At 67.3% G+C, this 51,398-nt stretch carries 72 protein-coding genes, 1 tRNA gene and 1 other RNA gene (1 of these 74 cut by a window edge); 39 read left to right on the forward strand and 35 right to left on the reverse strand.

Going from position 1 to position 51,398, the window contains the following annotated elements; genetic code table 11:
* Positions 1–226 carry the final stretch of a cob(I)yrinic acid a,c-diamide adenosyltransferase gene (locus tag ACLBV5_RS13000; protein WP_447605916.1) on the forward strand. It extends 347 nt beyond the left edge of the window, so only the last 226 of its 573 coding nucleotides appear in the window; its start codon lies beyond the left edge, outside the window; it ends in the stop codon at positions 224–226.
* Positions 227–257: 31 nt separating this feature from the next.
* Here the strand turns inward: ACLBV5_RS13000 and ACLBV5_RS13005 are convergent, their stop codons facing one another.
* The gene (locus ACLBV5_RS13005) at positions 258–599 is read right to left on the reverse strand and encodes a hypothetical protein (protein WP_025976100.1); all 342 of its coding nucleotides are present in this window, start codon (positions 597–599) and stop codon (positions 258–260) included.
* A 125-nt stretch (positions 600–724) separates the two neighbouring features.
* Between ACLBV5_RS13005 and ACLBV5_RS13010 the strand changes: the two genes are divergently transcribed.
* The 5 genes from ACLBV5_RS13010 (at position 725) to ACLBV5_RS13030 (ending at position 5,906) form a co-directional block, all read left to right on the forward strand.
* Entirely contained in the window at positions 725–1,489 is a 765-nt protein-coding gene (locus ACLBV5_RS13010; protein WP_447605917.1) for an electron transfer flavoprotein subunit beta/FixA family protein, read from the forward strand.
* Complete coding sequence (locus ACLBV5_RS13015; protein ID WP_447605918.1) at positions 1,489–2,418, forward strand: electron transfer flavoprotein subunit alpha/FixB family protein; 930 nt, start codon at positions 1,489–1,491, stop codon at positions 2,416–2,418. The genes ACLBV5_RS13010 and ACLBV5_RS13015 overlap by 1 nt, the downstream gene beginning before the upstream one ends.
* 246 nt (positions 2,419–2,664) lie before the next feature.
* The gene (locus tag ACLBV5_RS13020; RefSeq protein WP_134582201.1) at positions 2,665–2,946 is read left to right on the forward strand and encodes a DUF167 family protein; all 282 of its coding nucleotides are present in this window, start codon (positions 2,665–2,667) and stop codon (positions 2,944–2,946) included.
* Between the two features lie 116 nt (positions 2,947–3,062).
* Positions 3,063–4,559 carry an amidohydrolase gene (locus ACLBV5_RS13025; RefSeq protein WP_447605919.1) on the forward strand — a complete coding sequence of 499 codons (1,497 nt, stop codon included), beginning with the start codon at positions 3,063–3,065 and terminating at the stop codon, positions 4,557–4,559.
* Between the two features lie 3 nt (positions 4,560–4,562).
* On the forward strand, positions 4,563–5,906 hold the full coding sequence (locus tag ACLBV5_RS13030) for an amidohydrolase family protein (protein ID WP_447605920.1): 1,344 nt from the start codon (positions 4,563–4,565) through the stop codon (positions 5,904–5,906).
* Positions 5,907–6,101: 195 nt separating this feature from the next.
* Here the strand turns inward: ACLBV5_RS13030 and ACLBV5_RS13035 are convergent, their stop codons facing one another.
* Positions 6,102–6,893: an SDR family oxidoreductase gene (locus ACLBV5_RS13035; protein ID WP_447605921.1), complete on the reverse strand. Its 792-nt coding sequence runs from the start codon at positions 6,891–6,893 to the stop codon at positions 6,102–6,104.
* The gene (locus tag ACLBV5_RS13040; RefSeq protein ID WP_447605922.1) at positions 6,893–7,189 is read right to left on the reverse strand and encodes a 4a-hydroxytetrahydrobiopterin dehydratase; all 297 of its coding nucleotides are present in this window, start codon (positions 7,187–7,189) and stop codon (positions 6,893–6,895) included. Before ACLBV5_RS13040 ends, ACLBV5_RS13035 begins: the two co-directional genes overlap by 1 nt.
* 124 nt (positions 7,190–7,313) lie before the next feature.
* Here ACLBV5_RS13040 and ACLBV5_RS13045 point away from each other — a divergent pair, with 124 nt between their 5' ends.
* The 3 genes from ACLBV5_RS13045 to ACLBV5_RS13055 are packed head-to-tail and all read left to right on the forward strand — an operon-like array spanning position 7,314 to position 10,194.
* Positions 7,314–8,099: a class I SAM-dependent methyltransferase gene (locus ACLBV5_RS13045; protein ID WP_278070279.1), complete on the forward strand. Its 786-nt coding sequence runs from the start codon at positions 7,314–7,316 to the stop codon at positions 8,097–8,099.
* Positions 8,087–9,670, forward strand: a complete 1,584-nt coding sequence (ubiB, locus tag ACLBV5_RS13050; protein ID WP_312445197.1) for a 2-polyprenylphenol 6-hydroxylase — start codon at positions 8,087–8,089, stop codon at positions 9,668–9,670. Before ACLBV5_RS13045 ends, ubiB begins: the two co-directional genes overlap by 13 nt.
* 20 nt (positions 9,671–9,690) lie before the next feature.
* Positions 9,691–10,194, forward strand: a complete 504-nt coding sequence (locus ACLBV5_RS13055; protein ID WP_447605923.1) for a hypothetical protein — start codon at positions 9,691–9,693, stop codon at positions 10,192–10,194.
* Here ACLBV5_RS13055 and arfB read toward each other — a convergent pair whose 3' ends face one another.
* The 6 genes from arfB to ACLBV5_RS13085 form a co-directional block, all read right to left on the reverse strand.
* On the reverse strand, positions 10,195–10,596 hold the full coding sequence (gene arfB, locus ACLBV5_RS13060) for an alternative ribosome rescue aminoacyl-tRNA hydrolase ArfB (RefSeq protein WP_447605924.1): 402 nt from the start codon (positions 10,594–10,596) through the stop codon (positions 10,195–10,197).
* Positions 10,593–11,063, reverse strand: coding sequence for a YaiI/YqxD family protein (locus ACLBV5_RS13065; RefSeq protein ID WP_447605925.1), 471 nt, complete (start codon positions 11,061–11,063; stop codon positions 10,593–10,595). The genes arfB and ACLBV5_RS13065 overlap by 4 nt, the downstream gene beginning before the upstream one ends.
* A 229-nt stretch (positions 11,064–11,292) precedes the next feature.
* Entirely contained in the window at positions 11,293–13,233 is a 1,941-nt protein-coding gene (gene thrS, locus ACLBV5_RS13070; protein WP_447605926.1) for a threonine--tRNA ligase, read from the reverse strand.
* The gene (gene yidD / locus ACLBV5_RS13075; RefSeq protein ID WP_024355105.1) at positions 13,230–13,478 is read right to left on the reverse strand and encodes a membrane protein insertion efficiency factor YidD; all 249 of its coding nucleotides are present in this window, start codon (positions 13,476–13,478) and stop codon (positions 13,230–13,232) included. The genes thrS and yidD overlap by 4 nt, the downstream gene beginning before the upstream one ends.
* Before the next feature lie 80 nt (positions 13,479–13,558).
* Positions 13,559–14,029: an iron-sulfur cluster assembly scaffold protein gene (locus tag ACLBV5_RS13080; protein ID WP_447605927.1), complete on the reverse strand. Its 471-nt coding sequence runs from the start codon at positions 14,027–14,029 to the stop codon at positions 13,559–13,561.
* A 243-nt stretch (positions 14,030–14,272) separates the two neighbouring features.
* Positions 14,273–15,076, reverse strand: coding sequence for a tetratricopeptide repeat protein (locus ACLBV5_RS13085; RefSeq protein WP_278070285.1), 804 nt, complete (start codon positions 15,074–15,076; stop codon positions 14,273–14,275).
* 88 nt (positions 15,077–15,164) lie between these two features.
* Between ACLBV5_RS13085 and ACLBV5_RS13090 the strand changes: the two genes are divergently transcribed.
* The gene (locus ACLBV5_RS13090) at positions 15,165–16,547 is read left to right on the forward strand and encodes a leucyl aminopeptidase family protein (protein WP_447605928.1); all 1,383 of its coding nucleotides are present in this window, start codon (positions 15,165–15,167) and stop codon (positions 16,545–16,547) included.
* Between the two features lie 80 nt (positions 16,548–16,627).
* On the forward strand, positions 16,628–17,428 hold the full coding sequence (locus ACLBV5_RS13095; protein ID WP_447605929.1) for a C40 family peptidase: 801 nt from the start codon (positions 16,628–16,630) through the stop codon (positions 17,426–17,428).
* A 74-nt stretch (positions 17,429–17,502) separates the two neighbouring features.
* Here the strand turns inward: ACLBV5_RS13095 and ACLBV5_RS13100 are convergent, their stop codons facing one another.
* Positions 17,503–18,201, reverse strand: coding sequence for a c-type cytochrome (locus tag ACLBV5_RS13100; RefSeq protein WP_025976118.1), 699 nt, complete (start codon positions 18,199–18,201; stop codon positions 17,503–17,505).
* Positions 18,202–18,349: 148 nt separating this feature from the next.
* On the opposite strand from ACLBV5_RS13100, the gene ACLBV5_RS13105 reads away from it, so the two are divergent.
* Positions 18,350–19,072 carry a 3-deoxy-manno-octulosonate cytidylyltransferase gene (locus ACLBV5_RS13105; protein ID WP_025976119.1) on the forward strand — a complete coding sequence of 241 codons (723 nt, stop codon included), beginning with the start codon at positions 18,350–18,352 and terminating at the stop codon, positions 19,070–19,072.
* Positions 19,073–19,250: 178 nt separating this feature from the next.
* On the opposite strand, the gene nudC is transcribed toward ACLBV5_RS13105, so the two are convergent.
* Positions 19,251–20,168, reverse strand: coding sequence for an NAD(+) diphosphatase (gene nudC / locus ACLBV5_RS13110; RefSeq protein ID WP_303683865.1), 918 nt, complete (start codon positions 20,166–20,168; stop codon positions 19,251–19,253).
* Positions 20,169–20,239: 71 nt separating this feature from the next.
* Here nudC and ffs point away from each other — a divergent pair.
* From ffs to ACLBV5_RS13125, 3 genes are all read left to right on the forward strand, one after another.
* Positions 20,240–20,333, forward strand: an RNA gene (gene ffs / locus ACLBV5_RS13115) — signal recognition particle sRNA small type.
* 319 nt (positions 20,334–20,652) lie between these two features.
* The gene (locus tag ACLBV5_RS13120) at positions 20,653–21,042 is read left to right on the forward strand and encodes a DUF3597 domain-containing protein (protein ID WP_025976121.1); all 390 of its coding nucleotides are present in this window, start codon (positions 20,653–20,655) and stop codon (positions 21,040–21,042) included.
* A gap of 57 nt (positions 21,043–21,099) precedes the next feature.
* Positions 21,100–22,962: a DNA polymerase III subunit gamma/tau gene (locus ACLBV5_RS13125; RefSeq protein ID WP_447605930.1), complete on the forward strand. Its 1,863-nt coding sequence runs from the start codon at positions 21,100–21,102 to the stop codon at positions 22,960–22,962.
* Between the two features lie 141 nt (positions 22,963–23,103).
* On the opposite strand, the gene ACLBV5_RS13130 is transcribed toward ACLBV5_RS13125, so the two are convergent.
* The gene (locus ACLBV5_RS13130) at positions 23,104–23,718 is read right to left on the reverse strand and encodes a malonic semialdehyde reductase (protein WP_392354814.1); all 615 of its coding nucleotides are present in this window, start codon (positions 23,716–23,718) and stop codon (positions 23,104–23,106) included.
* A gap of 172 nt (positions 23,719–23,890) precedes the next feature.
* On the opposite strand from ACLBV5_RS13130, the gene ACLBV5_RS13135 reads away from it, so the two are divergent.
* The 7 genes from ACLBV5_RS13135 (at position 23,891) to ACLBV5_RS13165 (ending at position 28,000) form a co-directional block, all read left to right on the forward strand.
* On the forward strand, positions 23,891–24,220 hold the full coding sequence (locus ACLBV5_RS13135) for a YbaB/EbfC family nucleoid-associated protein (protein ID WP_025976124.1): 330 nt from the start codon (positions 23,891–23,893) through the stop codon (positions 24,218–24,220).
* Positions 24,220–24,837: a recombination mediator RecR gene (gene recR, locus ACLBV5_RS13140; protein WP_447605931.1), complete on the forward strand. Its 618-nt coding sequence runs from the start codon at positions 24,220–24,222 to the stop codon at positions 24,835–24,837. Before ACLBV5_RS13135 ends, recR begins: the two co-directional genes overlap by 1 nt.
* 55 nt (positions 24,838–24,892) lie before the next feature.
* A complete protein-coding gene (locus tag ACLBV5_RS13145) occupies positions 24,893–26,107 on the forward strand; it encodes a DNA recombination protein RmuC (protein WP_312449257.1) in 1,215 nt (404 codons plus the stop codon).
* An 80-nt stretch (positions 26,108–26,187) separates the two neighbouring features.
* On the forward strand, positions 26,188–26,631 hold the full coding sequence (locus tag ACLBV5_RS13150; protein WP_447605932.1) for a hypothetical protein: 444 nt from the start codon (positions 26,188–26,190) through the stop codon (positions 26,629–26,631).
* A 10-nt stretch (positions 26,632–26,641) separates the two neighbouring features.
* A complete protein-coding gene (locus ACLBV5_RS13155) occupies positions 26,642–26,839 on the forward strand; it encodes a helix-turn-helix transcriptional regulator (RefSeq protein ID WP_025976128.1) in 198 nt (65 codons plus the stop codon).
* Positions 26,840–26,877: 38 nt separating this feature from the next.
* Positions 26,878–27,831, forward strand: a complete 954-nt coding sequence (locus tag ACLBV5_RS13160; RefSeq protein WP_447605933.1) for a TraB/GumN family protein — start codon at positions 26,878–26,880, stop codon at positions 27,829–27,831.
* Positions 27,832–27,925: 94 nt separating this feature from the next.
* A tRNA-Gly gene (locus ACLBV5_RS13165) sits at positions 27,926–28,000 on the forward strand.
* Between the two features lie 55 nt (positions 28,001–28,055).
* Here ACLBV5_RS13165 and ACLBV5_RS13170 read toward each other — a convergent pair.
* From ACLBV5_RS13170 to ACLBV5_RS13210, 9 genes are all read right to left on the reverse strand, one after another.
* Complete coding sequence (locus tag ACLBV5_RS13170; RefSeq protein WP_447605934.1) at positions 28,056–29,177, reverse strand: tyrosine-type recombinase/integrase; 1,122 nt, start codon at positions 29,175–29,177, stop codon at positions 28,056–28,058.
* 186 nt (positions 29,178–29,363) lie between these two features.
* A complete protein-coding gene (locus tag ACLBV5_RS13175) occupies positions 29,364–29,783 on the reverse strand; it encodes a thermonuclease family protein (protein WP_447605935.1) in 420 nt (139 codons plus the stop codon).
* A complete protein-coding gene (locus ACLBV5_RS13180; RefSeq protein ID WP_447605936.1) occupies positions 29,780–30,277 on the reverse strand; it encodes a DNA N-6-adenine-methyltransferase in 498 nt (165 codons plus the stop codon). Before ACLBV5_RS13180 ends, ACLBV5_RS13175 begins: the two co-directional genes overlap by 4 nt.
* A gap of 239 nt (positions 30,278–30,516) precedes the next feature.
* Positions 30,517–30,960: a DUF4326 domain-containing protein gene (locus ACLBV5_RS13185; RefSeq protein WP_447605937.1), complete on the reverse strand. Its 444-nt coding sequence runs from the start codon at positions 30,958–30,960 to the stop codon at positions 30,517–30,519.
* 141 nt (positions 30,961–31,101) lie between these two features.
* A complete protein-coding gene (locus tag ACLBV5_RS13190; RefSeq protein WP_447605938.1) occupies positions 31,102–31,635 on the reverse strand; it encodes a hypothetical protein in 534 nt (177 codons plus the stop codon).
* Between the two features lie 38 nt (positions 31,636–31,673).
* Complete coding sequence (locus tag ACLBV5_RS13195) at positions 31,674–32,498, reverse strand: hypothetical protein (protein ID WP_447605939.1); 825 nt, start codon at positions 32,496–32,498, stop codon at positions 31,674–31,676.
* A complete protein-coding gene (locus ACLBV5_RS13200; RefSeq protein WP_447605940.1) occupies positions 32,495–32,668 on the reverse strand; it encodes a hypothetical protein in 174 nt (57 codons plus the stop codon). Before ACLBV5_RS13200 ends, ACLBV5_RS13195 begins: the two co-directional genes overlap by 4 nt.
* Entirely contained in the window at positions 32,665–32,844 is a 180-nt protein-coding gene (locus ACLBV5_RS13205) for a hypothetical protein (protein ID WP_447605941.1), read from the reverse strand. The genes ACLBV5_RS13200 and ACLBV5_RS13205 overlap by 4 nt, the downstream gene beginning before the upstream one ends.
* Positions 32,841–33,182: a hypothetical protein gene (locus tag ACLBV5_RS13210; protein ID WP_447605942.1), complete on the reverse strand. Its 342-nt coding sequence runs from the start codon at positions 33,180–33,182 to the stop codon at positions 32,841–32,843. Before ACLBV5_RS13210 ends, ACLBV5_RS13205 begins: the two co-directional genes overlap by 4 nt.
* Positions 33,183–33,275: 93 nt before the next feature.
* Between ACLBV5_RS13210 and ACLBV5_RS13215 the strand changes: the two genes are divergently transcribed.
* Positions 33,276–33,440, forward strand: coding sequence for a hypothetical protein (locus ACLBV5_RS13215; RefSeq protein WP_447605943.1), 165 nt, complete (start codon positions 33,276–33,278; stop codon positions 33,438–33,440).
* A gap of 12 nt (positions 33,441–33,452) precedes the next feature.
* Here the strand turns inward: ACLBV5_RS13215 and ACLBV5_RS13220 are convergent, their stop codons facing one another.
* Both ACLBV5_RS13220 and ACLBV5_RS13225 read right to left on the reverse strand, forming a co-directional pair.
* Positions 33,453–33,878, reverse strand: coding sequence for a hypothetical protein (locus ACLBV5_RS13220; RefSeq protein WP_447605944.1), 426 nt, complete (start codon positions 33,876–33,878; stop codon positions 33,453–33,455).
* Complete coding sequence (locus ACLBV5_RS13225; RefSeq protein ID WP_447605945.1) at positions 33,871–34,287, reverse strand: hypothetical protein; 417 nt, start codon at positions 34,285–34,287, stop codon at positions 33,871–33,873. Before ACLBV5_RS13225 ends, ACLBV5_RS13220 begins: the two co-directional genes overlap by 8 nt.
* A 77-nt stretch (positions 34,288–34,364) precedes the next feature.
* Between ACLBV5_RS13225 and ACLBV5_RS13230 the strand changes: the two genes are divergently transcribed.
* Positions 34,365–34,826: a hypothetical protein gene (locus ACLBV5_RS13230; protein WP_447605946.1), complete on the forward strand. Its 462-nt coding sequence runs from the start codon at positions 34,365–34,367 to the stop codon at positions 34,824–34,826.
* Positions 34,827–34,849: 23 nt separating this feature from the next.
* Here ACLBV5_RS13230 and ACLBV5_RS13235 read toward each other — a convergent pair whose 3' ends face one another.
* Genes ACLBV5_RS13235 through ACLBV5_RS13270 form a run of 8 tightly spaced genes read right to left on the reverse strand, consistent with a single transcriptional unit; the run spans position 34,850 to position 39,893 of the window.
* Positions 34,850–35,545, reverse strand: coding sequence for a hypothetical protein (locus ACLBV5_RS13235; RefSeq protein WP_447605947.1), 696 nt, complete (start codon positions 35,543–35,545; stop codon positions 34,850–34,852).
* 2 nt (positions 35,546–35,547) lie between these two features.
* On the reverse strand, positions 35,548–36,585 hold the full coding sequence (locus ACLBV5_RS13240; protein ID WP_447605948.1) for a hypothetical protein: 1,038 nt from the start codon (positions 36,583–36,585) through the stop codon (positions 35,548–35,550).
* Entirely contained in the window at positions 36,582–37,541 is a 960-nt protein-coding gene (locus ACLBV5_RS13245) for a PD-(D/E)XK nuclease-like domain-containing protein (protein ID WP_447605949.1), read from the reverse strand. The genes ACLBV5_RS13240 and ACLBV5_RS13245 overlap by 4 nt, the downstream gene beginning before the upstream one ends.
* Before the next feature lie 7 nt (positions 37,542–37,548).
* Positions 37,549–38,679, reverse strand: coding sequence for a hypothetical protein (locus ACLBV5_RS13250; RefSeq protein ID WP_447605950.1), 1,131 nt, complete (start codon positions 38,677–38,679; stop codon positions 37,549–37,551).
* Between the two features lie 23 nt (positions 38,680–38,702).
* Entirely contained in the window at positions 38,703–38,915 is a 213-nt protein-coding gene (locus tag ACLBV5_RS13255; RefSeq protein WP_447605951.1) for a hypothetical protein, read from the reverse strand.
* Positions 38,912–39,235 (reverse strand): hypothetical protein, encoded by a 324-nt coding sequence (locus ACLBV5_RS13260; RefSeq protein ID WP_447605952.1) that lies wholly within the window; start codon positions 39,233–39,235, stop codon positions 38,912–38,914. Before ACLBV5_RS13260 ends, ACLBV5_RS13255 begins: the two co-directional genes overlap by 4 nt.
* A complete protein-coding gene (locus tag ACLBV5_RS13265) occupies positions 39,232–39,540 on the reverse strand; it encodes a hypothetical protein (RefSeq protein ID WP_447605953.1) in 309 nt (102 codons plus the stop codon). Before ACLBV5_RS13265 ends, ACLBV5_RS13260 begins: the two co-directional genes overlap by 4 nt.
* The gene (locus ACLBV5_RS13270) at positions 39,537–39,893 is read right to left on the reverse strand and encodes a TetR/AcrR family transcriptional regulator (protein ID WP_447605954.1); all 357 of its coding nucleotides are present in this window, start codon (positions 39,891–39,893) and stop codon (positions 39,537–39,539) included. The genes ACLBV5_RS13265 and ACLBV5_RS13270 overlap by 4 nt, the downstream gene beginning before the upstream one ends.
* Before the next feature lie 177 nt (positions 39,894–40,070).
* Here ACLBV5_RS13270 and ACLBV5_RS13275 point away from each other — a divergent pair, with 177 nt between their 5' ends.
* Positions 40,071–40,433, forward strand: a complete 363-nt coding sequence (locus ACLBV5_RS13275) for a hypothetical protein (protein WP_447605955.1) — start codon at positions 40,071–40,073, stop codon at positions 40,431–40,433.
* Positions 40,434–40,658: 225 nt separating this feature from the next.
* Here ACLBV5_RS13275 and ACLBV5_RS13280 read toward each other — a convergent pair whose 3' ends face one another.
* The 4 genes from ACLBV5_RS13280 to ACLBV5_RS13295 form a co-directional block, all read right to left on the reverse strand.
* Entirely contained in the window at positions 40,659–41,702 is a 1,044-nt protein-coding gene (locus ACLBV5_RS13280) for a serine/threonine-protein kinase (protein ID WP_447605956.1), read from the reverse strand.
* The gene (locus tag ACLBV5_RS13285; RefSeq protein WP_447605957.1) at positions 41,695–42,078 is read right to left on the reverse strand and encodes a hypothetical protein; all 384 of its coding nucleotides are present in this window, start codon (positions 42,076–42,078) and stop codon (positions 41,695–41,697) included. The genes ACLBV5_RS13280 and ACLBV5_RS13285 overlap by 8 nt, the downstream gene beginning before the upstream one ends.
* Positions 42,079–42,167: 89 nt before the next feature.
* A complete protein-coding gene (locus ACLBV5_RS13290; protein ID WP_447605958.1) occupies positions 42,168–42,635 on the reverse strand; it encodes a hypothetical protein in 468 nt (155 codons plus the stop codon).
* Between the two features lie 89 nt (positions 42,636–42,724).
* Entirely contained in the window at positions 42,725–43,345 is a 621-nt protein-coding gene (locus tag ACLBV5_RS13295; RefSeq protein ID WP_447605959.1) for a helix-turn-helix domain-containing protein, read from the reverse strand.
* Between the two features lie 51 nt (positions 43,346–43,396).
* Here ACLBV5_RS13295 and ACLBV5_RS13300 point away from each other — a divergent pair, with 51 nt between their 5' ends.
* The 14 genes from ACLBV5_RS13300 (at position 43,397) to ACLBV5_RS13365 (ending at position 51,274) form a co-directional block, all read left to right on the forward strand.
* Positions 43,397–43,672 carry a hypothetical protein gene (locus ACLBV5_RS13300; RefSeq protein WP_447605960.1) on the forward strand — a complete coding sequence of 92 codons (276 nt, stop codon included), beginning with the start codon at positions 43,397–43,399 and terminating at the stop codon, positions 43,670–43,672.
* Position 43,673: 1 nt separating this feature from the next.
* Positions 43,674–44,009, forward strand: coding sequence for a hypothetical protein (locus ACLBV5_RS13305; RefSeq protein ID WP_447605961.1), 336 nt, complete (start codon positions 43,674–43,676; stop codon positions 44,007–44,009).
* Between the two features lie 41 nt (positions 44,010–44,050).
* Positions 44,051–44,503 carry a hypothetical protein gene (locus tag ACLBV5_RS13310; protein ID WP_024354199.1) on the forward strand — a complete coding sequence of 151 codons (453 nt, stop codon included), beginning with the start codon at positions 44,051–44,053 and terminating at the stop codon, positions 44,501–44,503.
* A 142-nt stretch (positions 44,504–44,645) separates the two neighbouring features.
* Positions 44,646–45,272, forward strand: a complete 627-nt coding sequence (locus tag ACLBV5_RS13315) for a hypothetical protein (protein WP_447605962.1) — start codon at positions 44,646–44,648, stop codon at positions 45,270–45,272.
* Positions 45,272–45,712 carry a RusA family crossover junction endodeoxyribonuclease gene (locus ACLBV5_RS13320; RefSeq protein WP_312446773.1) on the forward strand — a complete coding sequence of 147 codons (441 nt, stop codon included), beginning with the start codon at positions 45,272–45,274 and terminating at the stop codon, positions 45,710–45,712. The genes ACLBV5_RS13315 and ACLBV5_RS13320 overlap by 1 nt, the downstream gene beginning before the upstream one ends.
* The gene (locus tag ACLBV5_RS13325) at positions 45,709–46,341 is read left to right on the forward strand and encodes a GcrA family cell cycle regulator (protein ID WP_447605963.1); all 633 of its coding nucleotides are present in this window, start codon (positions 45,709–45,711) and stop codon (positions 46,339–46,341) included. The genes ACLBV5_RS13320 and ACLBV5_RS13325 overlap by 4 nt, the downstream gene beginning before the upstream one ends.
* Entirely contained in the window at positions 46,338–46,697 is a 360-nt protein-coding gene (locus tag ACLBV5_RS13330) for a hypothetical protein (RefSeq protein WP_447605964.1), read from the forward strand. Before ACLBV5_RS13325 ends, ACLBV5_RS13330 begins: the two co-directional genes overlap by 4 nt.
* Positions 46,694–47,023 (forward strand): helix-turn-helix domain-containing protein, encoded by a 330-nt coding sequence (locus ACLBV5_RS13335; protein ID WP_003164108.1) that lies wholly within the window; start codon positions 46,694–46,696, stop codon positions 47,021–47,023. The genes ACLBV5_RS13330 and ACLBV5_RS13335 overlap by 4 nt, the downstream gene beginning before the upstream one ends.
* On the forward strand, positions 47,020–47,205 hold the full coding sequence (locus ACLBV5_RS13340; protein WP_303702875.1) for a hypothetical protein: 186 nt from the start codon (positions 47,020–47,022) through the stop codon (positions 47,203–47,205). Before ACLBV5_RS13335 ends, ACLBV5_RS13340 begins: the two co-directional genes overlap by 4 nt.
* The gene (locus ACLBV5_RS13345; protein ID WP_447605965.1) at positions 47,202–48,623 is read left to right on the forward strand and encodes a DnaB-like helicase C-terminal domain-containing protein; all 1,422 of its coding nucleotides are present in this window, start codon (positions 47,202–47,204) and stop codon (positions 48,621–48,623) included. The genes ACLBV5_RS13340 and ACLBV5_RS13345 overlap by 4 nt, the downstream gene beginning before the upstream one ends.
* Entirely contained in the window at positions 48,620–49,618 is a 999-nt protein-coding gene (locus ACLBV5_RS13350) for an HNH endonuclease (RefSeq protein WP_447605966.1), read from the forward strand. Before ACLBV5_RS13345 ends, ACLBV5_RS13350 begins: the two co-directional genes overlap by 4 nt.
* Positions 49,618–50,238, forward strand: a complete 621-nt coding sequence (locus ACLBV5_RS13355; protein ID WP_447605967.1) for a hypothetical protein — start codon at positions 49,618–49,620, stop codon at positions 50,236–50,238. Before ACLBV5_RS13350 ends, ACLBV5_RS13355 begins: the two co-directional genes overlap by 1 nt.
* Positions 50,235–50,471: a hypothetical protein gene (locus tag ACLBV5_RS13360; RefSeq protein ID WP_447605968.1), complete on the forward strand. Its 237-nt coding sequence runs from the start codon at positions 50,235–50,237 to the stop codon at positions 50,469–50,471. The genes ACLBV5_RS13355 and ACLBV5_RS13360 overlap by 4 nt, the downstream gene beginning before the upstream one ends.
* Complete coding sequence (locus ACLBV5_RS13365; RefSeq protein ID WP_447605969.1) at positions 50,468–51,274, forward strand: hypothetical protein; 807 nt, start codon at positions 50,468–50,470, stop codon at positions 51,272–51,274. Before ACLBV5_RS13360 ends, ACLBV5_RS13365 begins: the two co-directional genes overlap by 4 nt.
* The last annotated feature ends 124 nt before the right edge of the window (positions 51,275–51,398 follow it).

The following is a 51,398-nucleotide window of genomic DNA, read 5'->3' on the forward strand; positions in this document are numbered from 1 at the left end:
CATCCTGTCAGGCGGTTCGCCGCTGTCGGCGCATCTGCATCTGGCGCGCACCGTGTGCCGTCGGGCCGAGCGCGACGCCGTGCGCCTGGTGGAAAGCGGCGAGACGGTGAACCCCGAGGCGGTCCGCTATCTGAACCGCCTGTCGGACCACCTCTTCGTCGCCGCCCGCCGCGCCAACGCCAACGGCGCGGGCGACGTGCTGTGGCGCCCCGGCGCGACGCGCTGAGGCTGAGCACAGACTGAAGAGCAGGGGGGCCTTAGCGCCCCTGAAGCGCCTTGACCCGTTCGCGCTCGGCTTCGGTGGCGGCGGCGCGGGCGCGTTTGTCGGCGGCGATCTGGTCTTCCAGCTTGACCAGGTCGCGGTTGGCCTCGGCCGAGGCTTCAGCGCGCGACATGCCCTCCGGCCGTTTGGTGATGTCGGGGATGTAGACGGGCTGGGCGCAGATGCGCGTCTCCAAGTCGTACCAATAGCCCTTGGCCGTACAGCGATCGCCCGGATCGACCCAGAAACGCTGCAGGATGAACACCCCCGCCAGCGTCACAGCAAACAGGCTGAAGAAGATAAAGCTGAGGCGACGGATCGTCAGGAAGCGTTTCATGCCGGTCTCAATAAATCAAAAATGCGTCCGCGACACCACCGCACTTCACGTAGCGTTACGTTGACAGGTCGGCCTCGTCGGTCCAATCCCTCGACCGACATTTCGATGACCAAGTGGATAGGCTCATGAAGGTACTCGTCCCGGTGAAACGGGTGATCGACTATAACGTCAAGGCCCGCGTCAAGGCGGATCAGACCGGCGTCGATCTGGCCAACGTCAAGATGAGCATGAACCCCTTCGACGAAATCGCCGTCGAAGAGGCGGTGCGTCTAAAGGAAGGCAAGGAACACCATGCTGCGGGCACGGCGACCGAGATCGTCGTCGTCTCCATCGGCGTGACCCAGGCTCAGGAAACCATCCGCACGGCCCTGGCCATGGGCGCCGATCGCGGCGTTCTGGTGCAGTCGGACACCGACCTGGAGCCGCTGGCCGTCGCCAAGGTGCTGAAGGCGGTGGTCGACCAGGAGAAGCCGGATCTGGTCCTGCTGGGCAAGCAGTCGATCGACGGCGACAACAATGCGGTCGGCCAGATGCTGGCCGCCCTGCTGGACTGGCCGCAGGCCACCTTCGCCGGCAAGCTGGTGATCGAGGGCGGCAAGGCTGTGGTGACGCGTGAAGTCGACGGCGGCCTGCAGACGGTTGCGGCGGAACTGCCCGCCGTCGTGTCGGTCGACCTGCGCCTGAACACGCCGCGCTACGCCAGCTTGCCGAACATCATGAAGGCCAAGAAGAAGGAGATCGCCGTGAAGGCGGTCGCCGATTACGGCGTCGACACGGCCGACCGCCTGAAGGTGCTCAAGGTGACGGAGCCGCCGAAGCGTTCGGCGGGCGTCAAGGTCGCCGATGCGGCCGAACTGGTTTCCAAGCTCAAAGACGCAGGGGTTCTGTAATGGCCGTTCTCGTCATCGCCGACCACGACGGCTCGGCTGTTCGCGACACCACCCACAAGACCGTGACGGCCGCCCTGGCGCTGTCGTCGGACGTGGACGTCCTGGTGCTGGGCAAGGACGCCAAGGGCGTCGCGGACGCCGCCGCCAAGATTTCGGGCGTCCGCAAGGTCCTGCTGGCCGAGGGCGACGCCGTCGCTCACGGTCTGGCCGAAGCGGTCGAAGCCACTGTCCTGCCGCTGGCGGCGAGCTATGACGCCGTTCTGGCCCCCGCCACCACGGACGGCAAGAACTTCGCTCCGCGCCTCGCCGCCAAGCTGGACGTCGCGCCGATCTCGGACATCGTCGAGGTCGTCTCGGGCGACACCTTCGTCAGGCCGATCTACGCGGGCAACGCGCTGGAGACGATCCAGTCGGCCGACGCCAAGAAGGTCATCACCGTGCGCCCCACGGCCTTCGCCGCCGCCGCTGAAGGCGGCTCGGCCCCGGTCGAGAGCGTCGCCGCCGGCGAAGCGCCCAAGACCGCCTTCGTCTCGGAAGAGATGGTCAAGTCGGACCGCCCCGAACTGGGCGCCGCCAAGATCGTCGTCTCGGGCGGCCGCGCCCTGGGCTCGGCCGAAGAGTTCCACGCCGTCATGGACCCGCTGGCCGACAAGCTGGGCGCCGCCGTCGGCGCCTCGCGCGCGGCGGTCGACGCGGGCTACGCCCCCAACGACTATCAGGTCGGCCAGACCGGCAAGGTGGTGGCCCCGGCCCTCTACATCGCCATCGGCATCTCGGGCGCCATCCAGCACCTGGCCGGGATGAAGGACTCCAAGGTGATCGTGGCCATCAACAAGGACGCCGACGCCCCGATCTTCCAGGTCGCCGACTACGGCTGGGTCGCCGACTACAAGACCGCCGTGCCGGAACTGATGGCCGCTCTGGGCTGATCGGTTTCGCACGCTGAGTTAGAAGCGCGCCGGGCGAGAGATCGTCCGGCGCGTTTTCTTATCCGCCTTCTATATCCGCTTATCCCGGCGGACGCCGGGACCCAGTAAGAGCTGCGCGCTCAACGGTGGAGATATCCGCAAGCTTCCTGCGCGGCGCCTGAAGCCAAAGCACTGGATCCCGGCGTCCGCCGGGATGAGCGGGAAGGTGAGCTTGGCGCTCTCGCGTGAATGGGCCAAACACGTCCCATGACCGCCCGCATCCCCGTCAAACTGACCCCGCGCGCCTCGGCCGATCGCATCGACGGTTGGGACGTCGACCCGGACGGCCGCCCGGTGCTGAAGGTCCGCGTGCGCGCCCAGCCGGTCGAGGGCGAGGCCAACGTCGCGCTGACCGCCTTCCTGGCCAAGGCGCTGGGCGTGCCCAAGCGCGACGTGACCCTGGCGCGCGGCGGCCAGTCGCGGCTGAAGATGATCGAGGTCGACGGCCTGACCGACGCGGAGGTCCGCGCCCGTCTGCCCGCCGATTGAGCGCCTCGCTGACTTTGCCGCGAGCAACCGCTTTTAGAGCTTTACCCTGACGGAAACAGGCGATTGTATACGCGCCATTGTTTGCCCGCCGTTCGCGGGCGCGAGGGGGCTCGCCCATGTTGTTCAGTCGCCTGCGGGGTCCAAGCCTCGCTGTCCTCACCTGCGCGCTTGGCGCGCTCAGCCTTTCGGCCTGCGCCACGACCGGCGAGGCGTCGCCCAAGACGCAGACCGCTTCGACGTCGTCGGCCTCCAAGGACCGCACGATGGCGCCGGGTCTGGACGGCTGGGCCAACCAGGACCCCTATCCCTCGACCTATCGCGGCCTGCCGCGCCAGAACATGGCCATCGTCGGCGCCACGGTGCTGACCGGTGCGGGCCAGAAGATCGAGGGCGGCGTCGTCGTCGTCACCGACGGCCGCATCGCCGCTGTCGGCGGCGCGGACACCCCGGTCCCGGCGGGCCACCGGGTGGTCGACGCGCGCGGCCGCTTCGTCACGCCCGGCATCATCGACATTCACAGCCACCTGGGCGTCTATCCCTCGCCCGGCGTGCAGGGGATGAGCGACGGCAACGAAGCCACCAACCCGAACACCGCCCAGGTCTGGTCCGAGCACTCGATCTGGCCCCAGGACCCCGGCTTCAACGCCGCCCGCGCGGGCGGGGTGACGACGCTGCAGATCCTGCCCGGCTCGGCCAACCTGTTCGGCGGTCGCGGCGTGACGCTGCGCAACGTGCCGTCGGTGACCATGCAGGGGATGAAGTTCCCGGGCGCCCCCTACGGCCTGAAGATGGCCTGCGGCGAAAACCCGTCGCGCGTCTACGGCGGCCGCAACCAGTCGCCCGCCACCGGCATGGGCAATGTCGCCGGCTATCGCGCCGCCTTCATCTCGGCCCGCGACTACAAGGACAAGTGGGACAAGTGGCGCGAGACCGGTCAGGGCACGCCCCCGACCCGCAACCTGCAGCTTGAGACCCTGGCCGGCGTGCTGGACGGGTCGATCCTGATCCAGAACCACTGCTACCGCGCCGACGAAATGGCGGTCATGCTCGATGTGGCCAAGGAGTTCGGCTACAAGATCACGACCTTCCACCATGCGGTCGAGGCCTACAAGATCGCGCCTCTGCTGGCGCGCGAAGGCGTCTGCGCCGCCATGTGGACCGGCTGGTGGGGCTTCAAGATGGAGGCTCTGGACGGCATCGAGGAGAACGCCGCCCTGACCGACGCGCCCCAGGGCTCGTGCGCCGTCATCCACTCGGACGACGCCGAACTGATCCAGCGCCTGAACCAGGAAGCCGCCGCCGCCCTGTCGGCCGGTCGCCGCGCCGGGATGAACATCGCCGAAGAGCACGCCATCAGCTGGATCACGCTGAATGCGGCCAAGTCCATCGGCATCGACAAGGAGACCGGCTCTCTGGAAAGCGGCAAGCGCGCCGACGTGGTGATCTGGAGCGCCGATCCCTTCTCCATCTACGCCCGCGCCGACCAGGTCTTCATCGACGGCGGACTGGCGTTCGACCGTCAGAACCCCGCCTTCCAGCCCGTGTCCGATTTCGAACTGGGTCAGCCCGGCTTCGGCCTGTCCGCCGCTGGCGTCGCCCAGGGAGCCCGTTGAACCATGCGTATCAAAACTCTCCTCGCGGGCGCTGTCGCGGCCCTGGCCCTGACCGGTCCCGCCCTGGCGCAGGATGTCGCCATCACCGGCGGCCAGGTGCTGACCGGAACCTCGGTGATCGAAAACGGCACCGTGGTCATCCGTAACGGCAAGGTCGTTTCGGTCGGAACCGGCGCGGCCCCGGCCGGTCTGCGGGTCATCGACGCGCGCGGCAAGGTGGTGACGCCGGGCTTCGTCGCCGTGGATTCCGGCCTCGGCGGCACCGAGGTCGGCTCGGTGCGCGGCTCGAACGATCTGGCCAACCGCGCCAACACCCTGACGGCGGCCTTCGACCTGTCCTACGGGCTGGACCCGTGGTCCTTCACCCTGCCGGTGGCGCGTCTGGGCGGCGTCACGCGCGCCGTGGTCACGCCACAGCACGGCGGTTCGGGCGGCGGCCACAGCCATGACGACAGCGACTTCGCCGGCGCCGGGGCGGGCGGCTTCCAGACGCCGGGCCTGTTCGCGGGTCAGGCGGCGGTCATCAAGCTGGGCGGCGCCGACATTCTGGTGAAGCCGCGCGTGGCCATGGTCGCGCCCTTCGGCGAGGCCGGCAAGGCGGTGGCGGGCGGCGCGCGCGGCGCCGAGTTCGTCCTGTTCAAGGAGACCCTGGCCGAGGTGCGGACCTACGCCCGCAACAAGGCCGCCTATGAGCGGGCCGACATGCGCGCCCTGTCGCTGTCGCGCGCCGATATGGAGGCCCTGATCCCCGTGGCCGAGGGGCGTATGCCGTTGATCGTCACCGTCAACCGCGCCTCGGACATTCAGCAGGTGCTGCGTCTGGCGCGCGAGGAAGGGATCAAGATCATCCTGGACGGCGCCGCCGAAGGCTGGTTGGTCGCCGATGAGATCGCGGCGGCCAAGGTTCCGGTCATCCTGCACCCGACCACCAATCTGCCTTCGAACTTCGAGATGCGGGCGGCGCGGATGCAGAATGCGGCGGCCCTGAACGCGGCGGGCGTGGTCATCGCCCTCAAGGGCAACGAAGGCTCGGCCCACCGCGCCCGCGACATCCGCTACAACGCCGGCAACGCCGTATCGCACGGCCTGCCCTTCGCGGCGGCCATCCAGGCGATCACGGTCAACCCGGCGCGCATCTTCGGCTTCGACGGCCAGTTCGGCGAGTTGAAGGCCGGCGCGGCGGGCGACGTCGTTGTCTGGTCGGGCGATCCGCTGGAGCCGCTGAGCCAGCCCTCGGCCGTGCTGATCGACGGGGTGGAGCAGCCGCTGCAAGCGCGCAACCTGCTGCTGCGCGACCGCTATCGCACCGGCGGCGAAGGGGCGATGCCGCCCGCCTACGGCAACTGAGGCTTCCAGCCTGACGACAGAGGGGCGCTGCGGGAGACCGCGGCGCCCTTTGTCATTGCTTTCGACTTCCGTTCATCCCGGCGGACGCCGGGACCCAGTGAGAACTCCGCGCACAGCGGTTTCCAATGTCCAGCTTGAAGCCAAAGAACTGGGGCCCGGCGTCCGCCGGGATGAGCGGGTTTGTAGGCCCGAGCGCTACTGCGCTGTCAGTCCGCCGTCGATCTTGAACTCCGCTCCGGTCACGAACTTGGACTCGTCCGAGGCGAGATACAGCACGCAGTAGGCCACGTCGTCCGGCTCGCCGATGCGCTTCAGCGGGATGCCGCGCGCCAGCTTTTCGTGCGCGCTCGCCTCGTCCCCGCCCGCCATGGCGACGAAGGGATCGAGGATCGGCGTCTTGATGAAGACCGGGTGCACCGAGTTGGCCCGCACGTTCCAGCCTGCCTTGGCCGCTTCCAGCGCCACCGTCTTGGTGTAGAGCCAGACCGCTGCCTTGGTGGCGTTATAGGCGCCCATGCCCGGCGCCGCCGCCAGTCCCGCGATGGACGAGATGTTGATGATGGACCCCGCGCCCGAGGCCCGCAGCGGCGCCATGGCGTGCTTGCAGCCCAGCATGACGGATTCCAGGTTGATCGCCTGAACCTTGCGCCAGTTCTCCAGCGTGTCCTGCTCGGCCCACAGAAGCTGGCCGCCGATCCCGGCGTTGTTTACCAGGATGCTGAGCCCGCCCATGTCCTGCACCGCCGCGCCGACGACGCGGACCCAGTCGTCCTCGCGCGTGACGTCGTGTTCATAGGCGAAGGCCTTGCCGGGGTGGTCGGCGTTGATCGCCTCGGCCAGGGCGCGGACGCCGTTCAGCTCCAGATCGCTGAGCGCGACGTTGGCGCCCTCGCGGACCAGCATCCGCGCCATCGCCTGGCCCAGCCCGCCAGCGGCGCCGGTGATCAGGGCCGCCTTGCCCGCGACGCGTCCGTGACGGGGGGCCATTACTCGACCAGGCCCTTGACCGCCTCGTCGATGAAGCGGGCCATCGCCACGTCGCGCTCGGTCACCCCGTCGGCGTCATGGGTCGTCAGCAGCACCTCGACGCGATTGTAGACGTTCGACCACTCCGGATGGTGATCGACCTTGTCGGCCAGCAGGGCGACGCGGGTCATGAAGCCGAAGGCGGCGTTGAAATCGGCGAAGCGCAGGGTCCGCGCGATGGCCGTGCGCGGATCGTCGGCGCGGCGCCAGTCGGGCAGGCCCGCCAGAACTTCGGTCACGTCGAGGGCGGCGGTCATGGGCGTCTCCTTATGCTTTCGTCAGGCGTATCGCGCGCCCAGTGACGCGACAAGCCGTCAGCCTGCGTCAGATGCGGCGCTTCCCCGGATGACGGCGGGGGCGGGAGGCGTTACACCCGCATCCATGACCCAGGCCGATCCCTCCTCCGACGCTTCCGGCAAGACCTCCTCCTTCGGCTTCCGCGACGTGGACGCCAAGGAAAAGGTGCAGATGGTGCGCGGCGTGTTCAACTCCGTCGCCTCCAACTACGACCTGATGAACGACCTGATGAGCGCGGGCGTGCACCGCATCTGGAAGGACGCCACGGCGGCCAAGCTGAACGTCAGGCCAGGCGAGGTGGTGCTGGACATGGCCGGCGGCACCGGCGACATGGCCCGCCGCTATTCGAAGATGGCCCGCGCGGCGCAGGACCGGCGCGGCGGCGAGGACGCCACCGTCATCGTCATGGACTACAACGCCGAGATGATCCTGAACGGCGTGGCCAAGGGCGGCGAGCCCGAGATGGCCTGGGGCGTCGGCGACGCCATGCACCTGCCGCTGCCGGACGCCTGTCTGGACGCCTATTCGATCAGCTTCGGCATCCGCAATGTGGCCGACATTTCGCAGGCGTTGCGCGAGGCGCGCCGCGCATTGAAGCCGGGCGGCCGCTTCATCTGCCTGGAGTTCTCGCGCCCGACGACCGGCGCGCTGAGGAAGGCCTATGACGCCTGGTCCTTCCACGCCATTCCGCGCATCGGCCAGCTGGTCGCCAAGGACCGCGACAGCTATCAGTACCTGGTCGAGAGCATCCGCCGCTTCCCCGATCAGCAGACCTTCAAGCGGATGATCGAGGAGGCGGGCTTCAGCCGCGTCAGCGTCACCAACCTGTCGGGCGGGATCGCCGCCATCCACCACGGGTGGGCGATCTGAGCCGGCTGACCTTCAACGCCCCGCCGCCCAAGCCCGAGGCGCAGCCCGTCCGCCATCCGGTCGGCGCCGCCCTGCGCATGATTCGCTGGGGCTGGGTGCTGGCGCGCCATGACGCCCTGATCCCGCGCGAGGCCAACCCGCTGCTGCCCGCCTGGGGCCGCCCCTTCGCGCAACTGATTCAGATGCTCGCCAGCCGCAGGCATCGCGCCGGGCGGCCCGGCCAGCGCGTCGGCGAGGCCTTCGAGCACCTCGGCCCCGTCGCCATCAAGCTGGGCCAGGTGCTGGCCACCCGCGCCGACATCTTCGGCCTGCAGTTCGCCCAGGACCTGGGCCGGCTGAAGGACAAGCTGCCGCCCTTCCCGCTGGAGGAGGCCAAGCGCGAGATCGAACGCTCGCTGGGCCGTCCGGTCGAAAGCCTGTTCATTGATCTGAGCGAACCGATGGGCGCCGCGTCGCTGGCGCAGGCGCATCCGGCCTGGCTGGCGGACGGGCGCAAGGTGGCGGTCAAGGTCTTGCGCCCCGGCGTGGAGCGCCGCGTGGCTCAGGGGCTGGACGCCATGCGTCTGGGGGCCAAGCTGGTCGACCGCTTCGTCGAGCCCGCCCGTCGGCTGGAGCCGCGGGCCTTCGTCGAGATCATCGCCCAGTCCTTGCAGCTGGAGCTGGACATGCGGCTGGAGGCGGCGGCCGCCTCCGAACTGGCCGAGGTCATGGCCAAGGACGGCTATATGTCCGCGCCCGCCGTCGTCTGGGACGGGGTGGGCAAGCGGGTGCTGACCCTGGAATGGGCGTCCGGCCTGCCGATGACGGACCCGGCGCTGGTCCAACTGCCGGGCCTCGACAAGGACGCCCTGGCCGACAAGGTGGTGCGCGCCTTCCTGGTTCAGGCGCTGGATCACGGCGTCTTCCACGCCGACCTGCACGAGGGCAATCTGTTCGCCGACGCGCCCGCGCAACTGACGGCCATCGACTTCGGCATCGTCGGGCGGCTGGGACCGGCCGAGCGCCGCTACCTTGCCGAGATCCTGTGGGGCTTCATCAGCCGCGACTACGATCGCATCAGCCGGGTCCACTTCGAGGCCGGTTATGTCCCGCCCCACCATTCGGTCGACACCTTCGCCCAGGCCCTGCGCGCGGTGGGCGAGCCGGTGATCGGCCGCCAGGCCAGCCAGGTGTCGATGGGCCGCCTGCTGGGCCAGCTGTTCGAGATCACCGCCCTGTTCGACATGCATATGCGTCCCGAACTGGTGCTGCTGCAGAAGACCATGGTCTCGGTCGAGGGGGTGGCGCGCCGCCTCAATCCCGATCACGACCTGTGGGAGGCCGCCAAGCCGGTGGTCGAGCGCTGGATCCGCCGCGAGCTGGGGCCGGCGAACCAGGCCAAGGAAGCGATGGACGAGGCCGTGGCCGCGCTGAAGGCGCTGTCGCGCCTGGTGCAGAACCCGCCGCCGTCTCAGACGTTGGTGATCGAGAAGGCCGGAACGCGGCCCTGGGTGGTCGCCGCCGTCACCGTCGCCGTATGCGCGTCGGCGGCCGCCTTGGTGCTGACGCTTTGGCCGATGATCGTCGCCTGACGTTTCTTCGGAGCCTGCGCATGAAGACCCTTTCTCTGACCACCGCCCTGATGGGCGCGACCCTGCTGGCCGCCCCGGCGCTGGCGCAACAGGCCCCTGCACAGCCCGCGACTGGCCCCGCGACTGGCTCGGGCGCCGCAGCGGCCACCCTGCCGCACGCCTTCGAGGGCGGCGCCGCTCCGGCTCGCCCGCAGGCCGTTCCGACTGCGCCGACGACGGCGATCGCGCCTGACATCGCCCGCTCAGAAGAGGCCTTGCGCGCCGTGATCGCCGCCATGCAGGCCGGTCAGATCGACTACACGGTGTTCACCCCTGACATGGCCGAACAGATTCGCGCCCAGTCGGGACAGGTCGCGCCGCTGCTCCAACAGTTCGGCCCGCTGAAGTCCATCTCGCACCTGGATCAGCAGAACGGCGCCGACGTGTTCCGCGTCATATTCGAAAAGCAGGCCACCGACTGGGTCATCGGCTTCGACGAGGAAGACCTGATCGCCGCCCTGCTGTTTCGCCCGGCTGCGGACTGATCAGTCCAGCGACGGCTTGCCGCGTCCGCTCTTGATCGAGGACCGGCTGGACTTGGCCTTCAGCCGTCGCTCTTTGGACGCCCGCGTCGGGCGGGTCGGTACGCGATAGACCGGCTTGATCGAGGCCTCGGCGACCAGGGCCTCCAGCCGCTCGATGGCGTCGGCCTTGTTGCGCTCCTGGCTGCGGAAGCGCACCGCGCTGATGACGATCACCCCGTCCAGTGTCAGGCGGCTGCCCGCCAACTTCATCAGCCGCGCCTTCACCGGCTCGGTCAGGCTGGGCGAGTTCTTGACGTCGAACCGCATCTGCACGGCGGTGGAGACCTTGTTGACGTTCTGGCCGCCCGGACCGCCGGCGCGGAAGAAGCGGAACTCCAGCTCCTCCTCGGGAATGCGGCTCATGACGCCTCTCTTGACGCCTCTCTGCGCGCCCGCACCACGGCGGCGTCCAGCGCCTGAAGGAAGCGCGAGCGGTCGGCGGCCGAGAAGGGCGGCGGCCCGCTGGTCGGCACGCCCATGGAGCGCAGGTGCTCGCCGATCATCCGCCCGGCCAGGGCCGAGCCGATGGAGTCGGCCGTGAACGGCTGGCCGTTCGATTTCAGCGCCTGGGCGCCCGATTTCAGGCAGCGGTCGGCCAGGGGGATGTCGGCGGTGATGACGATGTCGCCGCGCCCGGCGCGCTCGGCGATCCAGTCGTCGGCGATGTCCGGCCCGGCGTCGACGACCACCTGTTCGATCAGCGGCTCGCGCGGCGTGTTGATCCAGGCGTTGGACACCACGAAGACCTTCAGGCCGCAGCGGCGGGCCACGCGATAGACCTCCTCCTTCACGGGGCAGGCGTCGGCGTCGATGTAGAGGGTGGTGGCCATGGAAGGCTTATGGCCCGGCTCGGCGCGAGGGAGAAGACCGCCTGATGCTGGGTCGCGGTCAGAAGGCTCCGCCTTCTCGACCCGACGCGACTTTCTCCTCCCCATGCAATGGGGAGGTGGATCGGCGGCGCAGCCGCCGAGACGGAGGGGCTGCTTGGCTCTGCCCTCGCAAGGCCCCTCCACCGCTAGGCGGTCCCCCTCCCCACTGGGTGGGGAGGAGAAAGCATGGTCAGCCTTGGCCGTCGCGCAGGCGCTTCAGGTCGGGCGCCAGGGCCTCGTCCGTCAGCAGGGCGATGGCTTCCTCGACCGTGACGATGGTCTGGGCCTGGGAGCCGAAGCGGCGGATGGCGACCTTGCCTTCCTCGGCCTCCTTGCGGCCGACCACGGCGATGGCGGGCACCTTGGCGACCGAGTGTTCGCGGATCTTGTAGTTGATCTTCTCGTTGCGCAGGTCGATCTCGGTGCGCAGACCCGCTGCGCGGAACTTGGCCAGAACCTCTTCGGCATAGCCGTCGGCGTCAGACGTGATGGTCGCCACCACGGCCTGCGTCGGCGCCAGCCACAGCGGGAAGGCCCCGGCGTAGTTCTCGATCATGATGCCGATGAAGCGCTCGAACGACCCCAGGATCGCCCGGTGCAGCATGACCGGGCGGTGCTTCTGGCCGTCCTCGGCGATGTAGGTCGCGTCCAGACGTTCCGGCAGCACATAGTCCAGCTGGATCGTGCCGCAGGTCCATTCGCGGCCGATGGCGTCCTTGACAATGAAGTCCAGCTTGGGCGCATAGAAGGCGCCGTCGCCCTCGGTGATGACCGGCTCGGACCCGGCGGCGCGGGCGGCCTCCAGCATCTGGGCCTCGGCCTTGTCCCAGAAGGCGTCGTCGCCGGCGCGCTGCTCAGGACGGGTGCCCAGGCTGATGTATTTGGTCTCCATGCCCAGGTCGGCGTGGACGCTGCGGCACAGCTTGATGAACTCGGCCGTCTCCTCGACGATCTGGTCCTCGCGGCAGAAGATGTGGGCGTCGTCCTGAGTGAAGCCGCGCACCCGCATCAGGCCGTGCAGCGAGCCCGAGGGCTCATAGCGGTGGCAGGCGCCGAACTCGGCCATGCGCAGCGGCAGTTCGCGATAGGACCGCTGGCCCTGATCGAAGATCTGCACGTGGCCGGGGCAGTTCATCGGCTTGAGGGAAAGGGTCTCGCCTTCGACCGTTTCGCAGACGAACATATTGGGGCGATACTTGTCCCAGTGGCCCGAGGCCTCCCAGAACTTGCGGTCCAGCACCTGGGGCGTCTTGACCTCGACATAGCCCGCGGCGTCCAGACGGCGGCGTATATAGGCCTCCAGCACGCGCCACAGCACCCAGCCCTTAGGGTGCCAGAAGACCATGCCCCGGCCCTCTTCCTGCATGTGGAAGAGCTCCATGGCGCGGCCCAGCTTGCGGTGGTCGCGCTTCTCGGCCTCCTCGATGCGCAGCAGATAGGCGTCCAGGTCCTCCTTGCTTGCCCAGGCCGTGCCGTAGATGCGCTGAAGCTGGGCGCGGCTGGAATCGCCGCGCCAATAGGCGCCGGCCAGCTTGGTGAGCTTGAAGGCCTTGCCGACGAACTTGGTCGTCGGGAAGTGCGGACCCCGGCACAGGTCGGCCCATTCGCCCTGTTTGTAGACGGTGATCGTCTCGCTCTCGGGCAGGTCGCGGATCAGCTCGGCCTTATAGGTCTCGCCGACGCCCTCGAAGTGGGCGATGGCGGTGTCGCGGTCCCAGACCTGACGCTCCAGCGGGGCGCCCCGGTCGATGATCTCGGCCATCTTCTTCTCGATCTTCGGGAAGTCGTCGGTCGAGAAGGGCTCGTCGCGGGCGAAGTCGTAATAGAAGCCGTCCTCGATGGCCGGGCCGATGGTGACCTGCGTGCCGGGGAACAGCTCCTGCACCGCCTGGGCCAGAACGTGGGCGGCGTCGTGGCGGATGGTCTCCAGCGCCTCGGGATCGTCGCGCATCAGCAGGCGGAAGTCGCCGTTCCCGTCGATGACCCGGTCCAGGTCGCGCTGCTCGCCGTTCCAGACGACCAGGGCCGCCTTCTTGGCCAGCGAGGGCGAGATGGCGGCGGCCACGTCGCGGCCCGTCGAGCCGGCCGGATACTGACGCACGGCGCCGTCGGGGAATTTCAGTTCGATCATGACGGTCGTTCTTTTTCGGTCTTGGCGGGCGGAACGGGATCATAGCCCGAACCGCCGAAGGGATGGCATTTACAGAGGCGCCGCACGGTGAGCCATCCCCCCCGCACCGGACCGTGCCGGATCAGGGCGTCGCGCCCGTAATCCGAACAGGTCGGCATGAACCGGCACTGCTGGCCGATCAGGGGGGACAGCGTCAGCTTATAGCCCCGATGGGCCGCGCGGACGCTGCGTTCGTAGAGAGACATCTGTCCCTTCGCCGGGGGCTCTGTTTCGGGTTCGTCGCGCTTATCCCTCTTCACGGCAGGGGGATCAACCGACGCGCCGTTCAGGCCGCGCCGGCGAGACGAGTTCGCGTATCGCTGTGGTGTTTGGCCAACGCCTGCTTGACGGCGTCCAGCGTCGCCTCCAGCGCCACCATGGTCGAGGCGTGGCGCGCTGGATAGTCGGCGACCTGCTTCAGCACCCGCAAACCTTCAAAGCGGCCCTCAGGGCCGTCGCCGCCGGATTTCAGCATGGCGGACATGGCGTCGCGCGCGGCTTCGATCTCCTGAACCGAGGCGCCGAGGACGTTTTCCCCGACCACGCCCGCCGCCGCCTGGCCCAGGGCGCAGGCCTTGACCGTCTGGGCGAAGTGGCTGACGCGGCCGTCGGCGTCCAGCGCCACGTCGATGATCGCCTTCGACCCGCACAGCTTGGCGACCCGCTCGGCCGAGCCTTCGGGCGCAGGCAGGCGCCCGCTGTGCGGCAGGTTGGCCGCCAGCGACAGGATGCGCGCGCTGTAAAGGTCGTCGATCACGGGATGAAGATAGGCGTTTGGAGGCGGAAGGTGAAGAGAGGCTGCGAACGCGACGCCTCTCCCTCCCCGTCCCGGGGAGGGTGGCTGAGCCTGAAAGGCGAAGCCGGGTGGGGGCGGCAAGGCTATTTAGGCGCTGAGGCCGGGATCGCGTCGAGTTTCGTATCACCAGGCCCTCCCCACCCGGTCTCCGCTTTGCTCCGACCACCCTCCCCGGGACGGGGAGGGAGAGGCGTCGAGCGCGTCCTACCCGCCCTGCAACGACGACCACGTCCGCGCCGTGGGCGAAGTCTCCGCGCTCGCCGCCGCGCCCCCCTGCATCCGCGCGGCCAGCCAGCGCAGGTTCTGGTCCGCCGCCTCGGGCGGCAGGTCGCGGCGCAGGATGGCCTCGGCCTCGGCGGTCTTGCCCTGCAGCCCCAACGCCAGGGCCAGGTTCTGGCGCACCTGCAGGCCGGCGCCCGGCTGGGCGGCGGCGCGGCGCAACAGGATCTCGGCCGACGGCGCGTCGCCCTCGCCGATGCGGGCGATGGCGGCGTTGGTCAGGACGTCGGCGTTGTCGGGCGACAGGCGCAGGGCCTCGGCCCAGGCGGCCTTGGCGTCGTCGGGGCGGCGCACCTGCTGATAGGCCACGCCCAGCAGCGACAGCGGGCGCCAATCGCGCGGCGCGGCGGCCTTGGCCTGTTCCAGCGCGGCGATGCCGTAGAAGGCCTGGCCGCGCGCGATGTGGGCGCGCCCGACCTCCAGCATGGCCTCGACATTGCCGGGCTGGACGACCAGCACCCCTTCCGCCGTCTCGGCGGCCTGATCGAACTGACCGAGTTCGCGCAGGGCTTGGGCCAGCTTGACCCCGGCGACCGGGTCCATCGGGTTGAGCTGCTGCTCCTGGGTCCAGAACACCGAGCGGCTGAGGGCGTCGGCGCGGTCATAGCCCGCGCGCGTGGCGGCGTCGGCGGGCGCGCGGGCTGCGGGCGCAGTCTGGCTCAGGGCCGGGGCGGCGAGGGCCAGAAGCGTCAGGCTGACGGTTGCGACGAGGGCGGCGTTGCGCGACATGGAAGGGTCCGTGGCGGTTCAGCCCCTAGGGTCGCGCCGACGGGTCAAGGTTTGGTTAATCGACGTTAAGCGTCGGAAAGGTCCCCCTATGTCCCCTCAGTCCGAACTGCTGATCGCCGCCGCCGAGGCCGCGCGCCCGGTCCGCATCGTGAAGTCTGGCGCGGCGCTGGAGGGACGGATCGCCGCCTGGGCCGAGGCCAATGGCTTCACCGGCAAGGCGGGGCAGCTGCTGGTCGTGCCGGGTGCCGACGGCGCGCCGGAGCAGGCCCTGTTCGGCGCGGGCGAGGCATTCGACCCCATGAACGCGCGCGGCCTGCCGACGCGCCTGCCTGCGGGCGACTGGCGACTGGAGGGCGTCGAGGGCGAGGCGGCGCGTTCGGCCGCTCTGGCCTTTGCGCTGGGGGGCTATCTGTTTGACCGTTACAAGGCCCGACCGGAGCGCGGCCGCGCCCGCTTGGTCGCGCCGGACGGTCTTGATATGGCGGCCACGCTGAACATCGCGGCCGCCTGCGCCCTGACCCGCGAGATGGTCGACACCCCCGCCGCCGACATGGGGCCGCTGCAGCTTGAAACCATTGCGCGCGAGATCGCCGAGGCGGCGGGCGCGAGCCTGACCGTCACGATCGGCGACGCCCTGCTCGAAGACAACTATCCGGCCGTCCACGCCGTCGGCCGCGCCGCCGCCCCGCACCGCGCGCCGCGGGTGCTGGAGATCGGCTGGAACCTGGACCGGGCGGACCTGCCGCTGGTGGCCCTGGTCGGCAAGGGGGTGGTGTTCGACACCGGCGGCCTGGACCTCAAGCCCGCCGCCGGGATGCGCAATATGAAGAAGGACATGGGCGGCGCCGCCCACGCCCTGGCGCTGGGCCGCCTGATCATGCAGGCCGAGCTGCCGGTGCGTCTGGTGGTGCTGGTCGCGGCGGTCGAGAACGCCGTGTCGGCCGACGCCTTCCGGCCGGGCGACATCCTGAACAGCCGCAAGGGCCTGACCATCGAGATCGGCAACACCGACGCGGAAGGGCGGCTGATCCTGGCCGACGTGCTGACGCGGGCGGGCGAGCACCAGCCGGACCTGACGCTGGACTTCGCCACCCTGACCGGCGCGGCGCGCATCGCGCTCGGTCCCGAACTGCCGCCGCTCTACACCGACGACGACGCCCTGGCCGAGGGCCTGCTGAGCGCGGGCCGGGCCGTGGGCGACCCCCTGTGGCGGATGCCTTTGTGGGCGGGCTATCGCGCCTCGCTGGACAGCGAGATCGCCGACGTGCGCAACGATTCCGCCGCCTGGGCCCAGGCCGGGTCGGTGACGGCGGCCCTGTTCCTGCAGAAGTTCGCCCCGACGGCGGGAAGCTGGGCGCACATGGACGTCTTCGCCTGGAATCCGCGCGCCCGACCCGGCTGGCCCGAAGGCGGGGAGGCGCAGGCGATCCGCGCCTGCTTCCGCTACCTCAGCGACAAATTCGTCAAATAGCCAAGGCTGTTAACGCCCCCTTTGGGATCGACGCCTAGGGTCGGGGGTTCGATTTGTACGAGCCGTCGAGAGACCGCCGCTTGACCGATGTCCTGGCCCTGCTGCCGCCTGGCGCGCCCCTGATCCTGCGGGACGGGGATCGTGTCGTGCTGGCCGAACAGGCGCTGGAAGGTCTGATGCGGGCCGAGGCCTATCGCCCGACCGATCCCTCTCACTGCCGCCTGCCAGTCGCCGATATCGTCGCTGACGACGGACAACGCATCGACCAGCTGCTGTTCGGCGAGGCCTTTGACGTGTTGGAGCGTCGCGAGGACCGCGCCTGGGGCCGGGCGCGGCGGGACGGCGTGGTGGGGTGGGTGTCGCTGGCGGCTCTGGCCTCCGGCGCGCCCCCGGCGACCCGGCGCGTGGCGTCCGTTTCCGCCGCCTTGCCGCTGAACGCCCTGGTCGGCGCAGACGCGCACGGCCTGTCCGAGGCTGATCTCGAATCTGTCGGCGCCTTCGAGCGCGATCTGGTCGCTGTGGCCGAGCGTCTGCTGGGCCGACCTCACGCTCTGGGCGCGCGGTCTTCGGTGGAGACCGACTGTTCCGGGCTGGTGCAGCAGGCTCTGTTCGCCTGCGGCCTGCCCGGCCCGCGCCGTGCTTCAGAGCAGGCCGAAATCGGCCGCGCCGTGCCGCGAAACGGCGTCCGGCGCGGCGATCTGGCGATCTGGCTGTCCTCGGCCGAGGGCGACTGGACCGGCCATTCCGCGCTGATGGTTGACGCTGAGCGCATCATTCATGCGACCGGCGCGCGCGGCGGCGTGGTGATCGAGACCTTGGCCGAGGTCGAGGCGCGCCTGACCGCCGACGGCTTCGCGTCTGCGATCTTCCGTCGGGTCTGAACCCTCCACCTGATCCCTGAAACGAAGAAAGGCGACCCGAGGGCCGCCTTTCCGTCGTCTACTGTCCGTCAGCCTCAGGCTTGCGGCGCCGGGTTCGTCGCTTGAGTCGCGGGGGCGTCGGCCGGGGCCTCTGCCGGAGCCGAACCAGCTTCGGTGGCCGCGGCGCCTTCAGCGGCCGGGGCTTCGCCTTCGGCCGGGGCGGCGGCGCCCGGTTGGCGCGCGGGGTCCGGCGCCGGGATGGCGTAACCGCCCGAGCCTTGCGTGCGCAGCCAGGCGATCAGGTTGATGCGGGTCTGCTCGTCGCGAATGCCGGCGAAGGACATCTTGGTGCCCGGGACATAGCGGCCCGGCGCGTTGATGAAGTGATCCAGCTCGTCGTAGTTCCAGGTCGGAGCCTCGGCCTTATGCTTGGCCATGGCGTCCGAATAGGCGAAGCCGGCGCGGTGCATGACCGGGCCGCCGACCAGGCCGAACAGGTTCGGGCCGATGCCGTCGGCGCCGCCCGAGTTCACGGTGTGACAGGCCTGGCAGCGCGCAAAGGCGGCTTCGCCGGCGGCCAGGTCGGCGGTCGGCAGGACCGTGCCCCAGTCGATCGGCAGGGCGGCTTCAGCCGCGCCCGCGGCCGATTCATCCGGCGCGTCGACGAAGTAGCCCATCTTTTCGGGCTGCTTGGTGTGGTAGACCATGCCCGAAACCTGCTGGACCACCAGGATCGCAAAGGCGGTGCCCAAGCACGCGCCCATAATCTTGTTCCACTTCAGATCGCCGCTCATTCCGCGTCGTCGCATCCCGTCTCTAGATGAGCCCCGCGACCGCAAAGCGGCGCTTAGGCGTATTCTTGCGTGGGCGTCTCTTACACGCTAGCGCGACCTTCGCAACCGGCCCGGACGTTTCCGGGCGTTTTCAAGGCGCTTGGCGACCATGAAACCCCTGATAATGATACCCGCTCGCATGGCCGCCACCCGTTTGCCCGGCAAGCCTCTGGCTGACATCGGCGGCAAGCCCATGATCGTGCGCGCCTGGGAGCAGGCGTCGCTGTCGGGCTTCCGCGTGGCCGTGGCGGCCGGCGATCCCGAGATCGTCGCGGCGGTGCAGGGGGCGGGCGGGGAGGCGGTGCTGACCGATCCGGACCTGCCCAGCGGCTCGGACCGCATCCTGGCGGCGGCCCAGGCGGTCGATCCTGACGGCGCTCATGAGGTGGTCATCAATATCCAGGGCGACATGCCCTTCGCCTCGCCGGGGCTGGCGCAGGCCTGCGCCGAGTTGCTGACGCGCGAATCAGCCTGCGACATCGCCACCCTGGTCGCGGCCGAGGCGGATGTTTCGGATCGGACCAATCCCGACGTGGTCAAGGCGGTCCTGGCCCTGCCGCAAGGCGCGACGACGGGCCGAGCCCTGTATTTCACCCGCTCGACCCTCTACGGCGACGGAGCCGTCTGGCGCCACGTCGGCATCTACGGCTATCGCCGTCAGGCCCTGGCCCGCTTCTGCGCCGCCCCGCCCTCGCCGCTGGAGACGCGCGAGAAGCTGGAGCAGCTGCGCGCCCTGGAGATGGGGCTGCAGATCTGGGCCTCAGTAATCGACGAGGCGCCGCTGTCGGTGGACAATCCGGCGGATCTGGAGGCGGCGCGAGCGTTGGCGTGACTCGTCCTTCTCCCCTTGTGGGAGAAGGTGGCTCGCGCAGCGAGACGGATGAGGGGTGACTACGAGGCGGCGCGAAGATTCGGCTGCCACGTCACACCATCATTTTCCAAGCGCGACGCCGACACCCCTCATCCGAGCGCCTCCGGCGCCCACCTTCTCCCACAAGGGGAGAAGGGCTTTACTCCGCCGCCCAGCTTTCCAGCAGCCGTCGCGCGATGGCGTAGGGCGGCGGGGCGTGGATGGTCGGGTGGGTCTCGTCCAGAACGGCGCGGGCCTCGGCCTTGGTCAGCCAGGCGACAGCCTCCAGTTCGGTCTGGTCGGGGGCGGCCTCGTCGGTCGTGACCTCGGCGATCAGGCCGATCATCAGCTGAGCCGGGAAGGGCCAGGGCTGGCTGGAGTGGTAGCGTACGTCCGACACCGTCAGACCGGCTTCCTCCATCACCTCGCGGGCGCAGGCCTCCTCGATCGCTTCGCCCGGCTCCATGAAGCCCGCCAGAGCCGACATCCGGCCTTCTGGCCAGGCGGCCTGACGGCCCAGCAGGCACAGGGGCTCGGCGCCGCCCTTGTAGATCGGCAGCATGATGACGACGGGGTCGACGCGGGGAAAATGCTCGGTCCCGCAGGCCGGGCAGACGCGCTTCCAGCCGCCGGACGCCTGATCGGTCGCCTTGCCGCAGGCGGCGCAGAAGCCGTGGCGGCGGCGCCAGTCGAACAGGCTCTTGGCCGTGGCGGCGATGCCGGCGTCGGCCTCGGGCAGGACGAGCGCCGCCTCGCGCATCTCGACGAAGCGGCCCAGGCCGCCGGCCGGTCCGCTGGTCGGGTCGATGGAGCCCTCGAACTCGGCGGCGAACACCGGCGCCCCCTTCCACAGTCCCAGGAAGACGTCGCGGTCGCGCGCCAAATCGCGCGCATGGCCCAGCGACAGCCAGACCAGCCGCTCGGCGCCGTCATGCGGTTCGATCAGCGGCCGACCCTCCCACAGGATCATGGCCAGGGCTTCGGGATTGGCCTCCTGTTCGGCCAGCCAGGCGGCATCGTTGCGAAGGTCGCCGGAGCGGTCGAGCGGATTGCCGGAAAAGGCGTGACGGTAGGGCATGGCGCTTCATACTCCCGACCGCCCGCGCAGGGGAGGGCTTGATTCCCGCGCCGTCCGCCGTCATATCCCCTCTCGGAGATCGCGGGCGAAGGCTTCGCCAACCTGGTCAGGGCCGGAAGGCAGCAGCCACAACGAATTCCCCTTCGGGTCGCGGTCTCCACCTTATCTTGGGGCGCTATGTTCGCGCCGCGGGCGCTCACGACTTGAGCGCCATTTTATGCGCTATCGCTCGGCTCGCGGAGCCTCGCTGCTTGAGCGCGCTATCTCCTGCATCTCCGCCGTCATCCTCGGGCTTGACCCGAGGATCGAGTGTTGCGGCGCGTGAGACATCTCCGACAATGCGCAGGCGGTTGGCCCGATCCTCGGGTCAAGCCCGAGGATGACCGCAGAAGAAAGCGCGAGCATTGCCCGTCGTGCAAGCTTCACGGAACCGGGCCGCGCCTCATTCGCTGAAAGGGCTTCATCCCTTTTCCGGAGCAGGCGAATGAGCATTCTCGGCAAGATCCTCGGCGGCGTCTTCAAGAAGAAGGAGGCGACGCCTGCTGCGCCCGCGCCTGAAGCGACGGCCCCGACCCTGGCGCCCGCGCCCACCGCAGCCGCCGTCGCGCCCCAGCCTGCGCCCGAGGTCGATGTCGCCGGCATCCTGGACTTCATGAACGAGCAGCGCGACCAGAAGCTGAACTGGCGCACCTCCATCGTCGACCTGATGAAGCTGGTCGGCCTGGAATCGTCGCTGGCCGAGCGCAAGGAACTGGCCGACGAACTGGGCTACACTGGCGACAAGTCGGACAGCGCCAGCATGAACATCTGGCTGCACAAGCAGGTGATTCAGAAGATCCGCGACAACGGCGGCCAACTGCCCACCGATCTCTGAGCCTCTCTAAGGCGCGAGGGGGTGCGCGACCGCATCCCTTCGCGCTAAGACAGGGCCATGAGCGACGCCGATCACAGTCTCGATGGTCCTCCCTGGGAGGAAGACGCGCCCGAAGTCGAAGAGCGCGACCCCAACACCAGCGACATGTTCGGCGCCCCGCCGCCTGCCGCCGCACCCGAACCGGCGCCTGAACCGAAGGCGGAGCACGCGCCTGTGTCCGATCTTAAAGCTTTCGAGGCGCCGCCCGCCGAGGGCGAGGCCTACACCGTTCTGGCCCGCAAATACCGGCCGCGCGCGTTCGAGGACCTGATCGGCCAGGAGGCGATGGTCCGCACCCTGACCAACGCCTTCGCCACAGGCCGGATCGCCCACGCCTTCATGCTGACCGGGGTGCGGGGCGTCGGCAAGACCACGACCGCGCGCCTGCTGGCCCGCGCGCTCAACAACGAAACCGAGACCATCGACAAGCCGTCCCTGGCGCTGAGCCTCACCGGCCGGCACGACGCCGCCATCATGGCGGGCCAGCACATGGACGTGATGGAGATGGACGCCGCCTCGCACACCGGCGTCAACGACATCCGCGACATCCTCGAAAGCGTCCGCTACGCGCCGGTCGAGGCGCGCTACAAGGTCTATGTGCTGGACGAGGTCCACATGCTGTCGACGCAGGCGTTCAACGCCTTGCTGAAGACGCTGGAGGAGCCGCCGCCGCACGCCAAATTCATCTTCGCCACCACCGAAATCCGCAAGGTGCCGGTGACGATCCTCAGCCGCTGCCAGCGTTTCGACCTGCGCCGGGTCGAGCCGGAGGTTCTGGTCGGCCATCTGGGCCGCGTCGCCGAACGCGAGGGCATGAAGATCGAGCAGGAGGCCCTTGCCCTGATCTCGCGCGCGGCCGAAGGGTCGGTGCGCGACGGCCTGTCGCTGCTGGATCAGGCGCTGGTTCAGGCTGAACGCGGCGCGGTGGTCGAGACGGCCACGGTGCGCGACATGCTGGGCCTGGCCGACCGCACCCAAACCATCGCCCTGTTCGAACAGACGATGGCGGGCAAGACGGCCGAAGCCCTGACGACCTTCCGCACCCTGTATGGCTACGGCGCCGATCCGGTGCAGGTGGCCAACGACCTGCTGGAGCACTGCCACGCGGCGTCGGTCGCCAAGATGCTGGGGCCGAACGCCACGCGCCTGCCCGGCGATCAGGCGCAGAAGCTGGCGGCGCTGGGCGCGGCCATCTCGGCGGGCACCCTGTCGCGGACGTGGCAGATGCTGCTGAAGGCGCTGGACGAGGTGCGTCGCGCGCCCAATCCCGCCGATGCGGTGGAAATGGCCATCGTGCGGCTGGCCTACGCCGCCGACTTGCCCGGGCCGGAAGAGGCGCTGAAGGCGATCCAGTCGGGCGGCGTGCCCGGCGGCGGCGCGGGGCCTCGCGGCGGGGGCTCGGGCGGCGGAGGCGGCGGCGCCTCGGCCATGCTGGCGGCGCGGCCGATGGCGGCGCCCGCCCTCCCGGATCCGCAGACCTTCGAGGCCGTGGTCGCCCTGATCGGCGAGAAGCGGGAGATCACCCTGCAGATGGACGTGGAGCGTTACGTCCGCGTGGTCAGCTTCCGCCCCGGCGCCATCACCTATGAACCGGCCGAGGGCTCGCCCCACGATCTGGCGCGGCGTCTGGCGGGTCGTCTGAAAGAGTGGACCGGCCGCACCTGGCTGATCGCCGCCAACGGCCAGGGCGGCGGCGAGACCCTGATCGAGGTCGAGAAGAAGGCCCGCGCCGCCCGCCGCGCGGCGGTCGAGGCGGACCCCTTCGTGGTGTCGATCATGCAGGCCTTCCCCGGCGCCGAGATCAAGGAGATCGTCACCCTGGCCCCGGCCGTCGAGATGCCCGCCATCCCTGAGGACGGCGAGGCGGGCGACGACGACTGAGTTTCCCCTCCCCACTGCGTGGGGAGGTGGATCGGACGCGGAGCTGCCGAGACGGAGGGGCGTCTGGGTTTCGCCGTCGTTAAGCCCTTCCACCGCTTCGCGGTCCCCCTCCCCACAAAGTGGGGAGGAGAGGGATGCCGCTTACAGAATCTGCGCGGCTTCCTCGAAGTCGAGGCGGGGCGAGCGGGGGAACAGGTTCTCGTCCGTGCCGTAGCCCAGGTTCATGATGAAATTCGGCTCGACATTGCTGTCGGGGAAGAACTCTGCCTTCACGCCCGCCGGGTCGAAGCCTGACATGGGACCGACATCCAGACCCAGCGCCCGCGCGGCGATGGTCAGATAGCCGCCCTGCAGCGAGGCGTTGCGGAAGGCGGCCTCGCGTCGGCCGGCCTCGTCCAGGAACCAGTCGCGCACCCCCGGGGCGTGGGGGAACAGCTTGGGCAGGGTGTCGTGGAAGTCGATGTCCTGGGCGATGATCAGGTTGACGGGCGCGGCCAGGGTCTTGGCGCGGTTGCCCTCGGCCATGTGCGGGGCCAGGCGCGCCTTGGCTTCCGACGAGGTGACGAAGACGAAGCGGGCCGGGGTCATGTTGACCGCCGTGGGGCCGAACTTGGTCAGGTCGTAGAGCTTGCGAATCAGGTCTTGGGACACCGGCCGGTCGCTCCAGCCGTTGTGCGTGCGGGCTTCGGTGAACAGTCGGGCCAGAACGGCGTCGGAGACCGGAACGTCACGGTTGGAAAGGGCGTCAAAGGCCATTAGGGCTTCTCCAGAAACTAATTAGCAACTTCAGGTGTGGCTAATTAGGGAGGGGCGGCGGACGCGTCAAGGGATCGGCCGGCGATTTCTCAGCGAATAACCGCAAGGCGCCGCGACACGCTTTCTTCGCGGGGGTCTGGAGCCGGGCGGCGCTTGATCCTATCTAGGGGGCATGAAAGATCTCAACGCCCTGATGCAACAGGCCCAGGCGATGCAGCAGAAGCTGCAGGACGCCCAGGCGAAAATGGCCGAATCCACCGCCGAGGGCACCTCGGGCGGCGGCCTTGTCACGGTCGCCCTGAAAGGCCCCGGCGAAATCACCTCGGTGAAGATCGACGACAGCCTGATGGCCCCCGGCGAGGGCGAGATTCTGGCCGACCTGATCGTCGCCGCCCACGCCGACGCCAAGCGCAAGCTGGACGAGATCAACAACGCTCTGATGCGCGACGCCGCCGGGCCGATGGCCGGGATGAACATCCCCGGAATGCCGAAACTCTTCTGATGGCCGCTTCCGCCGGGCCGGAAATCGAACGGCTCATCAGCCTGCTGGCCAAGCTGCCGGGCATGGGCCCGCGCTCGGCCCGGCGCGCGGCCCTGGCCCTGTTGAAGCGGCGCGAGCAACTGCTGGCCCCGCTGGCGGCGTCTCTGGCCGAGACGGCGGCCAAGGTCGTCAACTGCTCGGTCTGCGGTGCGCCCGATACGCGCGATCCCTGCTCGGTCTGCTCGGACCAGACCCGCGACAACGCCCTGATCTGCGTGGTCGAGGAGGCCGGCGCCCTGTGGGCCATGGAGCGCTCGGGCGCCTTTCGCGGCAAGTATCATGTGCTGGGCGGCCTGCTGTCCGCCCTGGACGGCGTCGGCCCCGAACAGCTGCGCATCGCCGAACTGATCGGCCGGGTCAAAGGCGGCGAAATGGGCGGCGGCGAGGCGAGGGAGGTCGTTCTGGCCCTGCCCGCCACGGTCGACGGCCAGACGACGGCCCATTACCTGGCCGAGCGCCTGTCGGCGGCGGGGGTGCAGGTCACGTCGCTGGCGCGCGGCGTGCCGGTCGGCGGCGAGCTGGACTGGCTGGACGACGGCACCATCATCCAGGCGCTGCGGGCCCGGCGGCCCGCCTGAACCGGATCCCGACGGGCGACTTTCTTCCGTTCCCGACTCCCGCTAGGAACGGAGCATGAACACGCTCGAACTCATCCTGCTGGTCGTCGCGCTGATGGCGGGCGGCGGTTTCCTGTGGGCCTACATGGGCTGGCAGAAGACGAAGGGGGCGCTCGACGCCGCCGACGCCCGGCTGGAGCTGATGGAGGAGAGCCGGGACTCCATGGCCGAGTTCCTCAAGGCTCAGGCTTCGCAGTCGGCCGAGGCCGTGGCGGCCAAGCTGGTCGCCCGCGCCACCGAGACCTTCCAGGCCCAGGACCGCGTCGCGCGCGAGCGCATGGAGGCTCAGCTCAAGCCCGTCTCGGAGACCCTCGCCAAGTTTCAGGAGCACGTCACCGCTCTGGAGAAGAGCCGCGCCGACGAGACCGGCGGGCTGAAGGAGCAGCTCAACCTGTTGATGGCCGCCTCCACCGCCACCCGCGACGAGGCGCGGCGCCTGACCGAGGCCCTGAAAGGCAACACCGGCCGGCGCGGCCGCTGGGGCGAGCAGACCTGCCGCAACGTGCTGGAAGCCGCAGGCATGGCCGGCCGCTTCGACTTCGAGGAGCAGAACTCCTCGGCCAATGACGAGGGCCGCCAGCAGCGCCCGGACTTCATCGTCAAACTGCCCGGCGGCGGCATGTTCGTCATCGACGCCAAGGTCTCCCTGGCCTTCCCTGACGAGGCGGACGGCGACGAGGAGGCCCAGGCCCGCGCCATGTCCCTGCGCACCGCCGCCAGCATGAAGACCCACGTGCGCCAGCTGTCGTCCAAGGCCTATCAGGACCAGTTCAAACCCAGCCCCGACTTCGTCGCCATGTTCGTGCCCGGCGACGCCTTCCTGGCCGCCGCCCTGGACCATGAGCCGGACCTGATGACCACGGCCATGGCCTCGCGCGTGGTCATCGTCACCCCCACCACCCTGTTCGCCTTGTGCAAGGCCGTCGCCTACGGCTGGCGCGCCGAGGAGCAAGCCCGGAACGCCGAGGACGTCGCCCGCCTGGGCAAGGAGCTCTACAAGCGCCTGTCGGTGATGGGCGGCCACGCCGCCTCGGTCGGCAAGGCGCTGGACGCGGCGGTCGGCCGCTACAACCAGTTCGTCGGCTCGCTGGAGAGCCAGGTCATGGTCTCGGCCCGCCGTTTCGAGGACCTGAAGGTCGACCACGAAGGCAAGGAACTGCCCGAACTGGCCGCCGTCGAACAATCGCCCCGGGCCCTCAGCCGGCCGGAGCTGCTGAACGCGCCGGAATGACGGCGGCATGTGACAAACACGCTTGACGTGGTGCGCTGGGACTGACAAACAAACTTGTCTGTTTTTGCCTGAGAGCGCCGATGTCGTTCAAATCGTTCAAGCCGCTTGGGATTCGCGGCGCCCTGCTGGTGTTCGCCGTATCCCTGGGTCTGGGGCTGATCGGCGGCGTTCTGGGCGTGATCCTGTCCGACCAGCCCGGCGTGGGCGGGTTCGCCATGACCGCTGTGATGCTGAGTCTGGTGATGGCGGGGGCGCTGCTGATCTGCGTCTGGTGGTGGCGTCATCTCGACGAGGCCGCGCGCGAGGCCCATAAATGGGCGTGGTTCTGGGGCGGGACCAGCGGCATGGCGGTCGGCGCCGTGCTGTTGATGGTCCTGTCGCTGCGGCGCGAAGAGGTCGTGCTGCCGCAATGGGCGGGCGAGACGCCGCCGGAACTGCTGTTGACCGGCATGATGGCCATTCTTCTGTTCCAGCTCGCCGGCTACGGCCTGGCCTGGGCCTGGTGGTGGCTGGGACGCCGATGAGGAGGACGCCGTGAAGAACCGCCTCAAGGTATTGCGCGCCGAGCGCGACTGGAGCCAGGCGCACCTGGCGCAGGAACTGGGCGTCTCGCGCCAGACGGTGAATGCGCTGGAGACCGGCCGCTACGACCCCTCCCTGCCGCTGGCCTTCAAGATCGCGCGGCTGTTTGAGATGCCCATCGAGTCCATCTTCATCGACGAAGAGGGTTGACGCGTCTCCCTTTTTTCCTGCGACTTAGGAGCCCGACCATGATCCGCCGCCTCTGGAGCCGCGCCTGCGCCTCTGTCTCCGTCGTCGCCCTCGGGGCCGCCCTGCTGGCGCCGAGCACCCCCGCCTTCGCCCAGGCCGCGCCCGCCGCCGTCGATCCTGCCGCGGTGGTGGCCGCTCCGGCCGGATCCGGCCCGCGCCTGTGGGTGGTGAAGGACGAGGATTCGACCCTCTATCTGTTCGGCACCGTCCATGTGCTGAAGCCCGAGACGCCTTGGGGCAGCGCCAAGCTCGACCGGGCCTTCGCCAGCGCCGATGAATACTGGTTCGAGATCGCCGATCTGAACGATGCAGCCGGCGCCGTGCCGATCATTCAGGCCAAGGGCGTGTCGCCGGACCGCCCCCTGTCCAGCCTGCTGACGGTTGAAGAACTGGCCGACCTCGACGCCGCCGCACGCCAGGTCGGCTCCACGGGGGCTTCGCTGGATCCCTTGCGTCCCTGGTTCGCGGCCCTGCAACTGGCGATCGCCAGCATCACCAAGGCCGGCTATCTGCCGCAAAACGGCGGGGACCAGGTGCTGCACGCCCGCGCCGCCGCCGCCGGCAAGCCGATCAAGGGCTTTGAGACGATGGCGCAACAGATCGGCTTCATCGCCGACATGTCCGAAGAGGCGCAACTGGCCATGCTGCGCTCCGGCTTGAAGGAGTTCGAGCAGGCGCCCGAGTTCCTGGGCCGCATGGTCGGCGCCTGGTCGACCGGCGACGTCGACAGCCTTGACGCCCTGATCGGCCAGGAGATGAAGGCCCAGTCGCCTGAAATGTACGACGTCATGCTGACGCGCCGCAACGCCGACTGGACCCGGCAGATCCTGACCCTGCTGGAAGGCTCGGGCACGGCCTTCATCTCGGTGGGCGCAGGCCACCTGGCAGGCGCCGACAGCGTCCAGACCATGCTGGCCAAGCGCGGCGTCAAGGTCGAGGAAGTGCGCGATTAGGCCCGTCGCCAGATCTGAGAAAAATCAGGGGCCCGGTTCGCCGGGCCTTTTCTTTTGCTCCGCGCCCTATATCTTCCGCGCTCGCTTCGGCGATGCGGGTATAGTTCAGAGGTAGAACGTCAGCTTCCCAAGCTGAATGTCGCGAGTTCGATTCTCGCTACCCGCTCCAATTTTTTCAATGACTTACGACCCCTCCATCCCGACGCGGAAGACGCAGTTGGGAGTTAGTTGGGAGAATCTGTCGCCGTTTCGTTCCGCCGGATGCGGTTCGCGATCTCCATGACGATGCTGTCCCGATCGACGTAAACCGCCAGTAGGCGCTGCACCCGATCTTCTTCCCAGCCGAGGATGTCCGCGATCTCGGCGGCGGTCAGGCCGGCCCGGCGGAGGCGGGTGGCGAAGGTCCCGCGCGCGTCGTGGAGGTGCTTGTCAATCCCGGCGGCGGCCTTGGCGTCCACGACCTGATGCTCCAGCCCGTCCAGGCTCCAGGGCTTGCCGCGCGTGTTGGACAGAACCGTCAGGCATTCGACCGGAGCGGGCCGGTTCTTCTTGGCTGCGCTGTCGGCCAATTCGGAATGGCGCCGGCGCTGTTGAGCGCGGATTTCCTCTAGCAGGGCTTTGGTGTCGTCCAGCAGGGGGATGACGGCTGTCTTCTTCCCGCGGCTCTTCTTCGTCGCCTTGACGATGGCGAGGTCTCCGACGTGCGACCAACACAGGGAGGCCAGGTCCTCGCGGCGCAGGCCCGTCAGGCATGCAAGCCGGACGATGAATCCGACCTCGGGAGATTTGGCCGAGGCGGCGTATCTCTCGATCTCTTCGGCCGTCCATATCTGGTCAGCTCGATTGCTGGTGTAGAGCTGTTTGATCCCGGCCGCGGCGTTGAGCGCCAGCAGGCCGCGATCCATCCCCCAGGACAGCACCCGTGAAAGCACCTGGATCCCATAGTCGGCTTTGCGCGGCCGGTCGGCCCATTGGTCACGCCAGGCCAATATCTCGGCCTTCACGCGGCGGTCGTCCAGCGCATCAAACGGCAGGCCGCCGATGGACAGAGGGCCGCCCTCGTCCATGATGACGTCCAGCCAGCGCGTCCATTCGCGCTTCGTGGTCTCGCCCAGGGCGGCGAACTCCGGCGACTGCTTGTAGAGGATGGCGAGGGAGCGCAGCGTGTCGGTCTTGGGCGCCCTCCGCTCGGCCACAGCCTCATTGTAGGCCGCCATGAACTCTGGCGAGCCGGGCGAGCCGGGGAGGCGAGGGCCGCCCTTCCACGCATACCAATAGGTCACGCGGCTCCCGTCCGCGCGCTTCTTAGTGATCTGGTTCAGGCCCTTAAGCCGCACCCTGGCCACGCCTTTGCTCCCGCCACGCGTCCAGAGCGGACACAGAAGCGGATTGGTGGGCCGTCGAGGGCTGGCCCGTCAAGATCATGACCTCGCCGCCCGGCTTGATGGTGACGCCTGTGATCTCATGCCCGGCCGCTTTCAGGGCGGCGAGGCTGCGGTCCAGGTCGGTGCGCCTGACTGTCGGAACGCGGCTCACTGCCACACCCCCCTTCCTCTCTCTCGGGCTTCGTTCTCTTGTCGGCGGTAGGGATCGCCGTAGTTGGTTTCGGATATGGCCAGGCCCTCGCGGACGAGGATCGAGCCCAAGTCGCGGCCGTTGACCGTGCAGGTGGCGACGATGCGCTGATAGCGGTCGCGGGACTGGACGGTGCAGCGGGCGCCATTGGCTGCGAGGTGGCGGGCGCGTTCGGTAGCGCGGGCTGCTGTAGCCCGAGCCTGCGCAGAACAGGCCCACACATTCGGTCGCTGGCGGCAGCGCGTGAACGGCTCGTCCTCTCCGGCGTCGATGCCGGCCAGACGGACGCGGTGGCGCTCGCCGTCAGCCGTCACGCACCGCCCGCTGTCTCCGTCGCTCATGGCCAGCGTGGCGCAGATCAGGATCAGCGGGGTCATGCTGCGAGCCTCCGTTCTGGCGTGGCGAGGATGCCGAGGCCGCGTTCAGCGGCTCGGTGCAGGGCAGACACGGCCGACGGACCAGAGGCCCACAGGCAGGTGCCGGTGCCGGGGCTTTCTCCAATCGAGCCGTCAGGCCGGATGAACTTCAGCTTCGGCGTGAACATCACCAGATCCGCGCGCTCCCAAGCCTCACGAAACCGCGGCGCAGACGTGCGATCCGGTGTCAGAGCGATGCCTCGGCCATGGTCGAAGAACTTGGTGAGCCAAGCCCGCTTGTTGGACTGATTGCCGAACGGCATGTTCATCCAGATGAAGCCAGTCCAGTCGCGCTCCAGGCTGTTCGAGGTGATGAAGCGGCGGGCCGGAACGCAGACATGCGTCCGGTCGGCAGGGGCTGCCACGTCCTCGTCAAAGTCAACGCCTAGCGCATCGAAGACGTGAGGTGGCGTATACCATTCGTTACTTTCGCCGGAACGTTCATAGGCACCCATTCACCCCTCCTGTGCCTTGAGGTTTTTGTTCACTGCGCCTTCGGCTTCGTAACCGTCGAGCTTGGCGCGGAGGGTGGCTTGCAGTTTGCGCCGCCGCATGAGATTCTAACTGCCGCAGGGGTTGACGAGGTGCCGCGCTTTCAGCCGGAAGATCTCGCGCCCACACGAAGCCCCATCCTCCACGGTGGGGCTTTTCGTTTGTGGGCCCGGCTTCCAGTCTAGCGATGAGGGCGGACAGGTCAGCGGTCATGGGTGGTGTCCTCCAACTTGTTCGCCAACTCCAAAAGCACGTCGGCATGGCAGGGCTGATCAAGGCGGCACCAGCAGGCGAGGCTCTTGCCGCGCAGGGTTGACGGGTCGGGCTGGGGCGGTCCGACAACGCGGCCGTCCAGCCACTCACGGAAGCGCGTGACGGCCTCTTTTGCGGTCGGGATGCCGAAGTCGCCGATCCTGAACGGGTTCCCCCATCGACCGGGCCGGGCGACGCTCACCGTGTTCTCCGGCATCCGCCAGCCCTTCGCGCGGGAAAGCTGGACGCGACGGGGAGGCCCACCCTCAACGGGTATGGAGCCGCAGGCGGAATGAACCCTATTCATCTTCTGCTCCTGGTGCTGGAGGGAGGGGGAGCCTGCGAACCAAACCGTGTTCGTATCCCTCTCGCCATAGACGGTGCGCGCGCCCATCAGCAGGACCGTTTGCCGGGTACGGGTTACCGACCGGCACCTGACCTGTCCGTGCTTTGAGCCCCGCGATGATGCCCTTCCGAAAAGGCGATGCCTGCATCCCGAAGATCGACCGGATCTCCCGGCGAATGGCGCCAATGGTTACTGGCTTCTCACCCACGTTCGGCCTCCTTGCTGAGGAAGGTGCGGGCTTGGCGCAACTCGCCCATGTTGATGTAAAAGGCGATTACCTTGCTGTCGGGCGCGCCCTCCAGTCCGGCGGCAGGGCAGCAGCCTAGCAATGAACTCCGCACCCTGGTCCGCCTCAGCCAGCTTGCGCTCTGCTTCGGTGTTCGTCTCCCGCAGCGCCGCGACCTCTGCGATGAGGGCTTCTAGGGCGAGCCGCGCGTCTCGTGTGCATGACGCGAGCAGCCGGTCTCCTTTTTCCGTGATCCGCCCTTCGACTTCGCCCTGGTTGGACGGGAAGGCATCTATGATCTGAAGGGCCTCAGTCGCGTCTTCGATCAGTTCCGCATGATCGCCGGATGAGGCGAGGGCTGCAAGGATGGCGTCGGCCGCAGCAAAACGATCCTGCTCCATCGCGACGAAGTGGGACGGGTCAGTGAAGTGCGGCCCAGACACCTTGTCCCTGATGATTTGCGCCACCTTCTCGCGCGGGCTCATGGTCTCAGGCATCGGGGCGTCTCCAAGTTCTAGGATGGGGCTGTATCCGCTCATTCCCCCGCCTCCCCAGGTGCTGCGGAGAGGGCGTCCTGTTGCAGGGCGGCGAGGGCTTGGCGGGCCGTAGAGACAGGCGCTGCGGTCTTCACGTCGGCAATAAGGGTCAACGCATCGACCGCCACCCGCAGCTTCTCAGCCTCTGGCGCGGGCGGGGTGGCTTTCATGGCGTCCTGCAAAGCAAACAGGATCGGGGCATACGCCATTTGAGGAACGCAGCCCCCGTTCTTGTGGACGCGCTCGGCGGCGTCTTTCGCGATGGCGTGAAGGTCTGGCCCGAGCGGCTGTGCTTCCTCGCGGGCTTGGGGCTGAGCGCGGAGGGCGGCGCGCAACTGGCCCTCCGTGAACAGACGCTCGACCCTCTTCGGAGCGTTTCCGACCGTAGACCAATGCTCGCAGTAGCGATGACCGAAACGAGCTTCGTCGCCATCGTTTGGACCGATAAAGCGCCATGCGGCAACCTTGAAGCCACAGACTGTCTCACCGTCCATCGTGCGCTGAACGTCATCCCCCGCCTCAGCCGGGGCTTCCTCGCGGGTGGCAAGGGCGTTGAGGATGTCGCGAAGTCGGATGCGCCCTTGGGCAACGTCTGTCGCACTGACCAGATGGCGGACCTGTTCATCCGAGACGAGTTCGCGCATGTCGTCCAGCGTCCACGCTCCGCCTTCCTCGCGCACAGGGGCGGCGGTGAAGCGAGACAGGAACGGCAGAAGCGCCTCAGCGAGCGCACCCGCGCCGAGGGTGTGGTTTCCATCTACGCGTCGGATTTCCTGCGCCAGTTCATCGACCGGCACGGACACCATGCGGATAGGGGAGGTCATGCTTCTTGCTCCATCGCGGCTTCGGCGCAGTCCTCGCAGACCAGGCGGCCGGTTGTTTCAAAGGCCTCGACAGACGGCGACCATTCGTCAGCGCCGCAGTCGGGGCAGTCGTTCGGGAACTCGCCGGCCATCAGGGCATCGTGCAGGTTCCAGAGGGCGCGGGCGGTCATGCTGCGTCTCCGAACAGATCAGGTTGCGGTTCTGGCGGCAGGTCCGCCATCAGGGCGCGGCCTTCCGGGCTGTCCAAGTCAAAGGCGGCGTGGTCCCAGCAGACACCATCACGCCAGTCACGGTGACCGGCGGCCTCGGCGCTGCGGCGCGAGGCTTCACAGGCCGCGCACGTCATGCTGCGGCTCCAAACAGGTCGGGTTGCTCGGCGGGAGCCGCTTCGACCTGGCGTTCAGCCTCCGGTTCGGGCTCGAGCCATTCCGGGTTAAGGCTGTAGCGATCGACGCCGCTGCTGATCAGGACGCCCTCAACCGCCCGCCGCTTCACGCCGCTCGCGGTCAGGCATTCGGCGTAGACATATCCAGCGCCTGGGTGCGCGGGCCATGTGTAGTAGTCCCGCATCCCGCTTGGGCGGAACAGCACCGCTCCAGCCCGGAGCAGGCCGAGAACCTTGGGCCACGCCATTTCGTCCAGGCGGCGATTGGTCGAGGCTGTGCTTTCGCCGGTCTCGCTCATCCCTCACCCCCACGGGATTGGCGGGCGCAGGGCGATGCTTCGTTTCGGACCGACTCCCCCGATAATGGGCCTGTCGCAAAAACTGGAGACGACATGCGCAAAGACACCGAAGTGATTTTCCGGGCCATTATCGAGGCGATTAAATCCAAGGACGAAAAGCTAGCCCTCGACATTGCGGCCCGAATTCGCGCGGCCACCCCCGAACTCCAGAGCTTTGACCCTGAAATGCACGAGAGGCTGGCGCGGTACGGAGAATAGTAGCCCCCCATCTCAGCGACCCTCCTGTTGGGCGGTAGCCTTGGAGAGGGCGGCTTCGAAGGTCGCCTCAATCGCTCGCTCGCCCTTTTCGCAGGCCGCTATGAGGGCCGAGTCCGCTCCTGCGACGCCGCCAGATGTGCGGGCCATCTGCACAAGCCCCTTCAGGGCCCAGAACAGGTCATCGCGCTGCTGGGTCAGGGCTTCGGCCCGTTCCCATTCGGCGCGGCGCCCAGCCTCGGAGGCATTGAGGCGGGACCGAATGTTGAAGTTCACGTTGTCGCTCAGGTAGTCCTGAACGGCCTCCATGGTCGCGCCGTAGAGTTGGTTCGCCGCTTCGCGCATCTCGCGCTCAACGACGGGACGGATCGCATGAAGGACGCCAGCAGAAACGGCCTCGAAATCGACCTCCGGCCCCGGAGTATGCTTCACTTCAGCCATGGTCTTGGGCCTCGCTCTGGAGGCGGCTGACAACCGACCCGTCGAACCGCTTGGTCCGGGTCTTGTCGAAGCCGCGTGATTGAATGGAGCCGTGGCCGCGCTTCTGGCGGCGGGCGAATTGGCCGGTCTCGCCGCCTTGGGCCTTGGCCTTGGCGATCTTAGCGAGGTCGGTCCGGGTCTTTTCCAGCGCGCACGGCCAGCGGTAGAAGCGGCGGTTCGCGAGGTCGTCTCGCTCGCCCTGGCGGCCGACTTCGGACAGCTCGCGCGGGATGACGTGCTCGTCCACGACGCGCTCCGTCACAGGGTCCAGCGGCTTGCCGCAGCCGCAGCCGCAAAGGATCGGCGCGGCGGTCTGGCGCTGCAGGACGAGGATCGTCTCTGTGCGGTTCAGGGGTCGGCGCTTGGTCATGCCGCGACCCTCGCTTCGCCAAGCGGAACCATCGCAGTAGCGGCGCTGTTTGAGCCGAGAACTGAGGAGGAAACCCCATGGACGAGTTCAAGCGTAGCGACCCGAACGTCATCAGCGCCCAGACCAGCACCTACCAAGAGAGGGTTGTCGTCGAGCGAGAGAACAACACCGCCCTTTGGTGGATTGTCGGCATCTTGTTCGCCGCCGTTCTGCTCGGCCTGCTCTTCCTGCTGTTCCGTCCGGCGGGTCCGACCGATGCAGACCTGCGGGTTGCGCAAGCCGAAGCTGCGGCTGAAGACGCCCGGCAGACCGCAGAGGCCGCTCTGATCCAGAACCAGATCAGTCGGACGCGTGACGTCGCCATCGCCCAGGCTCAGACCGCTACTGCTCGGGCCGACGCGATCCGAGCTACCGCAGAGGCGCGAGCCGCCGAGGCGCGTGCTGCTGCACCGGTTGTCAATGAACGCCAGGTCGAACCCACCCCGCCGGCCAACGGCCCAGCAGTGATCACCACGACCAGCCCGCAGCCGGGGAACTGAACCTGAGGGGGCGCGCAGGTAGGTCATGCGCGCCTCCGCTCAAGTTCGCGGCGGGCGTTCCACTTGAGGTCTTCCTCCATCGTCGCTTGGGCAAGCATCCAGTTCAGGAAGCCCGCCTCGACGTCGGCCCACTTCTGGCCGCGGAACTTGCCGATCGGGCAGGTGGGCAGCAGGCGCGGCTCCTTCGTCCACGCGATCATGTCCTTTCCTGTGGCGCCGGCCGCAAAGAGGGCCTTCAGGATATGGGCGGTCACATAGGCGTCAGGCCCAGCGCGGTGCGGCGGCATGGCCGTCTCATGGTCGAGCGAGAGCAGCCCCTGATCCTCCAGCCAATAGCGGAGGACGCTGTTCGAATGGCTCGGAGCGTCGGGCCAGACCCGAAGGGCAGCCTTCAGCGTGCAGATCGCTGGCGTCTGCTGGTCGCCTAGGAATGCAGCTTCGAACGACCAGTTGTGCGCTACGACAGCGGCGCAATAGGGAGCGACGACGGAAGCGGGATCGAAGGGCGCCAGCCCGGCCACCTCGCCCAGGGCGATGTGATGGACGGCGCGAACCTCTGCCGGCATGGCGGACACGCCGCAGAGCCACGACACAGGCTGACCCACAAACCAGACGCCGTCATCATTACGCGTCAGATCGCAGTAGCCGACCTCAACAACCTGGGCGGCCGGGGGCTCCATGCCGCTCGTCTCGAAATCAATGACCCGGAGAACCGTCATGCTTAGCCCTCCTTCGCGGCAGTGATGGCGGCTTCCAGTTCGCGCGCCTTCGCCATGTCGGTGGCCTTCAGGACGGCGAACTTCGCCAGCTCCTTACGGTCGGTTTCGAGGGCTTCGATCTGCTCGGGTCGCAGGAACGGCAGGTCAGCGATCAGACGATCCGCCCATGCGATAGTGTCGACAGCCAGCGACGTCCCTTCATCGGCGTCGGCCTCAGCGCCGCTGGCTGTCGTATCCTCGGCGGGGGGGAGATCGCCGGGGAAAGGGTCGCCCGCGTCTGACGGGTCGGAGGCGGGATCAGACGCGGGCTTATTCGACGCGGCGTCGGAGGGGGTGTCCGCGTCGAAATCGGGGATGTGGTCGTCGTCGCTCCGGCCGTGGACGACCGAGAAGCCCTCACGCGGTGCGTCGTTGGGAGCGGCCAAGCGGGCGGCGAGGTTGGGTCGGTCTGTCGGGACGGTACGGGCAGAGACGGTCTGATAGTCCTCGACCTCCTCGCGCACTTGGAAGCCGCGAAGCATGTCCGCGCATCCGTCGCGTAGTGCCCAGGCGCGGGCGCGCATCTGGAGCATGCGCTTGGGGTATTGCTGCCAGGGGCCCTGCTTGTTCCAGAGGCCCGCCTTCTTGGCATCGGAGACCGCAAACGAACGGGCAATGGCCTCCCCAGTGTCGGGCCGCGTGACTTCGCAATGAGCCACGGCCGTGTCACCGTCCCCGTCGATCCATTCGCGGGCCTTGATGCCTTGGGCGCGAGCGACAGCCATCAGGCCGTCACCCCAGAGTGTCGGGCGGTTGTTGACGATGGCGAACGACTGGAGCGCCTGGAACGGGGCGAGGCCCAACTCGGCACCAGCCATGATCGCGACCATGACCTGTTCCGGCTTGTCGAGGCCGCGAGGAGCGAGGCCAGACGCCGCGATGGCCTGGGCCACACGGGAGGCCTCCTCCAGCGATTGCGGGACCAGCGCGGCGACCGCGCCGCCGGCCATGATCGGCGGCTTGGGCGCAGCCGGACGGGTTGCGGGGACTTGAGCGTTCATGCCGCGATCTCGCTGTTCGGGGTGTTGTCGTTGGCTTCGGCGGCGATGACCTCGAGCCGCTGGTCGATCTGCTTCGCCGCCCAAGGCGGTAGAGTCAGATATTCGGCGTCCTGGCGATCACCGCCGGGGCCGGGCCAGACGCCGGTTGCCACGCACTGCGAGAACTGGTCGATGGCACGGCGCAACTGCATCCGGCCGCGGTCCAGATCAGCGCCGGTCAGAACCGTGACGCGGACGCAGTGGGGAGGGGCTTTCTCAACCCAGACCAGAGCGAACTCCTCCATCGGGCGGCCGAGGACGGCTTCGGAGGCCATGCCGACCAGGGCGGCCTGCATGTGGTAGCCGAACCCGGCGAGCGACCGCTCCAGGTCGTCGTCGGCCACGCTGGCGGTCGTCTTCAGGTCAGCGAACAGACCCGAGGCATTCGGCACGACGTCGGGGCGGCTCTTCAGCCACACGCCGGTTTGGGCGTCTTTCCAGAGCAGGGAGCGCTCGACGAAGCCGTCCAGAATGCCCTGCTCGACCAGAGGATGACGGGCGAGAGCTTCGGCCATGCCAGTGACGGCGGCCAGGTCTGCCTCGGTGATGACCGTCTTCCCGGCGGCGATCATTTCGTCTCGCCACTGCTTCGCGTCTTTGGTCCGCCAGTCCGACCATTGCTCAGGCCGGGTGACGAACTCGTCGGCCAGGCCTTCGGAGCCTTCCAGCAGCAGCTTGTGCGCCAGTCGGCCGAGAGCAAAAGCGGGGCGATCCGGCTGCGGCGCCCGCTTCGGGTTCAAGGCGCTATCGACGTAGTAGTGCGCCGGGCTCTGGGCCCAGATGGTGCGCAGACCAGACGAGCTGATCGATGGGCCGACAGTCGGCTGGCCGTGATAGATCTCGATGGGCAGCGAGTAGACGCCCGGTTCGTTAATCTTGCCCGACAGGGGCATGGGGAGGGGGTTGTGGAGGGTCATAGCGGCCTCAGAACTTGATGCTGACGTTCGGCACGTCGCCGGCAGCGATGGCTAGGACGATGGCCCGGGCCGTTTGCTCGCCGACGCCGTGGCCCATGATCGCTTGTTTGGCGGTGCCCATGATTTTGGAGCGGTGCTCGATGTCGGCGGCGCGGGCGGCCGCGGCTTCGGCGGCAGCCTTCTCGTCGGCTTCGCGCGCAGCCGTCTCGCGGGCGATCCGGTCCGCCTCGGCTTGACGCGCAGCCTCAGCCTCGTCGGCGCGACGCTTTTCGGCGGCGAGAGCTTCGGCGTGGGCCCGTTCGGATGCTTCACGTTCGGCGCGGGCGGCCGCCTCGGCCTGGGCGCGAGCTGCCTCCTCGGCGGCTTTGGCGGCGGCTTCGATGCGGGCCTTCTCTTCCTCAGCAGCGCGAGCGGCGCGGGCCTCGGCTTCCTGTTTGGCGCGCTCGGCAGCTTCGGCAGCGGCCTTGGCTTCGGCCTCGGCCCGTTCGCGCTCGGCGCGCTCGGCGGCTTCAGCGCGCAGCCGCTCCAGTTCGGCTCGGTCGGCCTCTTCCTTGACCAAGCGAGCGTGCGCCGCGGTCAGGGTCTCGACGGTGGCGGCCTGTTGCTGGAGGGCGGCGGGAAGCAGGGTTTGAAACTGCCCCTCGTCCAACGCGAAGGCCTTCACCTCGGCAAGCCGGTCCGCGACGGATTGCGCCGTATCTTCCAGCGGGACGATCGCGGCTGCCTTCATACGCCCGATCAGGGCTTCGCATGCTGTGACCCGCTCCTCCTCTTTGGCCTCCCATTCGGTCAGGGGGCGGCGGACCTCGTCCTTCAGCGCATCCAGCTTCTCGCGAATGTCGCGGCGGGCCGCATCGACGATGTTGATCTTCGCCCGCGCCTCCTCATTGAGCAGCTTGCCGGCGGCGTCGATGGCGGTCTTCGTCTTCGCCACCTTGAAGGCCATGGAGGCGATCTCCTTCCGGCCCTTCTCGGTCGTCAGGTCCGGGACCAGCTTGTCGGTCTCGGCCTTGATCGCCTCGTAGAACTGGTTGAACCGCTCCTTGTCCAAGAGGACTAGGCCGGGGTTGGCGTTGACCTGCGCGACGAGCGCGGTCTGTGGAGTTTCGTCTTCAACGGATCGCAGGGCTTGGGCCACGAGCGGCTCCTCCAGAATGGGGTTCAGGCGTTGAGAAGGATCAGCCAAGCCGCGGCGGTGAAGAGCGCGCAGGCGGCGAACTGGATGGCGGTGCGGATGGCGAAACGGGCGCGGCGCGGCACGAACGGTACGACGCGCGGATCGCCGGGGCGGACCTGGGCGGCCAGTTCGCGATAGCGCTCGCGCACGGCTTCCCAAGGGTGCGAGGGGATGATGCGGTAGTCGGCCATCGTCATGCCGCCCTCGCCATGCTTGCCGGGGGCAGGGGATCGTTCTCCGCCTCCCGCGCGTCCCGGATCGCCCAGGCCAGCGCATTGACGACCGGGATCAGCAAGCCGGGGTCTTCGGCCGCAGCTAGCTCGCCGGCGAGGCGCAGCATTTCCTGCGTGGCCTGATCGACCGTCATCCGGCGGCGGGTGCGGCGGTCCAGGATCTTCGGGCCCTCGACCTTGAAGAGCGGCAGATTCGAAGGCGGCACCAAGGCGAGGCTCACGTTCCCGGCTTTGGCGATCCCGGCGACGACGCCGGGCATGATTTCGGAGATGTGTTGCATCACGCGGCACTCCGCAGAGGCTCGAGAGCCGAGGCGAGCATGACGCCGGGGACGGTGACGACGACGCCGGCTAGGCCGTTCTCGATCTGCACGTCCCACTTGCCCGCGCCGCTGTTCGACGGGGCAAGGATGACGCCGCGCGCCAAGCCATGGGCGATGGCGTCGCCGCGATAGTCGAGAGCGTACCGGCCCCAGCCAGTCTCGATGAGGGCGCGGCCCCAATCGCCCAAACCGGCGCCAGCAGGGCGCACAACGCGCGCGGGGATCAGGACGGCTTCGCCGGGGGTGAAGGTTGCCGGGCCCATCACGCAGCCCACCGTGCTTGCGCGGCCTGGGCCTTCAGCGCGGCGCGGACGGCCTCGCAGTCGACCGGCGGCTCGTAGCCCATGGCGTCGCGCCACAGCGCTTCCTTCCCCGACCAGTTCGCGAAGATCGAACCGGTGGACATGCCAGCGGCAGCGGCGATGTCGCGGATGGTGACGGGTTCATAGCTACCCGCCGGGGCCCAGAGAACGCGGGCGGTGTGCAGAAGCTTTTCGCGCGTCGCAGCTTTGGCGAGCTGGCGCTTGTTCAGCTTCGGAGCGTCGTCATTCGCCGCAAGGGCAGGCGCCTGGTCAAAGCCGGCCGTCTTCTGGGCAGTGGTTTCGGTCTTGAGTGACATGGTTCGTCTCCCGGTGATGGGAGAACGGTAAGTCGGAGATTTCCGACCGTCAACACATTTTGTCGGAAATCTCCGACTATTTTTAATGCGTCAGTTTCGGTCGTCGGAGAAATCGTCGCGCTCGACTCAACGCTGTTCGGTGTGGCGAGATGGGGATTAACTTTTGGGAGGACAGGCATGCCGCGACGGCTGCACTACTACGCGCAACCGTTTTGGGAACATCGCCGGGAGCCTGCCGAGCGGTACGAGTTCGTTTGCGCTGTTGATGCAGAGGAGGGCGGCGAGATCCTCGCGCGCTCAGCCGATGGCGTGCTTGTCTATCAGCAGTGGGCCGACCTTGAGCTTGAGCTTTTTGGAGAGGTCGAGGTGCTGGCCCAACACGGGTCTGTCCCGCGCGCTGCGTCTGGAATAGACCCTGACGGCCGCGACCCTTGGCTGGATGACATCGCCTACTTCAAGATCGAATGCGGCGCCGATGGCGACACCTGGACCCAAGTCGATCCGATGGCAGAGCAAGAGGCTGGCGAAGAAGCGGCGTGAATAGCGATACCCGGCATCCGGTCGCTAAAAGCTACAGCTACTTCCGAATGATGGGACCAAAAGCAATGAACCCCGCCTTTTTGAACCCTGATCTGCTCAGGGCATCAGCGAGATAGCCTTTTTGAGACAACGTGAGCGGCTTGGCGTCGGGCACGTATAATCCGTGCGGCTTAGCGATATCGCTCCGCTTTTTGTACCCAGCAGGATCATTCTTGATCTTTGCCATTAGCCGTAAGTTCTCAACACCTTCGCAATATCTCGGACCCCAATTCCCTGAATAGAACCACCCGTTATCTTCCTAGCCGCAGCACCGTTAACGCTCTTGGTCAGGCTGGAGTTTCCGGCAGAACATATAGAGAACACATATTTAGTGCCCTCGCAGTCCTTTTTCCACACCCTCTCGCCGTTCCGCTCCTCGTAGCGCCAGTCCAACTCCTCCCCATCGACCGACGCCAGCGCGTTCATCGCCTCCAGGGCGGATTGAAAGCGATTATCAGGATCCACCTCCAAACATTTGGTGATCGCAGCCTTCAATCGAGATGGAATATGAGGCGGAAACGCTTTGCGATTCGGATGAGTGCCGGCGGCGACATCTTTAAAGAAGCGCTCCTGGCCCTTAACCCCCTCTGCCGCATACGCTTCAAACTGGGCCTTGTATTCCTTGAGACCCACGCACATTGCGTAGAGGGCTAGGCCAGTCTGAAAAATGTCGTAGCGAGCATCAAAGCCAGTCTTTTGAAGCGCTTCAGGCGGCCAGTTTGGTGCGTAAATCCCCTCAGGCGTTGCAAGGCCATTGGTCAACGGTTGGCAAAGTCCAAAATCCGTAATCAGAGCTTCGCCGCGATCGGAAAGCAAAATATTGTCCGGCTTGATGTCAAAGTGGACGAGAGCTTTCGAATGAAGGTTGTGCAGTCCAGTAAATACTTGACACCCTATAGCAACAACCTCACGTGACGTCAGGTAACGCGCGGCCATCAACCCACGGACGGAGCCCTTACGATAGTAAGGCATAGCAATAAAAACATTGTCGCCGTCTTCACATGCATAGTGGACCTGGACAACATTTGGGTGAGCGCTAGCATACAATGCGCGAGATTCATTGTAGTAGGCCTGAGGGTCCCGCAAGTCCGCTTTAGCGACCCTTTTTATAACGATGTCGGCACCCAGTTGCGCATCATAAGCTAGGAAAGCCTGAGAATTCTTTCCTTCTCCGCCGATCTCTTTCTTGATTTCAAAAGATACCGTCGCGCGAGTAACAACATTAAACACGTGCAGCTCCAATCGCGGTCAGCACGGCTTCGCGCTTTTTGACGTCCATTTGATCCCAGTTTGCAATCGCCAGCTCGTTCGCACCTTCAACCATGCGCTTGATTGCGGGCCTTTCCACGCCGAGCCGAGCAGCCAGAGTGGAGATGGCGCCGGTGTAGAAGCCTAAAAGCTCGCTACTGGCGAAGGCCTCCTGAACGACCCCCTCGATGTGGGTCCGCTCTACGCTAAACTGCTTTGCCGTTGGCTCAGCTAGTCTGATGCCCGCAAACTCGACCTCGTACTCGCGCAACACATCGAGAAGATTACTGCGAATGTGCTTAAGCCGCTCGGGCCAGCCGAGCGCAGCAGGCACGACAAGGCTCTCGATATTGATCACTGCCGAGCTGGCGGAGTCGTATATCGCGAACGTCACCTCACTAGGTGAACAACGGAGTCCAATGGTTTTCAATTATCCCTCCCCCGAGGTTATCCGCCGCTCGACCCCGCCGTTGATCTGGCGGCTCGTCCTGCGGCGTTGCAGGAGTGGACCGCCTCGACCGCCCAGCGAATCCCCGCCAGATCGAATTTTGCGCGCTCTTCAGCGTGGCCGATAAGGAGCTCCGGGTATTCCCAACTAGTCATCACCACGTCGACAACCCGTTCTTCCACGGTCTCGGGATCTGGTGCGCCCTCTTCCCAGAAGCGGTCTGTTGGAGTTCGATATTTGGCTCGGCCACGATAGTGGACCGCGTGCCATTCCGAATAGGTCTTCTCCAGAGCTGGATACCAGTAGACTTCGAGAAAGGGCGTGCCCGTCCGCGCCATCATAGAGCCGACGCCTACGGGCACTGGGTGACGTCGGCCCTGCGCCGACTTATAGGCTCGGCAATCCACTCCGCCGCGCGTCTCAATCCGCCAAACCCGCCAGCCCTGCTCAGCCGCAACGATCTTCATGTAGACACCCTCGTCTACTTCGCGCTCCGTGCCGACGGCCCAGGCTAGCGGTTGCGCAAGCGAAAGGGCCAAAGCTGCTACCGCGGCTATCATCCAGCTTTCCGCCTTTCCAAAGTTTCAGCCATGTCGATCAAAGTCTGCAGGTCGGTAGGGTCGAGAGCCTCAGTGATCGAGATGAGTTGCGCGACGCGTTCATTCGTCTCGAACGGATTGGTCTTCAATAGCCCGGCATTAGTGGAAAAGGCCCGCGCCAGCGCATTCAGTTGCTCGCCATCGGGCTGCAGCAATCCCTGCTCAATATCGGACACCGTGCCGGCTGTGAGTCCACTATCGGCCGCGACATCCTGTAGCGACAGGTTCTTGTAGGAGCGCCAAGCTGCTGCATAGATACCGTGCTTCGCTGCGGCTTTGAACCGCGCCAACTCTTCATCTGATAGTCGGCGACGTGACCGGCCGGGTTGGTCGAATGAACTGTCGGTGAAATACCGCTCGTCGCACTCCAGCGCGATCGCCAGGGGCGTCAGGATGTCGTTTGGGATCGTCGCCTTGCGACCGTTCAGCAGGTCGAGGACATAGTCCCGACCCTTGTTAATCGCACGGGCCAGCGCCACCGGTTTGATGCCCACGGCACCGGCTCGCTCTCTAACTCGCGCCGCCAACGTCTCTTTGTCCATGTCGGAAATATCCGATGGACCGTCAAGCGGCGCCACGCGGAAATCTCCGATTGACCAAGTCGGAAATCTCCGACTATCTTGTAGCGCATGGAAAGCACCCTGCGCCGTCATCTTGAAACCTGTGCCCAAGAGTTTGCGAAAGCAACTGAGCGAGAGGCATCGACTGTAGCGCGACTAGCAGCGGGCGACTGGCGGTTCTTCGATCGCCTGAGCGAGGGCGCGTCGTTCACCGCGCGCAAGTACGATGCAATCATGGCGTGGTTCGGCGTCAACTGGCCTGAGAGTGCGGCGTGGCCTGAAGACGTCCCTCGCCCAGCGCACCGCCCGGCCAACGATGACGCCCCCGCCATCGAGGCGGCGTGACATGCTGTCATCGGCCGCGCTCCAGTTTCGACGCCAAGAAGCCCTGATCAACGCCGGGACGGTCTACGGTCTGATCATCGGCGCCAACGAACTGGCCGTCCAGGGTCGCGAGGCGGATGCGCTGAAGGCGCTGGCGACGATCACGGGCGCGCTGCCGTTCGAGATCGAGGCGATCAAGGAAGTCCTCGCCGCCGAGCGCGAGGCCGCAAAGGCGCGTGACCTGACGCAGCGGACGCTCGCTCCCTTCTTCGGTCGCGTACCCGCTGAAAAGCTGAATGCCGCGAACGACGAAACCCAACCGCCTTCTCCTGAACAGCCAACCCCGACCGTCGCCTGAGCGAGAGCGCGGGTCAGTTGGAAACGACCACGGAACGTCCAGTGAACAAGATCAGCCACAGAGAACACGCCCGGCTCGCCGGAGAGCTCATCGAGGCCTGTGGAGGCTTGGAGGAGGCGGCGAGGGCGTGCCGGGTCCGCAGGTCGTCGCTGTCGAACTACGAGAACCCGAATGAGCCGTCGACGATGCCGGCGGACGTGATGGTTGATCTGGAGCGCCATTGCGGGCGGGCGATCTACAGCGCCGCCCTGGCAGACCTCTGCAAGCCCAAACCGCTCACGGGTTGTCTGAAGGAACTCGCCTTCGACCTCGCCCAAGAGAGCATGGACGTCGTCGCCGTGGTCCGCGAGGCGCTGGCGGACGGGCGCCTGTCCAACAACGACCTCGACGCCATCGCTGCCGCCGAGCGCGATGCTGAGCAAGCCCTCGAGCGCGTCCGCGGCGTCCGCCGGGCCATCGAAGCGGCGAGCCCGACCCCGCGGAGGGCCGCCTGATGGCATTCCTGCTGATCATGGGACACGCGCTGTTCCTGCGTCTGGCGCGCAAGCCGTCGCTCTTCAACGCCAAGCCCTTCGCCCTCTGGCGATGACCGAACGGGACTGACCGCCCCGTTGAGCGGTCTTGATGGAGGGCCAGATGGCCAAGAAGCTCGAAGCTGACAATGACCAGTACCCCGACGTCCAAGGGACGATCGGCGCCATTCCGAATGAGCCGGACAACGGCATGGCGTCCCACGACGACATCCGCATGGCCGCGAACGAGATGGTCCAGCTCAATGAGGAGCGGAAGAAGCTCAACGCCAAGATCAGCGCTTTCCGCAAAGGCCTGAAGGCCAAGGGCGTCAAGCTCGGCGTCCTCGACGAACAGGTCCGCCTGCTGGAATGGACCCCGGAAGAGGTCAAGCAGTTCTACGCCGAGCGCGACTGGTACGCCGAGGCCATGCGCCAGCCCATCGGTTCGCAACTGGAGCTGTACGGCACCGACGCCACGCCCGATCCGGTCCGCGAACAGCTGAAGTGGCGCAACATCGGCTTCCGCGATGGTCTGGCCGGCAAGGGCTGGGCGAATGAGGCCCCCAAGGAATGCCCGCACGACTGCATCCAGTCCTATGGGGAGGGCCATGAGGAAGGGCAGGCCACTGTGCGCCGCGCCTTCGCCGCTCGTCTGGCGCAGGCGCCGGTCACCGACGATGACGACCAGATCGACATCGAGGACGTGGCCAACGACCACGGCGACGACTCTATCGAAGACGAGGCCGCCTGATGACGGGGCTGGCCTTTACCATTCCGGGCGACCCTCGCGGTAAGGGCCGGCCCCGCGCCACGACCATTGGCGGCCATGCTCGCATGTTCACCGACAGCAAGACCGCCAGCTACGAGAACCTCGTCAAGCTGGCGGCGTCTCGCGCTCTCGGCGGTAGGGCTCCGCTCGATTGCCCCCTGACGGTCGTTGTCACCGTCCGCATGACCCCCGCCGCGTCCAGCAGTCGCAAGAAGCGCGCCTCCATGCTGGCGGGCGAAATGGCCCCGACCAAGCTCCCCGACCTCGACAACGTCGTGAAGGCCGTTCTCGACGGCTGCAACAAGGTCGCGTTCAGAGACGACGCCCTGGTCGTCAGCCTGATCGCCCGCAAGCGCTACGCCGAGGTGCCGGGCGTCGACGTCGAAATCTCTCCCACCATCCTTCGAAAGGCCGCCGCATGAGCACGATCCTGAACGCGTGGCATGACCACGAAATCGAGACGATGAAGAAGATGTGGCTGGCCGGGAACTCGGCCACGGAGATCGCGCGGGTACTGCCGTCCCGATCCAGAAACTCCATCATCGCCAAGGTGCACCGTCTTGGCCTGACGCGCGAGCGCATGGAGGCGAAGGCGTCGCCCCCGGCTTCGACTGGCCGCGCCCCAGCCGTGAAGCGCAACCGCACCACGGGCGGGATCAGGATCGACAAGCCCGCACCGGCTTCCAGCTTCGGCCGGTTTGCGCCTTCCAGTCCTGAGGAGGCGGCCAAGAAGCGCGAGCATTTCGCCAAGCATGGTGCCGGGATCATCGACGGCTTCACGGAGGCTGCGAATGACACCTCGATCCTGCTGATCGACCGCCGCCGTTTCCAGTGCTCATGGCCGGTCGGAGAGATGTCGGGCGCCGGACAGATGTGCTGCGGTCAGCCGGTCGATCCCGCCGCTACTGGCGCGACTGAGACCTATTGCCCGACACACCATAAGCGAGCGGTCGGCAGGGTGCTCGCCGCGTCCAAGGCTTTCGGGTTCGGTGAGCGTCGCCCGGCCCGTCGCGCCGAGTCCACCCCTTGGGATCAGGGGAGGGCTGCGTGAGCCAGCGCGAGGATTATTTGGCTGCGCGCGTCGATCGAAGGCGCGAGAGGGAGAGCGCGAAGCAGACCCGTACCGCGCGCAGTCTGTACATCCGGATGCGTGCACGGCAGCTCGTCACCGCTCTGGTGGGCGAGTTTGATGAGCGTGCCGAAAAGGTCAGCGTCCTCCGCGCGGTTCTGGATATCGTGGGTGAAATGCTGTGGCCGCTGACCAACCGCGTGGATGCGGCAACGGCCTTCAACGCGGTCGCGGCCGACGTCTGCGCCATCTATCGCCTGCCCAAAGCCGTGAAGAACGACGAAGCTGAACACGCCTGGAGCAGGCTGACGGCGGCGAATGACGGGGGTGAGGAATGAACGCCCTAGAGAGGCTGGGCCTTGAAGTCGCTGCCTTTCAGCTTCTTGGCACCCGTACGAAGGCGGCCTCGCTATGCGCCCTGCTGCATGCCTCCGGCGTGCCGATCAGCTACGAGTCCATCGCCAACGCCCGTGCATGGATGGGCCAAAGCGAGGCCGTCGATCCCGGAAACGTTGCCAAGACGCGCATCTGCCTCCTGAGGGAAAGCCTTGAGGACGTGGGTCTGGGCGGTCTCATTCAGACCTACCGAGGCTTTGGATACGCCCTGCCTGAGCCCGGCCGAGCTACGGTTCTAGAAAGGCTGATGGAGGTCGCAGGAGCATGAACCGCCGCGACCTCCTCGACCTCGAACTGAACTACGCCCGGATGCTGCGGCGCGAAGCCAAGTCGCGCGCCAAGCGCTACCCTGCCCTGGCTGAGCAACTGAACCGCTGGGCGGACGCCGCCGTCGGCCGCGCCGAAGCCATCCGTTCCGGCCCGCTCTTCGACACGGAGCGGGCGGCATGATGGATGATCCCCGCGAAGCCGAAGATGTGGCCAACGCCCTCCCGCTCAACCTGGAGGCTGAGCAAGCCCTGCTGGGCCAGTTGATGTTCGACAACGACGTCCACCGGCAGGTGCATGACGTCGTCACGGCGGAGGACTTCAGCGAGCCGTTTCATCAGCGGCTCTATGCGGCCATCGACGGGCATGTGACGGCCGGGAAGCTGGCCGAGCCGACGACGCTACAAGCGGCCTTCACGGCTGACCCCGCCTTCGAGCAGTTCGGCGGCTTCGGCTACCTGTTCGATCTGGTCGACCGGGCCCCGCCGTCCAACCGTTCGCGGGACTACGCCGCTTTGGTAGCTGACACCGCCGTCCGCCGCCGCCTGATCAAAATGGCGGCCGACGCCATGCATCAGGCCCGCAACCCCGAACTGTCGGGTTATCAGGCCGTCGCCTTGGCGCGTTCCGAGCTAGAAGCCGCCGAGCGCGGCGCCGCGCCCGAAGACGCCCTGTTCGTGAACGCCCATGACGCCGCCCTGGCCCGAATGGATCGGTTGGAGCTGGAAGTCGCTACCGGCAAGCCCAAGGGCGTGCAGACGGGCCTGTCGTCGATCGACAAGCGGCTCGGCGGCCTGATGCCGGGATCAGTCATCGTCATGGCCGGGCGGCCGGGCATGGGCAAGACGGCGCTGCTCGGCAACGTCCTCTACGGCGCCGCCCTACGGAACCCGACCAAGCTATTCGCCGGCTTCTCGCTGGAGATGGACACCGACCAGCTGAACGACCGGGCCCTGTCACGCCTGACGGCCACGCATGAGCAGCCCGTCAGCTTCTCGGACATCGCCAAGGTGGCGCCGCTGACCTCGTTTGACCTGCAGACCCTCCATGCCGTGAAGGGCGAGATCCCGAAGAACCTCTGGCTCAGGGACAGGGCTGGCGTGTCCGTCGAGGACGTCTCTCGCGCCGTCTGGGCAATGAAGCGTCGTGGCGACTTGGCTGCCATCGGGATCGACTACCTCCAGCTGATGCGTCGTCCTGCCCTGGCGGGGCGCAACGAAGCCTCCGCCATCGCCGAGATGACCGGTGCGCTGAAGACGCTCGCCCGCGAAGCCAAGATCGCGATCATCCTGCTGTCGCAGCTCAACCGCTCGGTCGAGCAGCGCGACGACAAGCGCCCGATGCTGTCGGATCTGCGGGAGTCGGGCTCCATTGAGCAGGATGCCGACGCCGTCCTCTTCCCCTTCCGCGAGGTCTACTACCTCCAGAAGGCCGAACCGAAGGCTGGGACCGAAGAACACATGCTTTGGGAGGCCGAGGTCGCCCTGAAGCGCACGGTGATGGACGTCATCATCGCCAAGAACCGCCACGGCTCCGAGGGCTCCGAGCCCCAGCAGTACCGGGCTGAGATCGACCTCATCACTGACAGGAGCGCGGCATGAGCATAGCCGACACCGTCCGGCGCTTGGTTGAAGCGGGCGCAACGCCTGAGGTGATCGCCATTGCTGTCGAGGCCATCGAACAGGCTGGGCAGAAGGCTGTGCGATCGAGTGGAGAGAGGACGCGTGGCGCCGAGCGGCAGGCTCGATACCGTGAGCGTTTGGAAGCTTCGGGGCTCACCACAACGGAATGGAGGGCGCTTTCACGCCGGGTCATCGAACGCGACGGCGCATGTGCTTATTGCGGGTCCCAAAGCAGGCTTTGCTGCGATCATGTCGACCCGCTCATCCAGGGCGGCGGTAGCGACGAAGCGAACCTTGTCGCTGCCTGTTCAACCTGCAATCAGGCGAAGAGCGGTCGGACTGTCGAGGAATGGAAGGGCGCCGCTTGGGCCGCTGCATGGCGGGAAAAACGTTATGTAACGGCTCGCGAACGTCTCGTGACGTTACAGGATGAAGGAGCCTCCCTCCCTCTCCCTCCTTCCCCCCAGACCCCCCAACCACCCACACCCTCCCGCGAGTATAATCCCCCCTTACCCCCCAGGGCCGGGTCTCGCCGGAAGGCCAAGGTTTCGCTGCCGGATGGTTTCCCGACCGCCGAGCTGATCGCCGAGCAACAGGCCAAGGCCCGTGAGGTCGGCGCGAACTTCGACGTCCAGCGCTTCGCGGCCCGTTTCCGCGATCAATGCATTGCGAAGGATCACCGCTACGCCGACTGGCCGGCGGCGTGGCGAAACTGGTGCCGAACCGAGATCGACCGCGCCCCGAAGACGGCCCTGGCCGCCTCGCAGAGCCGGGCCACCCCGTCCGAGGCGGACCGCTGGCGCCGCTGGCTGCGGGAGTACCGCCTGAACGGCCACTGGCCGTCCGACGATGCCGGGCCCAGGCCGGGACACCCAGCCTGCCGCGTCCCTGCCGCCCTGCTGGCGGAGTTCGGGCTTGCGCCGGCACCCGCCAATGACCCCAACGACCTGTTTGACCGAGGAGCCGCCGCCTGATGGCCAGCGCAGCCGAAGCCCGCATCCGCGATAAGGCCGAAACCATGCTGAGGTCGATGTGGCCGGACGCCCGCATCGTCCATGAATTCGACCTATGTGGCGTCCGTCTGGACCTCGCAGCGATCACAGAAGATCGCCTGATCCTGCTGGAGATCAAAAGCGAATTGGACACGTTGTCCCGCCTTGAAAGGCAGGTGCGGTTCGCGCTCTCTATCGGCGGGCCGGTGTTGGTCGTCTATGCGTCCCGATGGGCTGAGCCTATCCGGCAATATCGCTTTGAGGGCGGCTGGAGGATCGAATGGATTCAAGAGCACGATGGCCCTCTTGAGGTCCAGCGTCCGCTGATCCTGACCGAAGGTAACGATCGATATGACAACCGCGCCCTCATGCGGTTGCTGCTCAAGCCCGAGCTGTTCGCGCTTGCCAAGCCCTATGGTGCCAAGACCCGGTTTGACGTCAGCACGCTTCAAGCCATCGTACATGAGAACCTGACCGGCCGCGAAATCCGGCGCGGAGTCATGGCCGCCCTGCGGGCTCGGCATTTTGGCTGGACCTGTGACGCTCCTATCCCTGCAAACGACCACAAGCCCGACCTGTTCGCCCAAGGAGACGCAGCGTGACCGAACTTCATGAAATCCAGCGGCACGTCGTCGCGCGGATCGGCCAGCGCCCGGTCGGCTCGGCGTCGCGGTTCGCACTCATGGACGCGGCCGACGCGATCAGCAAAGCCATCGCCGCAGAGGCCCGAGAGGTCGGCGCCCAAACTGCCCATTTCGACCCTGCGCACCACCCTGAAACCCAGCAATCTCGGGCTCCAGACGTTGGCGCCGAACTCGGAGGACACCGCCCATGAGCAAGGCCGACCGCGCCAAGAAGCGCCAGCAGCGGAAGCGCTACGCCAAGCCTTCGATGCCGAGGGTGATCGGGGCGAACGACAACATCGAGGCTGCCAACGACAATACGGCGCCGGTATCGATCCGGGGCGTCCGACTGACCGACAGCCAGGCGCTGCGGTTCATGGCGGCCGAGGCCAAGGTCGCGTCGCCCGACCTGGACCAGCAGCGGGACGGCCAGCGCATGTTCCGCGCCCTGGACGCCGAGATCGATGCCCGCATCCTTGAACGGGACGCCAAGGCGAACTTGGAGGAGCTGCGGAGCCTGGAAGCGCTGCGCGGTTTGGACATCGGCGTCTCGGACCATGAGAAGGCGAGGGGGGCGCCGCGGGCGTCGCGGGACGGTCTGGAGACCCTGCTGACGGCCGGCTCTATCAGCCGAACCCAGCACGCAGCGGGGCTTCGCTATCGGGCGGACTACGAGCTACTGGACCCGGAGAAGGGCCTGACACCTCCGACGCTGGACCCGGCCCTGCGCAACATCGTCCGCGGCGGCGAGGGCTTCGCCCAGAAGCGCCGGGAGCGAGAGGAGTTCGTGCGCGACCTAGAGGCGATGATCCAGGAGGAGGACCGGACCTTCCGTGGCGCGCTGGGCAAGAGCGACGTCGAGCGGCTCGGGCGGGCTGTCTGGGCGCTGCGAGAGGTGGCGGGAAAGGGGGCGAACCTCGTTGGCTTATCGAGCAGTGGATCAGTTCAGGTTCGCACTTCGGAAGCCTTGCTGGTGGCGCTGGATTGTGCAGCTATCGCGTATGGGCTGGAATAGGCTCGCACGGGGAATTGTTAAACTTGTGACGTGACCCCCTGAAACTCCTCCAGGAATAGCTAGAGTCCGCCCTAACGAAGGACGGACAGAATGAAGCGATCAAGGTTCACGGAAGAGCAGATCA

The sequence above is a fragment of the Brevundimonas sp. M1A4_2e genome (assembly GCF_053345555.1).

Coding starts and splice junctions, on each gene's coding strand:
- ACLBV5_RS13005 (WP_025976100.1), bottom strand. CDS start 599: ATGAAACGCTTCCTGACGATCCGTCGCCTCAGCTTTATCTTCTTCAGC.
- ACLBV5_RS13010 (WP_447605917.1), top strand. CDS start 725: ATGAAGGTACTCGTCCCGGTGAAACGGGTGATCGACTATAACGTCAAG.
- ACLBV5_RS13015 (WP_447605918.1), top strand. CDS start 1,489: ATGGCCGTTCTCGTCATCGCCGACCACGACGGCTCGGCTGTTCGCGAC.
- ACLBV5_RS13020 (WP_134582201.1), top strand. CDS start 2,665: ATGACCGCCCGCATCCCCGTCAAACTGACCCCGCGCGCCTCGGCCGAT.
- ACLBV5_RS13025 (WP_447605919.1), top strand. CDS start 3,063: ATGTTGTTCAGTCGCCTGCGGGGTCCAAGCCTCGCTGTCCTCACCTGC.
- ACLBV5_RS13030 (WP_447605920.1), top strand. CDS start 4,563: ATGCGTATCAAAACTCTCCTCGCGGGCGCTGTCGCGGCCCTGGCCCTG.
- ACLBV5_RS13035 (WP_447605921.1), bottom strand. CDS start 6,893: ATGGCCCCCCGTCACGGACGCGTCGCGGGCAAGGCGGCCCTGATCACC.
- ACLBV5_RS13040 (WP_447605922.1), bottom strand. CDS start 7,189: ATGACCGCCGCCCTCGACGTGACCGAAGTTCTGGCGGGCCTGCCCGAC.
- ACLBV5_RS13045 (WP_278070279.1), top strand. CDS start 7,314: ATGACCCAGGCCGATCCCTCCTCCGACGCTTCCGGCAAGACCTCCTCC.
- ACLBV5_RS13055 (WP_447605923.1), top strand. CDS start 9,691: ATGAAGACCCTTTCTCTGACCACCGCCCTGATGGGCGCGACCCTGCTG.
- arfB (WP_447605924.1), bottom strand. CDS start 10,596: ATGAGCCGCATTCCCGAGGAGGAGCTGGAGTTCCGCTTCTTCCGCGCC.
- ACLBV5_RS13065 (WP_447605925.1), bottom strand. CDS start 11,063: ATGGCCACCACCCTCTACATCGACGCCGACGCCTGCCCCGTGAAGGAG.
- thrS (WP_447605926.1), bottom strand. CDS start 13,233: ATGATCGAACTGAAATTCCCCGACGGCGCCGTGCGTCAGTATCCGGCC.
- yidD (WP_024355105.1), bottom strand. CDS start 13,478: ATGTCTCTCTACGAACGCAGCGTCCGCGCGGCCCATCGGGGCTATAAG.
- ACLBV5_RS13085 (WP_278070285.1), bottom strand. CDS start 15,076: ATGTCGCGCAACGCCGCCCTCGTCGCAACCGTCAGCCTGACGCTTCTG.
- ACLBV5_RS13090 (WP_447605928.1), top strand. CDS start 15,165: ATGTCCCCTCAGTCCGAACTGCTGATCGCCGCCGCCGAGGCCGCGCGC.
- ACLBV5_RS13100 (WP_025976118.1), bottom strand. CDS start 18,201: ATGAGCGGCGATCTGAAGTGGAACAAGATTATGGGCGCGTGCTTGGGC.
- ACLBV5_RS13105 (WP_025976119.1), top strand. CDS start 18,350: ATGAAACCCCTGATAATGATACCCGCTCGCATGGCCGCCACCCGTTTG.
- nudC (WP_303683865.1), bottom strand. CDS start 20,168: ATGCCCTACCGTCACGCCTTTTCCGGCAATCCGCTCGACCGCTCCGGC.
- ACLBV5_RS13120 (WP_025976121.1), top strand. CDS start 20,653: ATGAGCATTCTCGGCAAGATCCTCGGCGGCGTCTTCAAGAAGAAGGAG.
- ACLBV5_RS13125 (WP_447605930.1), top strand. CDS start 21,100: ATGAGCGACGCCGATCACAGTCTCGATGGTCCTCCCTGGGAGGAAGAC.
- ACLBV5_RS13130 (WP_392354814.1), bottom strand. CDS start 23,718: ATGGCCTTTGACGCCCTTTCCAACCGTGACGTTCCGGTCTCCGACGCC.
- ACLBV5_RS13135 (WP_025976124.1), top strand. CDS start 23,891: ATGAAAGATCTCAACGCCCTGATGCAACAGGCCCAGGCGATGCAGCAG.
- recR (WP_447605931.1), top strand. CDS start 24,220: ATGGCCGCTTCCGCCGGGCCGGAAATCGAACGGCTCATCAGCCTGCTG.
- ACLBV5_RS13145 (WP_312449257.1), top strand. CDS start 24,893: ATGAACACGCTCGAACTCATCCTGCTGGTCGTCGCGCTGATGGCGGGC.
- ACLBV5_RS13150 (WP_447605932.1), top strand. CDS start 26,188: ATGTCGTTCAAATCGTTCAAGCCGCTTGGGATTCGCGGCGCCCTGCTG.
- ACLBV5_RS13160 (WP_447605933.1), top strand. CDS start 26,878: ATGATCCGCCGCCTCTGGAGCCGCGCCTGCGCCTCTGTCTCCGTCGTC.
- ACLBV5_RS13175 (WP_447605935.1), bottom strand. CDS start 29,783: ATGACCCCGCTGATCCTGATCTGCGCCACGCTGGCCATGAGCGACGGA.
- ACLBV5_RS13180 (WP_447605936.1), bottom strand. CDS start 30,277: ATGGGTGCCTATGAACGTTCCGGCGAAAGTAACGAATGGTATACGCCA.
- ACLBV5_RS13185 (WP_447605937.1), bottom strand. CDS start 30,960: ATGGGCGCGCGCACCGTCTATGGCGAGAGGGATACGAACACGGTTTGG.
- ACLBV5_RS13190 (WP_447605938.1), bottom strand. CDS start 31,635: ATGCCTGAGACCATGAGCCCGCGCGAGAAGGTGGCGCAAATCATCAGG.
- ACLBV5_RS13195 (WP_447605939.1), bottom strand. CDS start 32,498: ATGACCTCCCCTATCCGCATGGTGTCCGTGCCGGTCGATGAACTGGCG.
- ACLBV5_RS13200 (WP_447605940.1), bottom strand. CDS start 32,668: ATGACCGCCCGCGCCCTCTGGAACCTGCACGATGCCCTGATGGCCGGC.
- ACLBV5_RS13205 (WP_447605941.1), bottom strand. CDS start 32,844: ATGACGTGCGCGGCCTGTGAAGCCTCGCGCCGCAGCGCCGAGGCCGCC.
- ACLBV5_RS13210 (WP_447605942.1), bottom strand. CDS start 33,182: ATGAGCGAGACCGGCGAAAGCACAGCCTCGACCAATCGCCGCCTGGAC.
- ACLBV5_RS13215 (WP_447605943.1), top strand. CDS start 33,276: ATGCGCAAAGACACCGAAGTGATTTTCCGGGCCATTATCGAGGCGATT.
- ACLBV5_RS13220 (WP_447605944.1), bottom strand. CDS start 33,878: ATGGCTGAAGTGAAGCATACTCCGGGGCCGGAGGTCGATTTCGAGGCC.
- ACLBV5_RS13225 (WP_447605945.1), bottom strand. CDS start 34,287: ATGACCAAGCGCCGACCCCTGAACCGCACAGAGACGATCCTCGTCCTG.
- ACLBV5_RS13230 (WP_447605946.1), top strand. CDS start 34,365: ATGGACGAGTTCAAGCGTAGCGACCCGAACGTCATCAGCGCCCAGACC.
- ACLBV5_RS13235 (WP_447605947.1), bottom strand. CDS start 35,545: ATGACGGTTCTCCGGGTCATTGATTTCGAGACGAGCGGCATGGAGCCC.
- ACLBV5_RS13240 (WP_447605948.1), bottom strand. CDS start 36,585: ATGAACGCTCAAGTCCCCGCAACCCGTCCGGCTGCGCCCAAGCCGCCG.
- ACLBV5_RS13245 (WP_447605949.1), bottom strand. CDS start 37,541: ATGACCCTCCACAACCCCCTCCCCATGCCCCTGTCGGGCAAGATTAAC.
- ACLBV5_RS13255 (WP_447605951.1), bottom strand. CDS start 38,915: ATGACGATGGCCGACTACCGCATCATCCCCTCGCACCCTTGGGAAGCC.
- ACLBV5_RS13270 (WP_447605954.1), bottom strand. CDS start 39,893: ATGTCACTCAAGACCGAAACCACTGCCCAGAAGACGGCCGGCTTTGAC.
- ACLBV5_RS13275 (WP_447605955.1), top strand. CDS start 40,071: ATGCCGCGACGGCTGCACTACTACGCGCAACCGTTTTGGGAACATCGC.
- ACLBV5_RS13290 (WP_447605958.1), bottom strand. CDS start 42,635: ATGAAGATCGTTGCGGCTGAGCAGGGCTGGCGGGTTTGGCGGATTGAG.
- ACLBV5_RS13300 (WP_447605960.1), top strand. CDS start 43,397: ATGGAAAGCACCCTGCGCCGTCATCTTGAAACCTGTGCCCAAGAGTTT.
- ACLBV5_RS13305 (WP_447605961.1), top strand. CDS start 43,674: ATGCTGTCATCGGCCGCGCTCCAGTTTCGACGCCAAGAAGCCCTGATC.
- ACLBV5_RS13315 (WP_447605962.1), top strand. CDS start 44,646: ATGGCCAAGAAGCTCGAAGCTGACAATGACCAGTACCCCGACGTCCAA.
- ACLBV5_RS13320 (WP_312446773.1), top strand. CDS start 45,272: ATGACGGGGCTGGCCTTTACCATTCCGGGCGACCCTCGCGGTAAGGGC.
- ACLBV5_RS13325 (WP_447605963.1), top strand. CDS start 45,709: ATGAGCACGATCCTGAACGCGTGGCATGACCACGAAATCGAGACGATG.
- ACLBV5_RS13335 (WP_003164108.1), top strand. CDS start 46,694: ATGAACGCCCTAGAGAGGCTGGGCCTTGAAGTCGCTGCCTTTCAGCTT.
- ACLBV5_RS13340 (WP_303702875.1), top strand. CDS start 47,020: ATGAACCGCCGCGACCTCCTCGACCTCGAACTGAACTACGCCCGGATG.
- ACLBV5_RS13345 (WP_447605965.1), top strand. CDS start 47,202: ATGATGGATGATCCCCGCGAAGCCGAAGATGTGGCCAACGCCCTCCCG.
- ACLBV5_RS13350 (WP_447605966.1), top strand. CDS start 48,620: ATGAGCATAGCCGACACCGTCCGGCGCTTGGTTGAAGCGGGCGCAACG.
- ACLBV5_RS13355 (WP_447605967.1), top strand. CDS start 49,618: ATGGCCAGCGCAGCCGAAGCCCGCATCCGCGATAAGGCCGAAACCATG.
- ACLBV5_RS13365 (WP_447605969.1), top strand. CDS start 50,468: ATGAGCAAGGCCGACCGCGCCAAGAAGCGCCAGCAGCGGAAGCGCTAC.